The organism is Burkholderia singularis, from assembly GCF_900176645.1.
GTDB classification, from domain to species: domain Bacteria; phylum Pseudomonadota; class Gammaproteobacteria; order Burkholderiales; family Burkholderiaceae; genus Burkholderia; species Burkholderia singularis.
The window spans coordinates 1-55043 of sequence record NZ_FXAN01000004.1; the positions used below are offsets into that span (position 1 = coordinate 1).

The 55043-nt window shown below is 65.4% G+C and carries 57 protein-coding genes and 3 pseudogenes (1 of these 60 running past the window's edge); 35 read left to right on the forward strand and 25 right to left on the reverse strand.

Annotation, left to right across the window (positions count from 1 at the left end; translation table 11 throughout):
* Positions 1-625: pseudogene (locus tag BSIN_RS00070) on the reverse strand (IS3 family transposase); the annotation flags it as partial.
* 72 nt (positions 626-697) lie between these two features.
* On the opposite strand from BSIN_RS00070, the gene BSIN_RS00075 reads away from it, so the two are divergent.
* Positions 698-1255 carry an IS110 family RNA-guided transposase gene (locus tag BSIN_RS00075; protein ID WP_256583456.1) on the forward strand — a complete coding sequence of 186 codons (558 nt, stop codon included), beginning with the start codon at positions 698-700 and terminating at the stop codon, positions 1253-1255.
* Positions 1256-1488: 233 nt separating this feature from the next.
* On the opposite strand, the pseudogene BSIN_RS00080 reads toward BSIN_RS00075, so the two are convergent.
* Positions 1489-1752: pseudogene (locus BSIN_RS00080) on the reverse strand (transposase); the annotation flags it as partial.
* Positions 1753-2080: 328 nt separating this feature from the next.
* On the opposite strand from BSIN_RS00080, the gene BSIN_RS00085 reads away from it, so the two are divergent.
* From BSIN_RS00085 to BSIN_RS00105, 4 genes are all read left to right on the forward strand, one after another.
* Complete coding sequence (locus BSIN_RS00085; RefSeq protein ID WP_059518245.1) at positions 2081-2395, forward strand: Dabb family protein; 315 nt, start codon at positions 2081-2083, stop codon at positions 2393-2395.
* Positions 2392-2877 carry a PaaI family thioesterase gene (locus tag BSIN_RS00090; RefSeq protein WP_059518243.1) on the forward strand — a complete coding sequence of 162 codons (486 nt, stop codon included), beginning with the start codon at positions 2392-2394 and terminating at the stop codon, positions 2875-2877. The genes BSIN_RS00085 and BSIN_RS00090 overlap by 4 nt, the downstream gene beginning before the upstream one ends.
* Positions 2878-3174: 297 nt before the next feature.
* The gene (locus BSIN_RS00095) at positions 3175-4134 is read left to right on the forward strand and encodes an alpha/beta hydrolase (RefSeq protein ID WP_089339197.1); all 960 of its coding nucleotides are present in this window, start codon (positions 3175-3177) and stop codon (positions 4132-4134) included.
* Between the two features lie 286 nt (positions 4135-4420).
* Positions 4421-4861, forward strand: coding sequence for a GNAT family N-acetyltransferase (locus BSIN_RS00105; RefSeq protein ID WP_089339127.1), 441 nt, complete (start codon positions 4421-4423; stop codon positions 4859-4861).
* A 316-nt stretch (positions 4862-5177) separates the two neighbouring features.
* Here BSIN_RS00105 and BSIN_RS00110 read toward each other — a convergent pair whose 3' ends face one another.
* Entirely contained in the window at positions 5178-6059 is an 882-nt protein-coding gene (locus BSIN_RS00110) for an NRDE family protein (protein WP_089339128.1), read from the reverse strand.
* Between the two features lie 97 nt (positions 6060-6156).
* The gene (gene ygfZ / locus BSIN_RS00115) at positions 6157-7182 is read right to left on the reverse strand and encodes a CAF17-like 4Fe-4S cluster assembly/insertion protein YgfZ (protein WP_089339129.1); all 1026 of its coding nucleotides are present in this window, start codon (positions 7180-7182) and stop codon (positions 6157-6159) included.
* Between the two features lie 80 nt (positions 7183-7262).
* Here ygfZ and mltG point away from each other — a divergent pair, with 80 nt between their 5' ends.
* From mltG to BSIN_RS00165, 10 genes are all read left to right on the forward strand, one after another.
* Entirely contained in the window at positions 7263-8282 is a 1020-nt protein-coding gene (mltG, locus tag BSIN_RS00120) for an endolytic transglycosylase MltG (RefSeq protein ID WP_089339130.1), read from the forward strand.
* Positions 8282-8902: a dTMP kinase gene (tmk, locus tag BSIN_RS00125; RefSeq protein WP_089339131.1), complete on the forward strand. Its 621-nt coding sequence runs from the start codon at positions 8282-8284 to the stop codon at positions 8900-8902. Before mltG ends, tmk begins: the two co-directional genes overlap by 1 nt.
* Positions 8903-8924: 22 nt before the next feature.
* Positions 8925-9956 carry a DNA polymerase III subunit delta' gene (locus BSIN_RS00130; RefSeq protein WP_089339132.1) on the forward strand — a complete coding sequence of 344 codons (1032 nt, stop codon included), beginning with the start codon at positions 8925-8927 and terminating at the stop codon, positions 9954-9956.
* A 54-nt stretch (positions 9957-10010) separates the two neighbouring features.
* The gene (locus BSIN_RS00135; protein ID WP_089339133.1) at positions 10011-10520 is read left to right on the forward strand and encodes a GNAT family N-acetyltransferase; all 510 of its coding nucleotides are present in this window, start codon (positions 10011-10013) and stop codon (positions 10518-10520) included.
* Between the two features lie 55 nt (positions 10521-10575).
* Positions 10576-11385, forward strand: coding sequence for a TatD family hydrolase (locus tag BSIN_RS00140; protein ID WP_059518228.1), 810 nt, complete (start codon positions 10576-10578; stop codon positions 11383-11385).
* Positions 11386-11397: 12 nt separating this feature from the next.
* Complete coding sequence (locus tag BSIN_RS00145) at positions 11398-12120, forward strand: ankyrin repeat domain-containing protein (RefSeq protein ID WP_059518226.1); 723 nt, start codon at positions 11398-11400, stop codon at positions 12118-12120.
* Positions 12121-12193: 73 nt separating this feature from the next.
* Positions 12194-12556 carry a Rap1a/Tai family immunity protein gene (locus BSIN_RS00150; protein ID WP_059518224.1) on the forward strand — a complete coding sequence of 121 codons (363 nt, stop codon included), beginning with the start codon at positions 12194-12196 and terminating at the stop codon, positions 12554-12556.
* 83 nt (positions 12557-12639) lie between these two features.
* The gene (locus BSIN_RS00155) at positions 12640-13836 is read left to right on the forward strand and encodes a mechanosensitive ion channel family protein (protein WP_089339198.1); all 1197 of its coding nucleotides are present in this window, start codon (positions 12640-12642) and stop codon (positions 13834-13836) included.
* A 174-nt stretch (positions 13837-14010) separates the two neighbouring features.
* Positions 14011-15186 (forward strand): AAA family ATPase, encoded by a 1176-nt coding sequence (locus tag BSIN_RS00160; protein ID WP_089339134.1) that lies wholly within the window; start codon positions 14011-14013, stop codon positions 15184-15186.
* Between the two features lie 495 nt (positions 15187-15681).
* Positions 15682-16746 (forward strand): glycosyltransferase family 4 protein, encoded by a 1065-nt coding sequence (locus tag BSIN_RS00165; RefSeq protein ID WP_089339135.1) that lies wholly within the window; start codon positions 15682-15684, stop codon positions 16744-16746.
* Between the two features lie 124 nt (positions 16747-16870).
* Here BSIN_RS00165 and BSIN_RS00170 read toward each other — a convergent pair whose 3' ends face one another.
* From BSIN_RS00170 to BSIN_RS00180, 3 genes are all read right to left on the reverse strand, one after another.
* The gene (locus tag BSIN_RS00170) at positions 16871-17458 is read right to left on the reverse strand and encodes a BPSL1445 family SYLF domain-containing lipoprotein (protein ID WP_059572689.1); all 588 of its coding nucleotides are present in this window, start codon (positions 17456-17458) and stop codon (positions 16871-16873) included.
* Between the two features lie 176 nt (positions 17459-17634).
* Positions 17635-18078: a hypothetical protein gene (locus BSIN_RS00175; protein ID WP_173678591.1), complete on the reverse strand. Its 444-nt coding sequence runs from the start codon at positions 18076-18078 to the stop codon at positions 17635-17637.
* A 211-nt stretch (positions 18079-18289) separates the two neighbouring features.
* Positions 18290-18577, reverse strand: a complete 288-nt coding sequence (locus BSIN_RS00180; RefSeq protein WP_059518286.1) for a PsiF family protein — start codon at positions 18575-18577, stop codon at positions 18290-18292.
* Positions 18578-18821: 244 nt separating this feature from the next.
* On the opposite strand from BSIN_RS00180, the gene BSIN_RS00185 reads away from it, so the two are divergent.
* Positions 18822-19862 (forward strand): asparaginase, encoded by a 1041-nt coding sequence (locus BSIN_RS00185; protein WP_089339136.1) that lies wholly within the window; start codon positions 18822-18824, stop codon positions 19860-19862.
* A 162-nt stretch (positions 19863-20024) separates the two neighbouring features.
* Here the strand turns inward: BSIN_RS00185 and lysM are convergent, their stop codons facing one another.
* The 4 genes from lysM to gcl form a co-directional block, all read right to left on the reverse strand.
* The gene (gene lysM, locus BSIN_RS00190; protein WP_059518211.1) at positions 20025-20495 is read right to left on the reverse strand and encodes a peptidoglycan-binding protein LysM; all 471 of its coding nucleotides are present in this window, start codon (positions 20493-20495) and stop codon (positions 20025-20027) included.
* A gap of 575 nt (positions 20496-21070) precedes the next feature.
* Positions 21071-21976 carry a 2-hydroxy-3-oxopropionate reductase gene (locus BSIN_RS00200; RefSeq protein WP_069234281.1) on the reverse strand — a complete coding sequence of 302 codons (906 nt, stop codon included), beginning with the start codon at positions 21974-21976 and terminating at the stop codon, positions 21071-21073.
* A gap of 43 nt (positions 21977-22019) precedes the next feature.
* Entirely contained in the window at positions 22020-22829 is an 810-nt protein-coding gene (hyi, locus tag BSIN_RS00205) for a hydroxypyruvate isomerase (protein ID WP_089339137.1), read from the reverse strand.
* Between the two features lie 87 nt (positions 22830-22916).
* Positions 22917-24692 carry a glyoxylate carboligase gene (gcl, locus tag BSIN_RS00210; RefSeq protein WP_089339138.1) on the reverse strand — a complete coding sequence of 592 codons (1776 nt, stop codon included), beginning with the start codon at positions 24690-24692 and terminating at the stop codon, positions 22917-22919.
* Between the two features lie 156 nt (positions 24693-24848).
* Between gcl and BSIN_RS00215 the strand changes: the two genes are divergently transcribed.
* Positions 24849-25760 (forward strand): substrate binding domain-containing protein, encoded by a 912-nt coding sequence (locus BSIN_RS00215; RefSeq protein ID WP_059518203.1) that lies wholly within the window; start codon positions 24849-24851, stop codon positions 25758-25760.
* Positions 25761-25773: 13 nt separating this feature from the next.
* Here BSIN_RS00215 and BSIN_RS00220 read toward each other — a convergent pair whose 3' ends face one another.
* Positions 25774-26178 (reverse strand): cupredoxin domain-containing protein, encoded by a 405-nt coding sequence (locus BSIN_RS00220; protein ID WP_089339139.1) that lies wholly within the window; start codon positions 26176-26178, stop codon positions 25774-25776.
* Between the two features lie 24 nt (positions 26179-26202).
* Positions 26203-27171, reverse strand: coding sequence for a metallophosphoesterase family protein (locus BSIN_RS00225; protein ID WP_089339140.1), 969 nt, complete (start codon positions 27169-27171; stop codon positions 26203-26205).
* A 174-nt stretch (positions 27172-27345) separates the two neighbouring features.
* On the opposite strand from BSIN_RS00225, the gene BSIN_RS00230 reads away from it, so the two are divergent.
* From BSIN_RS00230 to BSIN_RS00275, 9 genes are all read left to right on the forward strand, one after another.
* On the forward strand, positions 27346-28008 hold the full coding sequence (locus tag BSIN_RS00230) for an RNA polymerase sigma factor (RefSeq protein ID WP_369828052.1): 663 nt from the start codon (positions 27346-27348) through the stop codon (positions 28006-28008).
* On the forward strand, positions 27998-28867 hold the full coding sequence (locus BSIN_RS00235; RefSeq protein ID WP_089339142.1) for an anti-sigma factor family protein: 870 nt from the start codon (positions 27998-28000) through the stop codon (positions 28865-28867). The genes BSIN_RS00230 and BSIN_RS00235 overlap by 11 nt, the downstream gene beginning before the upstream one ends.
* A 232-nt stretch (positions 28868-29099) precedes the next feature.
* Complete coding sequence (rpsF, locus tag BSIN_RS00240; RefSeq protein WP_039221416.1) at positions 29100-29474, forward strand: 30S ribosomal protein S6; 375 nt, start codon at positions 29100-29102, stop codon at positions 29472-29474.
* A gap of 34 nt (positions 29475-29508) precedes the next feature.
* On the forward strand, positions 29509-29808 hold the full coding sequence (gene priB, locus BSIN_RS00245; RefSeq protein WP_059518201.1) for a primosomal replication protein N: 300 nt from the start codon (positions 29509-29511) through the stop codon (positions 29806-29808).
* A gap of 2 nt (positions 29809-29810) precedes the next feature.
* Positions 29811-30086: a 30S ribosomal protein S18 gene (gene rpsR / locus BSIN_RS00250; protein ID WP_004193360.1), complete on the forward strand. Its 276-nt coding sequence runs from the start codon at positions 29811-29813 to the stop codon at positions 30084-30086.
* 27 nt (positions 30087-30113) lie between these two features.
* On the forward strand, positions 30114-30566 hold the full coding sequence (gene rplI / locus BSIN_RS00255; protein ID WP_059518198.1) for a 50S ribosomal protein L9: 453 nt from the start codon (positions 30114-30116) through the stop codon (positions 30564-30566).
* Between the two features lie 145 nt (positions 30567-30711).
* Positions 30712-32094 (forward strand): replicative DNA helicase, encoded by a 1383-nt coding sequence (locus BSIN_RS00265; protein ID WP_059518196.1) that lies wholly within the window; start codon positions 30712-30714, stop codon positions 32092-32094.
* Between the two features lie 148 nt (positions 32095-32242).
* Complete coding sequence (locus BSIN_RS00270) at positions 32243-32869, forward strand: DUF47 domain-containing protein (RefSeq protein WP_059518194.1); 627 nt, start codon at positions 32243-32245, stop codon at positions 32867-32869.
* Positions 32870-32879: 10 nt separating this feature from the next.
* Positions 32880-33890, forward strand: a complete 1011-nt coding sequence (locus tag BSIN_RS00275) for an inorganic phosphate transporter (protein WP_089339143.1) — start codon at positions 32880-32882, stop codon at positions 33888-33890.
* Between the two features lie 319 nt (positions 33891-34209).
* Here the strand turns inward: BSIN_RS00275 and BSIN_RS00285 are convergent, their stop codons facing one another.
* Complete coding sequence (locus BSIN_RS00285) at positions 34210-35454, reverse strand: C40 family peptidase (RefSeq protein WP_089339145.1); 1245 nt, start codon at positions 35452-35454, stop codon at positions 34210-34212.
* 240 nt (positions 35455-35694) lie between these two features.
* Complete coding sequence (locus tag BSIN_RS00290; RefSeq protein ID WP_143757253.1) at positions 35695-37500, reverse strand: PhoH family protein; 1806 nt, start codon at positions 37498-37500, stop codon at positions 35695-35697.
* On the opposite strand from BSIN_RS00290, the pseudogene BSIN_RS25940 reads away from it, so the two are divergent.
* Positions 37429-37667 (forward strand): annotated as a pseudogene (locus BSIN_RS25940) (hypothetical protein). The gene BSIN_RS00290 and the pseudogene BSIN_RS25940 overlap by 72 nt on opposite strands.
* 158 nt (positions 37668-37825) lie before the next feature.
* Here the strand turns inward: BSIN_RS25940 and BSIN_RS00300 are convergent.
* The 9 genes from BSIN_RS00300 to BSIN_RS00340 form a co-directional block, all read right to left on the reverse strand.
* Positions 37826-38287 carry a peroxiredoxin gene (locus BSIN_RS00300; protein ID WP_059518184.1) on the reverse strand — a complete coding sequence of 154 codons (462 nt, stop codon included), beginning with the start codon at positions 38285-38287 and terminating at the stop codon, positions 37826-37828.
* 91 nt (positions 38288-38378) lie between these two features.
* Entirely contained in the window at positions 38379-39275 is an 897-nt protein-coding gene (locus BSIN_RS00305) for a polysaccharide deacetylase family protein (protein WP_069235214.1), read from the reverse strand.
* A gap of 10 nt (positions 39276-39285) precedes the next feature.
* The gene (locus tag BSIN_RS00310) at positions 39286-40341 is read right to left on the reverse strand and encodes a bifunctional UDP-4-keto-pentose/UDP-xylose synthase (RefSeq protein WP_059518179.1); all 1056 of its coding nucleotides are present in this window, start codon (positions 40339-40341) and stop codon (positions 39286-39288) included.
* Entirely contained in the window at positions 40338-41285 is a 948-nt protein-coding gene (locus BSIN_RS00315; RefSeq protein ID WP_089339146.1) for a formyltransferase, read from the reverse strand. Before BSIN_RS00315 ends, BSIN_RS00310 begins: the two co-directional genes overlap by 4 nt.
* Complete coding sequence (locus BSIN_RS00320; RefSeq protein WP_059518175.1) at positions 41282-42289, reverse strand: glycosyltransferase; 1008 nt, start codon at positions 42287-42289, stop codon at positions 41282-41284. The genes BSIN_RS00315 and BSIN_RS00320 overlap by 4 nt, the downstream gene beginning before the upstream one ends.
* A 5-nt stretch (positions 42290-42294) precedes the next feature.
* Positions 42295-43446 carry a DegT/DnrJ/EryC1/StrS family aminotransferase gene (locus tag BSIN_RS00325; RefSeq protein ID WP_089339147.1) on the reverse strand — a complete coding sequence of 384 codons (1152 nt, stop codon included), beginning with the start codon at positions 43444-43446 and terminating at the stop codon, positions 42295-42297.
* Positions 43447-43557: 111 nt separating this feature from the next.
* The gene (locus tag BSIN_RS00330; protein WP_059518171.1) at positions 43558-43929 is read right to left on the reverse strand and encodes an SMR family transporter; all 372 of its coding nucleotides are present in this window, start codon (positions 43927-43929) and stop codon (positions 43558-43560) included.
* A gap of 15 nt (positions 43930-43944) precedes the next feature.
* The gene (locus BSIN_RS00335; RefSeq protein ID WP_089339148.1) at positions 43945-45624 is read right to left on the reverse strand and encodes a glycosyltransferase family 39 protein; all 1680 of its coding nucleotides are present in this window, start codon (positions 45622-45624) and stop codon (positions 43945-43947) included.
* Between the two features lie 106 nt (positions 45625-45730).
* Positions 45731-46105 carry an Mth938-like domain-containing protein gene (locus BSIN_RS00340; protein WP_059518167.1) on the reverse strand — a complete coding sequence of 125 codons (375 nt, stop codon included), beginning with the start codon at positions 46103-46105 and terminating at the stop codon, positions 45731-45733.
* 287 nt (positions 46106-46392) lie between these two features.
* On the opposite strand from BSIN_RS00340, the gene BSIN_RS00345 reads away from it, so the two are divergent.
* From BSIN_RS00345 to BSIN_RS00375, 6 genes are all read left to right on the forward strand, one after another.
* Positions 46393-47631 (forward strand): pyridoxal phosphate-dependent aminotransferase, encoded by a 1239-nt coding sequence (locus BSIN_RS00345; RefSeq protein WP_069235215.1) that lies wholly within the window; start codon positions 46393-46395, stop codon positions 47629-47631.
* A gap of 45 nt (positions 47632-47676) precedes the next feature.
* Positions 47677-49005 carry a homoserine dehydrogenase gene (locus BSIN_RS00350; RefSeq protein ID WP_059518165.1) on the forward strand — a complete coding sequence of 443 codons (1329 nt, stop codon included), beginning with the start codon at positions 47677-47679 and terminating at the stop codon, positions 49003-49005.
* Between the two features lie 9 nt (positions 49006-49014).
* Entirely contained in the window at positions 49015-50469 is a 1455-nt protein-coding gene (thrC, locus tag BSIN_RS00355; RefSeq protein ID WP_089339149.1) for a threonine synthase, read from the forward strand.
* A 445-nt stretch (positions 50470-50914) separates the two neighbouring features.
* Positions 50915-52135 (forward strand): molybdopterin molybdotransferase MoeA, encoded by a 1221-nt coding sequence (locus BSIN_RS00365; protein WP_440244497.1) that lies wholly within the window; start codon positions 50915-50917, stop codon positions 52133-52135.
* Positions 52136-52155: 20 nt separating this feature from the next.
* Complete coding sequence (moaD, locus tag BSIN_RS00370; protein WP_059518280.1) at positions 52156-52413, forward strand: molybdopterin converting factor subunit 1; 258 nt, start codon at positions 52156-52158, stop codon at positions 52411-52413.
* Positions 52414-52488: 75 nt separating this feature from the next.
* Positions 52489-52971: a molybdenum cofactor biosynthesis protein MoaE gene (locus BSIN_RS00375; RefSeq protein ID WP_059518161.1), complete on the forward strand. Its 483-nt coding sequence runs from the start codon at positions 52489-52491 to the stop codon at positions 52969-52971.
* Positions 52972-53006: 35 nt separating this feature from the next.
* Here BSIN_RS00375 and BSIN_RS00380 read toward each other — a convergent pair whose 3' ends face one another.
* Complete coding sequence (locus tag BSIN_RS00380) at positions 53007-53561, reverse strand: group III truncated hemoglobin (protein WP_089339151.1); 555 nt, start codon at positions 53559-53561, stop codon at positions 53007-53009.
* 189 nt (positions 53562-53750) lie between these two features.
* Here BSIN_RS00380 and BSIN_RS00385 point away from each other — a divergent pair, with 189 nt between their 5' ends.
* Together BSIN_RS00385 and clpB are read left to right on the forward strand one after the other, a co-directional pair.
* Entirely contained in the window at positions 53751-54257 is a 507-nt protein-coding gene (locus tag BSIN_RS00385; RefSeq protein WP_059518157.1) for an RrF2 family transcriptional regulator, read from the forward strand.
* Positions 54258-54440: 183 nt separating this feature from the next.
* Positions 54441-55043 carry the start of an ATP-dependent chaperone ClpB gene (gene clpB / locus BSIN_RS00390; protein ID WP_069234297.1) on the forward strand. Its footprint extends 1995 nt past the window's final position, so only the first 603 of its 2598 coding nucleotides appear in the window; its start codon is at positions 54441-54443; the stop codon falls past the right edge of the window.

The following is a 55043-nucleotide window of genomic DNA, read 5'->3' on the forward strand; positions in this document are numbered from 1 at the left end:
CTGGCTGCCGCGCTCCGAATGGCACGGCGCGCCGGGGGGCGGGACAGCGGCGAAACCATGCCATTGTCAGCGCGTGCGTCGCGAGATCCGCCGTCATGCGCGGTTTGATCGACCAACCCACCCCTTCTCGGTTGAACCGATCGAGCACCACGGCCAGATACCGCCAACCCTCGTCGGTCCAGATGTACGTGATGTCCGCACTGAACACCTGATTGGGCTCGGCAGGCGTGAACTCGCGGTTCAACAGATTCGGGGCAACCGGCAGCTTGTGCTTCGAATCCGTCGTCACGCGATAGCAGCGCCTGTACCGGGCCCGGATGCCGTTTTCGCGCATCAGTCGTTCCACTCGTGCCTTGCTGGCCGGGTAGCCTCGATCACGAACTTCCTGGGTGATGCGTGGCGAGCCGTATGCTCCCTTGACCTCGGCATGCACCGTGCGGATCAACGTCAGCAATTGCGTGTCCGTCAGTCGCGTTCGTCCCGGTGTTCCGCCGCGCTTCCATGCGCGATAGCCGTTCATGCTGACCGACATCACGCAACACCGCGACGACAGCGAATACTGCCCGACCTGCCGGTCGATCCAGGCATACCTCACTGCAGGTCCTTCGCGAAGTAGGCTGCCGCTAATAGGATGGTCCGTCCCTCCCGTAATCGCGTAATCTGGGCCGACGCCTGTTTCCGACCTCGGAGGTGTGCCATGAGCCAGCAATGCTCTACTGCGATCGCCCGCATGGGCATCGATATCGGGAAGTCCGTGTTCCACGTCGTCGGACTCGACGCCAAGGGCAAACCGGTGTTCAGGAACCGATTTACGCGTGAACGACTGCTCGAGTTCTTGGCGCGTGCATCACCCACCATCATTGGGATGGAGGCGTGCCCTGGTAGCAACTGGCTCGCTCGTAAAGCGATTGGTCAGGGACATCAGGTCCGTATCGTGCCCGCACAGTTCGTCAAACCGTTTGTTAAGTCGAACAAGACCGATATCGTCGACGCAGAGGCGATCGCTGAGGCGATTTCTCGTCCCACTATGCGCTTCACGCAGCCGAAAACAGAAGCACAACTCGATCTGCAGGCACTACATCGAGTTCGGCAAAGATTGGTTTCCAGCAAGACAGCCATCGTTAATCAGGCTCGTGCATTTTTGCTTGAGTACGGCCTGACTATCGGAGCAGGCCCCGCCTACTTCGTTCGCGATATGCCAAGCATCCTCACGCGACGAGGAACGTTTTATCTTCGGCAGCCGCAAGCACAGTAGGCTGCCGATCACCCGTCAAGGTTTGCAGACGTGCAATTGATGACGAAACAGTGCACCGGCGTTCGATAAGCCCGGGACAAAAAAAACGGCCTTTGAGGTCAGTCCACTTATTGGGAACCGAGCGCGCATATCCCATCATGGCCGTGCCGCCCAAAGCGGCTGACTCGCGAGAGGCCGGATACATTTACGCAAACTGTCTCGTCGGAGAACGCCCACTTGCAAAGCCGGGGCGGACCATACATTTTTGCGAGCTCAAGCTCCATCTGCAGGCACTTGTTCTGCGCTCGCAGACGAGACAGTTCCATCTGCTCTGGCGTGACCGGCTTTGCTCCGGCGCCGTTGAGCTTGCCCGACGCCTCGGCCTTCACCCAATTGCGAAGTGTCTGCTCTGAAATGCCCAGCTCACGGGCCACGGCCACTCCCTGGCCATCCTTGACACGCGAAACGGCGGCCAGCTTGAACTCCGCCGTGTACACCTGTTTCGGTACCTTGAACAGGCCTGATTCCCTTCCTTTCCGTCGAGTTTATACACGACCTCATGGAAGGCGAAATTTCAGGGGAAGCTCATACAGTCGATTGCCATCGGTAAGTTTGGTAGGCTTGTTGCCCGCCTTTTCTTGTCGGATCTTGATGTCGGTAAGTGGCGCGGTGAAAAAGGGGGTATCGTCTCTGGATGGTCAGAATGATTCCCTCTTTTATACCCCCTTTTTCCTCGGCTGGACACGATTTCCGGTGAACGCCAGCGAACGGCGGAAGGGCACGAAATGCCCAACTGGCAAGGGGTTCCGGCAGATCGCCGAACTAACACGAACTGGAGCGAACGAAGTGATCAGACATATCGTCATGTGGAAGTTGAAGGAAACGGCCGAAGGCGCGACGCGTGCGCAAAACGCGCTGAAGCTCAAGGACAAGCTCGAAGCCTGCCGAGGCATCGTGCCCGGCTTGCTGCATCTCGAGGTCGGCTTGGCGACGCCGGGCCTCGAGGCGACCTACGACGTCGTGCTCGTGTCCGATTTCGCCGACAAGGCGGCGCTCGACGCATACCAGGTGCATCCGGTGCACGAGGACGTGAAGAAGTTCGTCAGCGCGGTAAGGCAGAGCCGCGAATGCATCGATTATCTCGTTGACGACGCACGATGAGCACCGCTCTTTCGTCCGCGTCCGGCCGCGAGCCGGCAATCGAGAGTCCGTTCGTCGATTCGCTCGGCGTGCAGCTCGTCTTCGCAAAAGATGGCGCGAGCGAAATCGCGCTGCCGCTTGCCGACCAGCATATGAATACCTGGAGCATCGCGCACGGCGGCGTGACGATGACGCTTGCCGACGTCGCGCTCGCGATGGCCGCCCGTAGCCTGACGGACGATGGCGTCGGCGTCGTCACGGTGGAGATGAAGGTGAACTTCATGCAGCCTGGGCGCGGTGAATTGCGCGCGTATGGCCGCGTGCTGCATCGTTCGACGACGATGGCGTATTGCGAAGGCGAGGTGCGCGACAGCACGGGCAACTTCGTTGCGAAAGCGCTCGGCACGTTCAAGTATATGAGGCGGCTCGCGGTCGGCCGCGACATCGCGCGGATGCGCACGCGCACCGATCCGGGGGCGCAGCCCGGTCCGAGCGATGCGTGACGGGCCGGGGACGGCGAAAGCGTGGGAGCTCGTGCGGCGTGATTAGGTATTAGCCGCTCCTCAGGCACTGCTCGCGCGCCGCGTGACAGGCGCTGTCGAGCTTAATGCGCGCCGGGCTGCCCAGTCGTCGTATTCGCGCGACGACGCGCACCGGCCGCAGTGCTTGCCCCGTTGCAACCAGGCGATACCGGATAGCGCGACGCGGGCGGCAAACCGCCGAGCGCATGCCATGTCATGGCATCATTCGCTGCTTGTCCCTCGCTACACGGCGGCGTGCTTGCGCCGTCCGTTTTCAAGATGCCGTTGAATCCGAAGATCGCGCAGGTGCTCGAGATGATCGAGCGCGCGAAACGTCCCGAGTACCATCAACAGACGCCGGCGCAAGCGCGCATCGCGTATGAAAAAAGCGCGCCGATCCTCGATATCGCTCCCGCGCCGATGTTTTCGGTCGAGGATTTGCGCGTGCCGTCCCGCGATGGCGCGTCGTTCGGCGCGCGGCTCTATCTGCCCGTCGAGCCGAGCCTTGCCGAGCCGTTGCCGGCGCTGATTTACTATCACGGCGGCGGCTTCACCGTCGGCAGCGTGAACACGCACGATTCGCTCGCCCGGATGTTCGCACGCGACGCGCAGTGCGCGGTGTTGTCGGTCGACTACCGGCTCGCGCCCGAGCACAAGTTTCCGACCGCGGTTCACGACGCGCAAGACGCGCTCGCATGGCTCCATGCGCGAGCGGCGAGTTTTGCGATCGATCCGGCGCGGCTCGCCGTCGGCGGCGACAGCGCAGGCGGCACGCTCGCGACGGTATGCGCGGTGCATGCGCGCGACGTCGGCATCGCGCTGGCGCTGCAACTGCTGATCTATCCTGGCGTGACCGCGCATCAGCAGAGCGCGTCGCACGCGCGGCTTGCGAACGGTTACCTGCTGTCCGCGGGCACGATACAGTGGTTTTTCTCGAATTACGTGCGCAACGCGTCCGATCGCGACGATTGGCGCTTCGCGCCGCTCGACGGCAGGCGCGGCGAGCCGTCGTTCGAGCGTGTCGCGCCTGCCTGGATCGCGACTGCGGAGTATGATCCGTTGTCCGACGAAGGCTATGCTTATGCGGACAAGCTGCGCGCGGCAGGCAACGACGTCACGCTGGTCGTGTATAAGGGCATGATCCACGAATTTTTCAAGATGGGCGGTTTCGTGCCGGAGGTGCGCGGCGCGCATGCGGATGCCGTCGCGGCGCTGCAAACAGCCTTCGGGCACGGCTGACGCGGGCGCGGGCCGACGGGCGGGCGGCGGCTTGCTCGATTGCTCGGAAACGACTGCTGAGCGGCGCAATTCGATCGGCGGCCGCATCGCGATTCGGCGGCCGGCGGCCCGGCGCTTCAACGTCCGGCGCTTTCATCTGATGCTTTCCTATTTCGGGCGCTTGAACGCCATCGTGCATCTTGCCGGATAGCGGCCGCATCCGCCATCGCGTGCATTGATCCGGCCAACAGGCAAACGCGCGTGGTGTGCGCGGGGCGCAACATCGGCAATCGACGAGGGGCGCAGGATGGACAGCATCGAAGTCGAAATTGGCGACTGGGCGCGTCTGGGCAGCGATGCGGCGCGAATTCGCGATACGGTGTTCGTGCGCGAGCAGCGGATTCCCGCCGAGCTTAATCTCGACGACGACGATCCGCTCGCGCGCCATGCGATCGCCTATCTCGTTCAGCGCCGCAGCGGCGCGCGGCGTGCGGTCGCGACCGGCCGGCTGCTGTCGACGGGGGCGATCGGCCGGGTGTCGGTGCTGGCCGACGCACGCCGGCGTGGCGTCGGCACCCGCGTTCTCGACGCACTGCTAGCCGAAGCGCGCTCGGGCGGCATGGCGCTCGTTTGGCTGTATGCGCAGCAACGCGTGGCCGCGTTTTATTTGCGGCTCGGCTTCAGGGTGGTCGGTGAGCCGTTCGTCGAGGCCGGCGTTGCGCATATCGAAATGGCGCGCGAACTCTGAGCAGCCGCTGTCGACCGTGCCGCCGCCCGGCTGCGCAGGCCGAGGCGGGAAATGACGGAAATAATGCAGCGAAAATGGTTGCGAGGGTTGTCAGTGGATTGGACGAATCGGCGGTGACATGCCGTGCCGGATCGGCGTGGAGTCGGGCCGCTACGGCGCCCGTTCGTCAGCATCGTCCTTTACATGCTCGAGCGTCTGGGCGTGCCGCATCCGATTTCGACGATTCAATGGACCGGGCGCACGCATTGCGGCCGTCGGCCGTCGTTTTCGCGCTGGGGCGCCGGCACGCCGCGCTCGCGGCAAACGCACGCCGCGCCTAGCGTCGAGCCGCGCCTAGCGCCGCGCCGCCGCTTGCGTCGACATCGAACGCGAAGGTCCGTTCGAATGCGCCCGGCCGCACGATTCGGTGCGAGCCGTCGTCGTCATTACGTTCCTTGACGTCGACTTTCAGCCTTCCTTCGATGTCGCGCACTACGCGCAGGGCCGTCGTGCCGCGCGTGCCGTATTCGGGCGTCTCGATAAACGCGGCGGACAGCGCGCGCTCGCGCTCGAACGGAATGCCGGTGCGCGGCAACGCATCGTCGGCGGCCTGGCGCGTGTCGCGCATCATCTCGATCAGTGCGTCGAGAGGCGTCGCCGCATCGCGAGTGAGCAGGGCGCCGAGTTCGCTGCGCTTCGTGACGAGCTTCGGCCACGGCGTGTCGAGCCGCGCGTTCGACAGCCCGTGCATGCCCGGCTCGATGAGCGCGGGCGCGTCGAGCGCGGCCGGCGCGCTCGCGGACTGGGGGTCCGCCGACCGGTTGCAGAACCACGCGAGCTGGCCGCGCGCGCAATCGCCGACAACCAGCGTGAAGCCGTTGTAGAACATCGCCCGTTCGGCGACGTGCGCGAGATAGTCGAGCGGCGCGATGTTCGGGCCGCCGAGAAATTCCGATACCAGCTTGCCGCGCGTGGGCGCGCCGGCGCGGATGTCGAACGGCGCACGGTAATTGGTGATGGCGGCGAAGCGGCCGTCGCGCGCGATCCCGAGCCAGGTGCCGCCGCCTTCGAGATCGCGGCCCGCGAGCACGCCGGGCGCATCGCTCCACCAAGACAGCGGCGCGCTCGTGCGGCGGTAGAATTCGTCGCGGTTCGCGGCGAGCGTCAGCACCGGGCCTTGGGTGGCCTCAGGCTGCCAATCGAATACGATCAGGCACATCGGGCGATATCCTCGCTGAGTGAGCGTCCTCGGTGAGCGTCGTTGCGCGCCGGGGCGGCGCGTTTCGTCTCGTTATTCCGTTTGACCGCGCGGGCCGTCAAACCTCCGTCGGCAGCGCGTAGGGCAGGGGCCGGAACGCGAGCGCCGGGCCATCCGCCGACGCCAGATGGACCGATCCGCTGTCGAGCGCGGCGAGCTTGATCTCGACGAGCGCGTCGACGCCGCCTTCGGGCGCCGCCGCCGCGTTGACGATCATCCCGCACGGCTGCCCAGGGTCGTTCGAATGATAAAGCTCGACGCCCGCGCGCACCGCATCGGGTTCGCCCGCGACGTGCGCGAGCGCGGCGCGGCGCTTGATCGTGCCGCGATACTGGCTGCGCGCGACGATTTCCTGGCCCGGATAGCAACCTTTACGGAAATTGACGCCGCCGATCACGTCGAAATTGACCATCTGGGGCACGAACTGCTCGACGACGGGCTGCGTGATGCGCGCTTCGCCCGCGCGCACGTCGAGCCAGTCCCACACGGCGGGCGGCACCCGGCGCAGGCTGCCGGCGAGCGCGGCCACGTGCGCGTCGACGTCCGCGCGCGCGCCGATCCACAGGTAGCGCGCGCGGCCGGCGGCGTCGGGCAGCCGGATCAGCGCGCCGGCCGGCGCGTCGACCTTCGTATGGACGCCGTCGGGCAGCGCGTCGAACACGCTCGACAGCGCGGCGCGCACGTCGCCGGCGAAGCCGACCGCGACGAGCGTGTCGCCGGCGTCGGCGAGCTTCGCCTTCGCGCGCAGCACGAACATCGACAGGCGCTTTTGCACGGCGGGCTGCACGTCCTTCGACACCAGCAGGCGCACGTCGTGGCCCGCACGCCATGCGAGAAACGACGCGAGCAGGCGCCCCTTCGGCGAGCAGTAGCCGGCGAGCCGCGCGGTGCTGGCGTCGAGGTGCTCGATGTCGTTCGTCAACTGGCCGTGCAGGAACGTCGCCGCGTCGGCGCCCGACACGTCGACGATGCCGAATTGTTCGAGCACCGAAAACGCGCCGTGCTCGAGCACGGCGGCGAAATCGTCGGCAGACGGGCGCAGCGGCAGCGGCGCGTCGGCCGTAGAGGCGATCGGTGTGGTCATTGGAATGGGAAAACAGTCAATCCTGACTTTGGATGAGACAAGCAAGTTATTATATGAAGTCTATCTGATTCACGTTCCGCATGTCCGTTCTGAAGAAGTGCGCCGCGTTCGCGGTGCTGGCCGTTGTTTTGCTGGGCGTCGCGTGCGCGGGCGGCGCTTATTGGTGGGCCACCCGGCCCGTGGCGCTTGCCGGTCCCATCGTCGACGTCACCATCATGCCACGCAGCAGCGTGAGGAGCGTCGCGCAGCAGCTTGCACGCGGCGGCGTTCCGATCGAGCCGAAGTGGTTCGTCGCGTTGACCCGCGTGCTGGGCGTGTCGAGCCAGCTCAAGTCGGGCAATTACGAATTCAAGGCGGGCGTGACGCCTTACCAGGTGGTGCGCAAGGTGTCGCGCAGCGATCCTGGCGAATCCGCCGCCGCGGTGATCGAAGGCTGGACCTTCAAGCGCATGCGCGCGGAACTCGATGCGAACCCGGCGCTGCTGCACGCGAGCGCGGGAATGACCGATGCGCAGCTGCTGCGTGCGATTGGCGCGTCCGGCGACGAAATCGCGCGCGGCAGTGGCGAAGGGCTATTCTTTCCCGACACTTATTTGTTCGATCACGGTGCGCGGGATCTGGACGTCTATCGCCGCGCGTATCGTCTGATGCAGGCGCGTCTGGCCGAAACATGGGCGGCACGCGCGAGCGGCCTGCCGTTCGGCACGCCTTACGAAGCGCTGACAATCGCGTCGCTGGTCGAAAAGGAAACCGGGCACGCGGCCGACCGCGCGCTGATCGCAGCGGTGTTTGCGAACCGGCTGCGGCGCGGCATGCCGTTGCAGACCGACCCGTCGGTGATCTACGGGCTCGGCGACGCGTATTCGGGGCGGCTTTTCAAACGCGATCTGCAAACCGACACTCCGTACAATACCTATACGCGCCGCGGGCTGCCCCCGACGCCGATCGCGCTGCCCGGCGAGGCGGCGCTGCGGGCCGCGGTCAATCCCGCCGTGACGTCGGCGCTCTATTTCGTGGCGAAGGGCGACGGCACCAGCGTGTTTTCCGACACGCTGGGAGATCACAACAAGGCCGTAGACAAATACATCAGAGGTCAGTAATGGCGCGTGGCAAATTCATCACGTTCGAAGGCATTGACGGAGCGGGCAAGACGACGCATCTGCAATGGTTTTGCGAACGGCTCGGCGACAAACTCGCCGCAAGCGGCCGGCAGGTCGTCGTCACGCGCGAGCCGGGCGGCACGCAGCTTGGCGAAAAGTTGCGCGAGATACTGCTCAAGCAGCCGATGGACATCGAAACCGAGGCGCTTCTGATGTTTGCCGGCCGGCGCGAGCACCTTGCGCTCGTGATCGAGCCCGCGCTCGCGCAGGGCAACTGGGTGGTCTCCGACCGCTTCACCGATGCGACGTTCGCCTACCAGGGCGGCGGCCGCGGGCTGCCGCGCGACAAGCTCGAAGCGCTCGAGCGCTGGGTGCAGGGCGGCTTCCAGCCGGATCTGACCGTGTTGTTCGATTTGCCGCCGCAAGTGGCGAGCGCGCGGCGCGGAGCGGCGCGCGCGCCGGACAAGTTCGAAAGCGAGTCCGATGCGTTTTTCGCGCGCACCCGCGCCGAATATCTGCGCCGCGCGCAGGAAGCGCCGCACCGCTTTGCGATCGTCGATTCGAGCGAATCGGTTGCGCAGATCCGCAAGAAGCTCGAAGGCGTGCTCGCCGTGCTGTAACGAACGGACAACGCAAACCATCATGATCTATCCGTGGCAGACCGACGACTGGAACCGCTTGCAGACATTGCGCGCGCATTGGCCGCACGCGCTTTTGCTGCACGGCCAGGCCGGCATCGGCAAGCTCGCGTTCGCGCGGCATCTGGCCAAGGGGCTGCTGTGCGAGACCCCGCGCGAGAACGGCGAGCCGTGCGGCGCATGCGCCGCGTGCACGTGGTTCGAGCAGGGCAATCATCCCGATTATCGGATCGTCGTGCCTGAAGCGCTGGCGGGCGCGGCGGGCGCGGCGGCGGCCGACGAGCCGAAGGCCGCCGACGCCGATGACGGCGGCAGGAAAACCAAGACGCCGAGCAAGGAAATCAAGATCGAGCAGGTGCGCGCGCTTGTCGATTTCTGCGCCATTGCGTCGCATCGCGGCGGCGCGCGGGTCGTCGTGTTGTATCCGGCCGAAGCGCTCAATGTCGCGGCCGCGAACGCATTGTTGAAAACGCTCGAGGAGCCGCCCGCAGGGGTCGTGTTCGTGCTCGTGTCGGCGCGCATCGACCGGCTGCTGCCGACGATCGTGAGCCGCTGCCGCCAATGGCCGATGACGATGCCCGCGCCCCAGGCGGCGGTAGCCTGGCTCGCCGCGCAGCATGTGGCCGATGCGCCCGCGCTCGTCGCCGAGGCGGGCGGCGCGCCGCTCGCGGCGCTCGCGCTCGCGAGCGACGAGAACCGGCCGCTGCGCGACTGGACGCTCGCGCAGCTCGCGGCCGGCGCCGCGTGCGATCCGTTCGCATGCGGCGAGACGTTGCAGAAGCTGCCGGTGCCCGTGGTGCTCGGCTGGCTGCAACGGTGGCTGTACGATCTGCTGGCCGAGCGCATGGCGGGTGCGCCGCGCTACTTTCCCGCGCAGCGCACGGCGCTCGCACGCTGCGCGCAGACGCTCGATGTGGGCGCGTTCGCGCGCTTCACGAAGACAGTCACACGGCAGCGGGCGGCCGAGAATCATCCGCTCAACGCGCGGCTTGTGTTCGAGGAACTCTTTCTCGGCTATCGCGAGCTGTTTGCGTAGTGCGCGGCCGGCTTGTCATCGTTCCGTTCATCGCTTTGCCCATCATCCCCTGACATGAGCCAGCTTGCATACCGTGACGCGACTCTGGACGATCTGCCCGCGATCGTCGCTATCTATAATTCGACGGTTGCGTCGCGCCAGGTGACGGCCGATACCGAGCCGGTGAGCGTCGACAGCCGGCGCGCGTGGTTCGACGCGCATCAGCCGCACACGCGGCCGCTGTGGGTCGTCGAGGAGGCGGGCCGAATCGTCGCGTGGCTGAGTTTTTCCGATTTCTACGGCCGGCCGGCGTATGGCCATACGGTGGAGATCAGCATCTATCTGGATGAGTCCGTGCGCGGTAAGGGGCTCGGCAGCCGGTTGCTCGACGCGGCGCTGGCGCGCGCGCCGGCGCTCGGCGTGTACACCGCGCTGGGCTTCATCTTCGGTCACAATGCGCCGAGCCTTGGACTCTTCGCGCGCCACGGCTTTACGACCTGGGCAACGCTGCCGCGCGTCGCGGTGCTCGACGGCGTCGAGCGCGATCTGTTGATCGTCGGCAAGCGGGTCGTCGGCGACGCATAGCGCGCCGCGCTGTCCGCATGTTTCGCGCCGTGTGCGTGGTAGCAAGGAATACATCATGTTTGTTGATTCTCACTGTCATATCAATTTCGAGGGACTGGCCGAGCGGCTGCCGCAGGTGCTCGCGAACATGCGCGAGCATGACGTCACGCATGCGCTATGCGTGTCGGTCGATCTGGAGACGCTGCCTTCGGTGCTCGCGATCGCGCGCGATCACGACAACGTCTTCGCGTCGGTGGGCGTGCATCCGGATCACGAGCACGCGCGGGAGCCGACGCTTGCCGAGCTGATCGAACTGGCCGCGCATCCGAAAGTCGTCGCGATCGGCGAGACGGGGCTCGACTACTATCGCCTCGACGGGCGTTCGATCGCCGACATGGAATGGCAGCGCGAGCGCTTTCGCACGCACATCCGCGCCGCGCACGCGACCAACAAGCCGCTGATCGTCCATACGCGCGCCGCCGCCGCCGACACGCTGCGCATCATGGCCGAGGAGCGCGCGAGCGTGCCGGGCGGCGTGATGCATTGCTTCACGGAGCCGTGGCCCATTGCCGAGCAGGCGCTTGCGCAGAACTTCCATATCTCGCTGTCGGGGATCGTCACGTTCAAGAGCGCGGCCGACGTGCAGGACGTCGCGCGGCGCGTGCCGCTCGAACGTTTGCTGATCGAAACGGATTCTCCGTATCTCGCGCCGGTGCCGTATCGGGGCAAGCCGAATGAACCTGCATACGTTAGCCATGTCGGACGCTTTATCGCGGCGCAACGCGGGATGACCGACGAAGCGCTGGCCGCCGCGACGTCGAGCAATTTTTTCCGGCTGTTCAAGATCGCCCAAACGGGCGGCGCCAGCCTAGTCAACCAGGGGTAGGAGTTGAAAAAAATGAAGTCGATCAAGTACTTGTCGAATAAGCGCGGGTTTGGCGCCGGATGTCGCGCGCTGCTGGTCGCGGGCGGGCTCGGCGTGCTCGCCGCGGCGGGCGCGCATGCGGAATCGCTCGACGGGATCGTGAAGGCGGTCAAGTTCGACGACATCAAGGACATCGCCAAGCAGCTCAAGAACGGCCTCGATCCGAATACGGTCGCCTCGAACGGAGACCCGCTGCTTGTGATCGCAGCGCGCGAAAAATCGGATCAGGTGGCCGCTGCGCTCGCGTCGGCACCGAACGTCGATCTCGAAAAAGAGGACAAGGCAGGCGAGAACGCGCTGATGCTCGCCGCGCTGAACGGCGATCTGCCGCTCGTGAAGCTGCTGGTCGACAAGGGCGCGGAAGTCAGCAAGAAGGGCTGGTCGCCGCTGCACTACGCGGCGACGAACGGGCATGACGAAGTCGTCAAGTATCTGCTCGAGAAGTCCGCCTATATCGACGCCGCGTCGCCGAACGGCACCACGCCGCTGATGATGGCCGCGCGCGGCAACCACGGCTCGACGGTCACGCTGCTGCTCGATCAGAATGCCGATCCTGCGATCAAGAACCAACTCGGCGTGACCGCACTCGATTTCGCCAAGCACTACAACGCGCCCGATGCGCTCGCGATCCTGTCGAAGCGCACGACGCGCCTCGGAGACGCGCCGGCGCCCGATGCGCAAAAGGGTGCAAAATAAGCTGCGTCGGCGCGGCCTCGGGCCGCGCCTTTCGTTGTATCGGCGGTTACGCCTTCTGACACGAGGAAGATTCATGTTGCGGGCTAAGTTTTGCGCCGCCGCACTGGCCATGCTTACTGCGCCGTTGACGGCCGCGGCCTTCACGGCGGGCGATCTGGACAAGCTGTGCGCGAAGACCGACGTCAAGTCGCGGGCGTCGTGCGCGGCATATATCGAAGGCGCGGCCGATGGTGTCTACAACACGATCGACGCGATCGGCGGCACCACGGGGCCGCGCGTCGGCCAGTATTTCTGCTTGCCGGCCGACATCAAGGCGCAGCAGATGACGGATGCGGTGCGCAAGTACATCGCGGAAAATCCGAAGCTTGCTGACTACAACGCGAGCACGGCGGTATCGCTCGGGCTCGGCAAGGCATTTCCCTGCCGAAGTTATTGACTGGTTTTGGCGCGGATTGCCGCGCTCACGCGTTCGTGCGTGTGCGGCCTCCGTGCGTTGCGCTCGACGGAGTCACGGCGCGCATGATGACGATCGACGATCTGTGGCGCATCGCCGATGCGCCGCTGCACACCTGGCTGGGCACGCTCGTCGTGTCGGCGCTCGTGCTGCTCGCGGTGGCGCTCGTCCATCGGATCGGCGCGCGCGTCGTTGCGCGGATCGCGCGGCCGTATCCATTCATGGGCGTGATCGTGCCATACCTCGATCGGCCGTCGCTCGCCGTGCTGCTGTTTCTCGCGCTCGAATTCCTGTGGCTGCAAACCGCCGATGCGCTGCCGCTCGCGGGCGCATTGCGCACGATCGCGGCGGTCGGCGTGATCATCGCGATCACGTGGCTGCTGATGCGGCTTGCCGCGGCGGTAGGCGAGGCGATCGTGCGCGCGCACCCGATCGACGCACCCGACAACTTGCAGGCGCGCCGCATCCATACGCAGACGCGCGTGCTCGCGCGCACCGTGATGGTGATGATCGTCGTGATCGGCACCGGCGCCGCGCTGATGACGTTTCCGAATGTGCGGCAGGTCGGCGCGAGCCTGCTCGCGTCGGCGGGCGTCGCGGGGCTCGTTGCCGGGATTGCCGCGCGGCCGGTGCTCGGCAATATGATCGCCGGCTTGCAGATCGCGCTGTCGCAGCCGATCAGGCTCGACGATGTCGTCGTGATTCAGGGCGAGTGGGGGCGCATCGAGGAAATCACCGGCACTTACGTATCGGTGCGTCTGTGGGATCAGCGCCGGCTCGTCGTGCCGTTGCAATGGTTCATCGAGAATCCCTTCCAGAACTGGACGCGCAGCAGCGCCGAGATCATCGGCACGGTATTCCTGTATGTCGACTACCGGCTGCCGCTGGAGCCGCTGCGCGAGGCGTTCGCGCGGATCGTCGCCGATGCGCCCGAGTGGGACGGCCGCGTTCACGTGTTGCAGGTGACCGATGCGACCGAGCGGTCGATGCAGTTGCGCGCGCTCGTCAGCGCGCGCGATTCGTCGCTCGCGTGGGATTTGCGCTGCCGTGTGCGCGAGGGGCTCATCGCATTTATTCAGCAGCATTATCCGGAATGTCTGCCGCGCGATCGCGCGGAATGGTCGACGCCGTCCGATTCTGCGGCACGCGCGCCTCGAGCGCCCGCCATGGCGGGCACGACGGAGCCCGCCGCGAGCACCGCGGCGTTCACGGCGGCCGATCCGACCGCGCCCGAGGCGGGCGGCGCGCGTGCGCCGCATTGAGCCGCGGCGGGGGATGTCGGACGCACTTTGCGTGCCGGGTTTGCTGAAACCGCCGAAACCGCGGCACGAAACCCGCACCGCTTCGCGCGGTCACTCCCGAGCCGGCCGCCGTGCCGGCGTCGCTATCCGCTCGGCCCGCCCGTAACCTGATCCGATCCGTCGATTCTTTATCCTATGCCGTCTCTCACCGCTGTTGCCATTGCCGGCTACCGATCGCTGCGTGACCTCGTCGTGCCGCTCGGTGCGCTCAACGTGATCACCGGGCCGAACGGCAGCGGCAAATCGAGCGTTTATCGATCGCTGCGTCTGCTCGCGGATACGGCCCAAGGGCGCGTGATTCCGTCGCTCGCACGCGAAGGCGGCTTGCCGTCGACGCTTTGGGCCGGCCCCGAGCGTTTCTCACGCGCCATGCTGTCGGGCGACATGCCAGTGACGGGCACCGTTCGCAATCAACCGGTCAGTTTGAAACTCGGCTTTGGGTGCGATGATTTCGGCTACGCGATCGATCTCGGCCTGCCGATTCCGAGCAGCTCGGAATTCGGGCTCGATCCGATCATCAAGCGTGAATGCATCTGGAGCGGGCCGGTGCCGCGGCCGTCGACACTGCTGGTCGACCGGCACGGCGCGCAGTTGCGTACCCGCGACGCAACGGGCGCATGGCAGAGCGTGCCGCAGCCGGTCGCGAGCTTCGACAGCATGATGACCGAGTTCGCCGATCCGCGCGGCGCGCCGGAGATGATCGCGTTGCGCGAACGGATTCGTTCATGGCGCTTCTACGATCACTTGCGTACCGACGCCCTCGCGCCCGCACGGCTGCCGCAGGTGGGTACGCATACGCCGGTGCTGGCCGACGACGGCGCCGATCTGGCCGCCGCGTTGCAGACGATCCGCGAGATCGGCGATCGTGCGGCGCTGGAAGCGGCGATCGATGACGCGTTTCCGGGCGCGCGGATCGATATCGACAATCCGGGCAAGCAGGGCCGCTTCGAGACGCTGATGCATCAGCCGGGCCTGCTGCGGCCGCTGCGCGCGGCCGAGCTATCGGATGGCACGCTGCGCTATCTGCTGCTCGTCGCGGCGTTGCTGACGCCGCGCCCGCCCGCGTTGCTCGTGTTGAACGAGCCGGAGACAAGCCTTCATCCCGATCTGCTGCCGGCGCTCGGCCGCCTGATCGCGCAGGCCGCCGAGCGCTCGCAGGTGATCGTGGTGTCGCATGCGGCGCGTCTTGTCGCGTCGCTCGAGCGCGAGCCGGGCAGCCGCTCGATCGTGCTCGAGAAGGTGCTCGGCGCAACGCGGATCGCCGACGCGGACGCGCTTGAGCCGCCGCCATGGAAATGGCCGGCGCGCTGAACGGTGCCGACAACGCGTGCGGTGATGCGGGTGCGGCGCGCGGAGGCTGCGGATTGAGGCGGCAAATGGCGGGCAGCAGGCGCAGCCGGCCGCCGAATACGGTCGCCCGGATACTCAGGCGAACGCACTGCGCGAGCCGGGCATCGAATGACCCGAGCGCGATCAACTTCGAGCGGACGGGCAAACGCGACGTTCACCTGCGCCGCCCCGCGCGCCACGCTCGAACGGAACGCCCGAACGCCCCCGCCATCATGGGCCCGTCAACGCCGCAACTGTCTGCCGATGCTGCAAGGCAATAACCCAACGAAACTTTTTGCGCGGCTGGACAACGGCCTGCGCGGCTGCAAACATGCGGGTTTTCCGAATGTATCCGTTCTGTAACAAGACCGAAAAAATGCAATCGGCCACGCAGGGCCACGTGCCGGTGGCGATAATGATGACTTATCGCGATGGCGTTCGACGCTGGCGCGCCGGCCGTCATGGGAGGCAGTACCGATGAGAATTGCGCAGATCGCCCCGTTGACCGAGTCCGTGCCGCCGAAGTTGTACGGCGGCACCGAGCGCGTCGTGTCGTACATCACCGAAGCGCTCGTCGATCTGGGGCACGACGTCACGCTGTTCGCCAGCGGCGATTCAGTCACGCGCGCGAAGCTCGACGCAGTGTGGCCGCGCGCGTTGCGGCTCGACACGTCGATCCGGGACCGGATCGCGCCGCACATGCTGCTGATGGAGACCGTCGCGCGTCGCGCGCAGGAATTCGACGTGCTCCATTTCCACATGGACTACTATTCGTTTTCGGTCTTTAATCGTCAGCAGACGCCGTTCGTGACGACTTTGCATGGTCGTCTCGACCTGCCGGAACAGCAGCCAGTGTTCGACACGTTCGACACGGCGCCCGTCATTTCGATTTCGAATGCGCAACGCCAGCCGATGCCCCAGGCGAAATGGCTGACGACCGTCTATCACGGCTTGCCGGAGCAGCTTTATACGCCGCAGCCCGTCGAGCAGGCGTATCTTGCCTTCCTCGGCCGGATTTCGCCGGAAAAGCGCGTTGATACGGCGATCCGGATCGCGCAGCGCTGCGGGATGCGGATCCGGATCGCAGCGAAGATCGATTCCGCCGACGAGGCGTACTTCGAGCGCGAGATCAAGCCGCTTTTCGCGCTGCCGCACGTCGAATTCATCGGCGAGATCGCCGATCATGAAAAGGCCGCGTTTCTTTCCGGCGCGCACGCATTGCTGTTCCCGATCGACTGGCCCGAGCCGTTCGGCCTCGTGATGATCGAAGCGATGGCGTGCGGCACGCCCGTCATCGCATTCAATCGCGGTGCGGTGCCTGAAGTGATCGACGACGGCGTGTCCGGTTTTATCGTCGAAGACGAGATCGGCGCGGTCGCGGCGGTGAACCGTCTGCCGGGGCTGTCGCGTGCACGCGTGCGGCAGCGCTTCGAGCAGCGCTTCACGGCCAGGGGAATGGCGCAGCAATACGTCGACGTCTATCAATCGCTGATTCGCGCGCAAAAGCGCTCGCGCTTCAAGGTGATCGATTCGGCATCATGAGCGGCGAGGGCGGCGTCGGCTACGCCGCGCGCGGGTGTGCCGCATAAAAAAACGGCGATGCGCGTTCGCGCATCGCCGTTTTTGCATCTGCCGCTCGCCATGCGAGCGGCAAGCGATGCATGGGTCAGATCTTCAGCTTCGTGACCTTGGTGCCGCTGATCGACACGTCGCCCATCAGGCCAGCGTTCGTCAGCACAATCACTTCGACGGGCGCGGTGGCCGTCGTCGTGTCGATGGCGCCGTTCGCGCCCATCTTCACGAGCGCGACCGACGCATCGGCGCCGGCGGCCCAGCCGTCCGAGCTGCGGAATTTGTCGAGCGCGTCCTGCGTCATGAAGAGGAACACGATCGCCTTCGACTGCGCACCCGCCTGCAAACCGACCGAGATCGACGACGTGTTGTAGTAGCCGACCGTCGCGCCGCCGACGCGCAGCGCGCCATTGCCGCTCTGGCCGCCGATGATGAGGCCTGCTTGGATCACGTCCGGGAACACGAGCACGCCGCGCGATTTCGCGACCAGCTCGCGCGAGCCCTTCACCGTCGAATACAGGCGCGACAGCGTCGCGTCAACGCTCGCATCGATTGCTTGACGCTTCGACGCGTTGGTCGTGGCATTGTCGGGCTTGTTCGGCGTGGTCGTGCAGCCGGTGAGCGCGAGACTGCCGACGACGAGTGCGGCCGCAGCTTTCAACACGAGTTTGCGTTTTTGCATCGCTTTTTCTCCATCAATGTAGTTCAGCGTATTTCCCGAGAACGGGGCGTACCACGCCGAACTTTATAACACAGAGGGCCGTATCGTTTGCCCGGCGTAAGGTGAAGCAACGTCAAATTGCCGGATTCCGGCGGCGCTCGCGACACGGGGGGCGGTTGCTGCGCAAGGCGCGGCGGTCAATGAGGGGAAACCGGCGGCTTGATCGGGGGGCGGCGCAACGCGCGGCGCACGAGGGCGATCAGCACGCCGCACGCGAACAGGAAGGCGGCGGGCACGATCCAGTATCCGACGAAGGCGTGCCACAGGTAGCTGGCGAGCGTGCGGCGGCGCAGCGCGAATTCGTTGCGCGCCTCCTGCTGGCGATGCGCGTTGGCGGCCAGCACGTCGGCCGGGCAGCCGGCGGCGCGCGCTTCGTCCGGCTCGCCGTGGCAAACGGCGGCGGCACCTGCCGCGCGCTGCGCGCCGGTAAGCTCCCAGGTGGTCAGCGCGAGCTTCAGATCCGCGTAGTTATAGGCCATTTCCTCGCGGATTTCCCGCACAGCGACGATCGCGACGGGCACTGCCCAGAACACGATGACGATCACCCAGCGGCGGAACCAGCGATTTTGTCTCCATGCCATCCGTGCCTCCGTTTGGCGCGCGCGATGCGCGCCTGCCATGAGGGCGGCCCGATGGCGCTTCTTGTATGGGGTGACGAGGGCCGCGCTGCAGCCATCATAGAAGAAAACGGCGGAAGATGCGGCACAATGCCGCGGCGCGGACGTGCGCCGGAAAAGAAAATGCCGCGCCCGCCGAAACGGTGCGCGGCATCGTGCCGATCGGCAGGCAGCCTCAGGCGGCCGGCTGGCTCGACAGGCAGCTCTTCATGAAGGTCTTGCGCTCGTCGCCCTTCTTGTCGCCGGCTTGCATGTTGCACGCCTTCATCTTTTCCTGCTGCGACAGCTTCTTCGGCTTCGCAGACAAGCATCCCTTCATGAATGCCTTGCGCTCGTCGCCCGTCTTGCCGGCAGCCTGCGCGTTGCATGCTTTCATTTTGTCTTGTTGGCTGTTTGCGGCGAAAGCAGGCGTTGCCAGCACGCCGCCGACGAGCAGCGCGGCCATCAGCGATCGGATCTTCATTGGACACTCCCGTTGGGTGAATTGCATTTTGTTCGTCAAGCCGCGAATCGCGCGGCAGCGCGCATCGCGCTTTGCATTATGGCAAATCATCGATGAAACAACAAAATGACCCGGGAAAACGCCGATTGATGCGCGGCGCCGCACCGCCCGCCGCGCATGGGCCGCGCGGCGGGCGGCCGGCCGGCACCGGTTTCGCGGCGGCGGGGATATCGCCGCGTGCCCCGCAGCCGGTACAATCGCGGCCATGAATGCACTGACCTCCCGTACTCCTGACATTTCGAATCCGGCGCCACGCGCGCTGCCGCGCATCGCCGTGCTTGCCACCGGCGGCACGATCGCGGGCGCTGCCCCCGACGCCACGCAGACGGCCGGCTATCAGGCCGGCGCGCTCGGTGTCGACCGGCTGCTCGACGCCGTGCCGGCGCTTGCCCAGATCGCGGCGATCCGGGCCGAGCAGTTGGCGAGCATCGACAGCAAGGATCTGTCGCATGCGCTGTGGACGACGCTCGCCGAGCGGATCAACGCGCTGCTCGCCGATGATGACGTCGATGGCGTCGTCGTCACGCACGGCACCGATACGCTCGAGGAAACCGCGTACCTGCTGCAATTGACCATCAAGCACGCGAAGCCCGTCGTGCTCACGGCGGCGATGCGGCCTGCGACCGCGCTGTCGTCGGACGGCCCGCTGAACCTGCTGAACGCGGTGACCGTCGCGGGCAGCGGCGCGGCGCGCGGGCAGGGCGTGCTCGTCGTGTTCAACAACCGGATTCACAGCGCGCGCGACGTCGCGAAGACAAGCACCTATGCGCTCGACGCATTCCATTCGCCGGAACTCGGCGCGCTCGGCTGGGTGCAGGACGGACGCATCGAGTTCGCGCGCCGCGCGACACGGCCGCATACGCTCGATTCGCGCTTCTCGATCGGCGCGGCGTGGCCGCAGGTGGAGATCGTCGCGAGCTATGCGGGTGTCTCGCGCGTGGCCGTCGATGCATGCATGGCCGCGGGCGTGCGCGGGCTCGTGGTCGCAGGCACGGGCAACGGCTCGATTCATGCGACGTTGCAGGCGGCGCTCGCCGATGCGGCGGCCAACGGCGTCGCGGTGGTGCGGGCGTCGCGCGTCGGTTCGGGGCACGTGATGCGCAACGGCGCGGCGAACGACGACGCGCTCGGCTTCGTCAGCGCAGGCTCGCTCAATCCTTACAAGGCGCGCGTGTTGCTGATGCTCGCGCTCGCGGCGGGCGTGACGGACGCGCGCGCGTTGCAGCAAGTGTTCGATACGTATTGATTCAGCCGCGCGATCGCGCGTTGCGCGGCTGTGCGCCGCTCGTGACGGGCTGGCGGCCTGCCGACGGTGTGCTATCCGCGTTTGCTGCCTGCGATCGATCGATATAAAAAAAGCGGACCGTCAGGTCCGCTTTTCGCATCATGCCGGTAACGTCCGCCTCGATCAGGATTGCGGCGGAATCACCAGCTTCTGGCCCGGATAGATCTTGTCCGGGCTCGACAGCATCGGGCGGTTGGCCTGGAAGATCACGTCGTTCTTCGCGCCGTTGCCGTAGTACTTCTCGGCGATCTTCCACAGGTTGTCGCCGGACACGACGTCGTGGTACTGCACTTGCGGATCGTCCGGCTGCAGGTTGTCGTCGTTGACGCCGGCGACGCCTTGCACGTTGCCCGCGGCCACCTTGACCTTGGCCTTCGTGTCGAGGTCGCCGGCGTTGCCCGACAGCGTAACGGTGCGCGATGCGCCGTCGAACTCGACCGTCAGGTTCGACGTGTCGAGACCTTGCGCGGAGATGTAGTTCTTGATTGCGTCAGCGGCCGTCTGGTTTGCCGCTGCCGGATCGGTTGCGGCTTGCTCATCGCTCTTGCCGAGCAGCTTTTCGCCTGCCTCTTTGATGAACGAAAGAAGACCCATCGCAACACTCCTTCAGGTGATTGACAAAAGATGCGCCATCAGGCCGGGATACGTGGCGCGAAAAGCGTCGCGCTGGCGTGCCCGGCTCTCGGAAGGCGTCGCGAAAGTGTAGGCGTTCGCGCTGTAAATTGCATGAAAAATCGCGCGGGCGAACGTCAAGAAATGTAATAGGCAAGGTCATGGAAAAGAGCGGGTGCGCGCCATCCGACAGACGGACACCCGACGACGACGTCTGACCGACCAAGGCTTGCCCGTCGCCGCCGGGTGCCGCTGCACGGACCCGCATGCCGCTTCGCGCGGGAAGCGGCGCCGGTGGCGCCGCCGTCATGGCTGGCGGCGCGCACCTTCGATCGAAAGCGCTGAAGTGCCGCTTTCGTTGCAACTCGCGCCGGTTCATTCCGGCGACTTGTTTGTGTGATAAATGCGGATGCCGCAATGGCACCGGCGCTGCCCCTGCCCGAATGGGCGCCGTATCACGCAGCCCGGAGCTCGTGAATTGCGGCGCGCATTACGCCGCCTGCGCCTCCGCCATAGCCAGCACGAGCCCCCTTTGCCGGCCACGATTACCCATTGCATCACGCGGCCTTCACCTCGGCGCGCGGCTCGGCGATCTCGTGGTTCGACATGATTTCGAGCGCGCGCACGATCGCCGAGTGATCCCACCCGCCGCCGCCGTGCGCGGCGCACACGTTGAACAACTGCTGCGCGCTTGCGGTGTGCGGCAGCGCGATGCCGAGCCGCCGTGCGCCGTCGAGCGCGAGGTTCAGATCCTTGCGATGCAGATCGATCCGGAAGCCCGGCTCGAACGTGCGCTTCGTCATCCGCTCGCCGTGCAGCTCGAGAATGCGCGATGACGCGAAGCCGCCCATCAGCGCGCGGCGCACGCGCTCGGGATCGGCGCCCGAGCGCGCGGCGAACAACAGCGCCTCGGCCACTGCCTCGAGGTTCAGCGCGACGATGATCTGGTTCGCGACCTTGCAGGTCTGGCCCGCGCCGTTGTCGCCGACGAGCGAGATGTTCTTGCCCATCTGCTCGAACAGCGGCTTCGCATGCTCGAACGCCCGCTGGGGGCCGCCGACCATGATCGTCAGCGTCGCGTCGCGCGCGCCCACTTCACCGCCGGACACGGGCGCGTCGAGATAGTCGCAATCGAGCGCGTTGATCCGCTTCGCAAACTCGCGCGTGTCGAGCGGGGAGATCGAACTCATGTCGATCACGAGCTTGCCGGCCGTGAGGCCGTGAGCGACGCCGTCGTCGGCGAACAGCACGTTGTGTACGTCGGGCGTGTCGGGGACCATCACGATCACGATGTCCGACGCTTGGGCGACGGCGGTCGAATGCGCGACGACCTGCGCGCGTGCGCGCAGGTCGTCCGGCACGGGGTGCGCGCCATTGACGACGAGCTGGTGGCCGCCATTGAGCAAGTTGCGCGCCATGTGCGCGCCCATGATGCCGAGGCCGATGAAGCCGATCGTTGCCATTGCGTTGTCTCCTGAAAGAGGGGGCGTAGAGGGGCAGGCGTGGTCACCCGATGCGGTGCGCGCGGTCCGCGCTGGCGCGGCGGGCCTCGTCGAGCCAGCCGAGGCCGCCGGTCGTCGTCGTGCGCGGCTTGTATTCGCAGCCGATATAGCCGTCGTAGTCAAGCTCGTCGAGCAGCGCGAACAGATACGGGTAATGGATTTCTCCGGTGCCGGGCTCGTGGCGGCCCGGATTGTCCGCAAGCTGGATATGCGCGATCGAGCCGATGTGCCGGCGAAGCGTCGCCGCCAGTTCGCCCTCCATCCGCTGCATGTGGTAGATGTCGTATTGCAGGAACAGATTGTCGGTGCCGACCGCGCGGATCACGTCGAGCGCGTCGGCCGAGCGTTGCAGCGCGAAGCCGGGGAGGTCGTACCCGTTGCACGGCTCGACGAGCAGGCGCAGGCCGGCCTTTTTCAGTTCGGCGGCGGCAAAGCGCAGGTTTTCGACGATTGTCGCCAGTGTCGTGTCACGGCGCTGATCCGCCGGCGCGATGCCGACGAGGCAATTGAGCTGCGGCACGTTCAACGTGCGCGCGTAGTCGATCGCACGGCCCACGCCGTCCTGGAATTCGCCGACGCGATCGGGCAGGCAGGCGATTCCGCGCTCGCCGCGTTCCCAGTCGCCCGCGGGCAGATTGTGCAGCACGAGCTTCAGGCGGTGCGCGTCGAGCTGCTCGGCGAGCGCTTCGGGCGCATACGGGTACGGGAACAGGAATTCGACGGCGTCGAAGCCTGCATCGGCGGCGGCCTTGAAGCGCTCGAGAAACGGCACTTCGTTGAACAGCATGGTCAGGTTGGCGGCAAATTTCGGCATGACGGGGTTTTTGCGGGTCGGTCAGAAAAAATCGCTCGACACTGAGCGGTCGAAATTTCCAGGCAATGCGGCACGCCCGGCGCGCGCTCAGTCGAGCAGCGAGATTGCGGTGGGTGCGTGCTCGGGCTTGTCGGCGAGATCCTCGAACTCGTTGATCGCGTCGATCTCGGCGCCCATCGAGATGTTGGTCACCCGCTCGAGCATCACCTCGACGACGACGGGCACGCTGAATTGCGCCGCCATTTGTTGCGCGCGCTCGAGCGCGGGCGCGATCTCGTCGGGCTTGAACACGCGCAGCGCCTTGCAGCCGAGTCCCTCGACAACGGCGACGTGATCGACGCCATAGCCGTTCAGCCCGGGCGCGTTGACGTTGTCGAACGCGAGCTGCACGCAGTAGTCCATGTCGAACGCGCGCTGCGCCTGGCGGATCAGGCCGAGATACGAGTTGTTGACGACGACGTGCACGTAAGGCAGCTTGAATTGCGCGCCGACCGCGAGCTCCTCGATCATGAACTGGAAATCGTAGTCGCCCGACAGCGCGACGATCGGCCGGCTCGGATCGGCCGCGCGCACGCCGAGCGCGGCGGGTATCGTCCAGCCGAGCGGGCCCGCCTGGCCGCAGTTGATCCAGTTGCGCGCCTTGTACACATGCAGGAACTGCGCGCCCGCGATCTGCGACAGCCCGATCGTGCTGACGTAGCACGTGTCGCGGCCGAACACCTTGTTCATCTCTTCGTACACGCGCTGCGGCTTGATCGGCACGTCGTCGAAATGGGTTTTGCGCTGCAGCGTGCGCTTGCGGGCCTGGCAGTCGGCCACCCATGCGCTGCGGTCCTTGAGCCGGCCCGCAGCCTGCCATTCGCGCGCGATTTCGACGAACAGCGCGAGCGCGGCCTTCGCGTCCGACACAATGCCGAGATCGGGGCCGAACACGCGGCCGATCTGCGTCGGCTCGATATCGACGTGGACGAACTTGCGGCCTTTCGTATAGACGTCGATGCTGCCCGTATGACGGTTCGCCCAGCGGTTGCCGATGCCGAGCACGAAATCCGACGCGAGCAGCGTGGCGTTGCCGTAGCGATGCGCGGTTTGCAGGCCGACCATGCCCGCCATCAGCGGATGGTCGTCGGCAATCGCGCCCCACGACATCAGCGTCGGGATCACCGGCACCCCGACGGTTTGCGCGAACTCGACGAGCAGCGCGTCGGCCGCCGCGTTGATCACGCCGCCGCCCGAGACGATCAGCGGCCGCTCGGCGTCGTTGAGCATCGCGAGCGCGGCCTCGATCTGCGCGCGGCTCGCCTGCGGCCGGTAGACGGGCAGCGGTTCGTAGGTCGAGATGTCGAATTCGATCTCGGCCAATTGCACGTCGATCGGCAGGTCGATCAGCACCGGCCCGGGCCGGCCCGAGCGCATCAGATGAAACGCCTGCTGGAACACACGTGGCACCAGCGCCGGTTCGCGCACCGTGACCGCCCATTTCGTCACGGGCTTGGCGATCGCCTCGATGTCGACCGCCTGGAAATCCTCCTTATGAAGCCGCGCACGCGGCGCCTGGCCGGTGATCGCGAGAATCGGGATCGAATCCGCCGATGCCGAATAAAGGCCGGTGATCATGTCGGTGCCGGCGGGGCCGGACGTGCCGATGCACACGCCGATATTGCCGGGCGCGGCCCGCGTGTAGCCCTCGGCCATGTGCGAGGCGCCCTCGACGTGCCGCGCGAGCACGTGGCCGATCGCGCCCGAGCGGCGCAGCGCCGAGTAAAGCGGGTTGATCGCCGCGCCCGGCACGCCGAACGCGGTTTGGATGCCTTCCTTCTCGAGCACGAGCACGGCGGCGTCGACGGCTCTCATCCTGGCCATGGTGTCTCCTTGATTTCGCTACGGATCGCGAGGGTTGGACATACTTTAGGGATACGTAAAAGCTTTGATAAGATCCGCTCCAGTCGCTTATTTCGAAACTAAAAGTATCGAATGCTCGGCTGTGCCGGATGGGCAAAAGAGCATGGGAGACAGCGGATGGACCGGTTCAAGCAAATCGAAACCTTCGTGCGGGTCGCGGATGCGGGCAGCCTCGCGGCGGCGGCGCTCGAGGAAGGGGTGTCGCCCGTCGTGCTCGGCAGGCGGATCGACGCGCTGGAAAAGCGCATCGGCGTGAAGCTGATGTACCGGTCGACGCGAAGGCTGGTCGTCAGCGAGGACGGCGCGGCGTTTCTCGAGCGCTGCCGGGGCTTGCTTGCCGACTGGGCGCATGCGGAAAACGAACTCGCAGCCGGCCGGCGCGCGGTAAGCGGGCATTTGATCGTGTCCGCGCCGGCCGCGTTCGGCCGCAAGCATGTCGCGCCGCTCGCGCCGGCGTTCATGGCCGACAAGCCCGATTTGCAAATGTCGTTCAACCTGACCGACCGCGTCGTCGATCTGGTGCGCGAGGGCTACGATCTGTCAATCAGGATCGGCGGGGCGGTTGATCCGAATTTCGTCGCGGTGAAGCTGGCGTCGAACCGGCGCGTCGTTTGCGGCACGCCCGGGTACTTCCGCCGGCACGGCCGCCCGAAGTCGCTCGACGATCTCGCGCATCACAACTGCCTCGCGTTCAATTTGCAGGGCGGGCAGAACCGCGGCTGGTATTTTCGCCGCAACGGCAAGCTCGTGACGATGCGCGTATCGGGCACGCTCGACTGCAACGACGGCGAACTGCTGCATCGTTGGGTATCCGAAGGGCTGGGGCTGGGCTGGCGCTCGACTTGGGAGATCGCGCAGCAGCTCGCGCGCGGCGAACTCGAGACCGTGCTCGACGAATATGCGCTGCCCGATTACGACATCCTCGCCGTCTATCCGCAACAGCGCTACGTGCCGGCGAGAGTGCGCTATTTCATTGACTATCTGCGCGACGTCTATGCGCGGCCGGGCTATTGGGAAGGTGCTGGTTGACGCGCGCCGCCGGTCATCCGACGACGATCACGCCGTTCATCGTCTCATGCCCGGCGCCACAGAAAATGTCGCACAGAAAATCGATCGTGCCACGCTCGCCCGCTTGCGCGGCAAGCCGCACGACGGCGCCCGGCGGCACATCGGCGCGCACGCCAAGCTGCGGAATCGAAAAACCCATCACGGTGTCCTCGGCCGTCAGCTCGAACACTACCGCTTCGTGCGGCGCGAGCGCGATGCGGTTCGGCGTGAAAACGAAGCGGCGCGCATGAACCTTGATGACGCGCGGCGCGCCGGCCGCGCGCACGGTTAGAGCGGCGAGCGCGCAGATTGCCGCGCCGGTTGCGGCGAGCCAACGGCGGCGCGCCGGCTGCGCGGGCGATGGGCGTGCGATGAGAGCGGGCATGTCGGTGTCGGGCATGGCGGTTGACCTCGTCGTATTCGTTCAATCTGCCTGGTGTTCGGGCGGCACGTCACGCATGCCGTTGGCATGGCCGGCGCCGTCGGCTTCGATCGGCCACTCGGTCAGCGTGAACGCGCCCGGCGCGTCGTCCGCGCGCACTTCGCGCCAGCCGAGCCCGCGATAGGGCGCGCCCGCGTCCCACGGCACCGGCAGACGCTTGGGTTGCGAGCCCGCGGCGGGCAGCGCAAACATCAGCGAGCGCGCGGCGTGGTGGGCGATATGGCCGGTCATCGCGTGATGAGTCTGATGGATGTGCCCGTAGAACACCGTCACGTTCGCATATGGCATCAGCATCTCGAGCGCCTGGGCGCCGTCGCGCGTGGCCCAGTCCCATTGCGGCGCGAGATCGAACAGCGGCCGGTGGGTGAACACGACGATGCGCGCGTCTTTCGGCAAACGCGCAAGATCGCGGGCGAGCCAGTCGATCTGCGCGTCGCCGACGCGGCCGGCCGGGTCGGACACGTTGTCGAGCACGATGAAGTGCACGCCGTGGCGATCGAACGTGTAATGCGTGTCGCCGAAGATCTCGCGATACGCGTCGCCGGCGTCGAGGCTCGCGTCGTGTTCGCCCGGCATCAGATACAACGGTTTTGCGTCGAGCCGCGCGACGATCGAGCGGAACTCGCGCATCCGTGCACGGCGCTCGGCCGCATCGTCGGTGGTATGCGTGAGGTCGCCCGTGAAGATTACGAAATCGGGCGCGACGGGCAGTGCGTTGACGGCGGCAATCGCCTTGGGCAGCGTGCCTTTCGGATCGGGATTGATCGCCGGGCTCGCAAACCCCCAATGCGCATCGGACAGTTGAACGAAAAAGAAATCGGCATCCTTGCCGAAGCTCCAGCCGGGCAGCGCGGATGCGAACGCCGCGCCGCCCCCTGCGGCGGCCAGGCGCAGAAAGTCGCGGCGGCGTAGCGAGCGGATTGACCGGGGCGGTTTGAGAGGCTGTCGCATGGCGTGCTCGTTCGAGGTGGATGGCGATGCCTGTCCAACCGGCAGAGGCCGGGCTTTATTCCCGGTTTATTTTTCATGTCCGGCCGTGCGGGACGGGAATAAACTCGACGCACCTCCGGTATGAGTTTCGAATGAGGCGGCTGGCGACAAGCGATTCGCCTTGCTGCGCGGATCGTGCGCCGGAAAGGGGGATGCGTGGACGAGGACGGTCGGCAGGTCGGCGGCAACGACGCGGATAGCGCGGCGCGCAGCCTTCGGTTCCAGCAGCTCGCGCTGCCGCATCTGGATGCGGCGTACAACCTTGCCCGCTGGCTGTGCGGCAATTCGCTCGACGCCGACGACATCGTGCAGGAGGCGTTCATGCGCGCATTGCGCTTTTTCGATTCGTTTCGCGGCGACAGCGCCCGCCCGTGGCTGCTCGCGATCGTGCGGCACACATGGTATGACGAATGGCGCCGGCGCGCGTCGGCGCCGGAGGTGGCGGCATACGACGACGAGCGCGACGCGGTGGCGCCCGACGGCTGGGGCGTCGGCATCGACGATCCGCAGACGCTGCTGATCCGCGCGGAGGACGCGAGGCTCGTGCATGCCGCGCTCGAGCGTTTGCCGGCCGCGTATCGCGAGGTGCTGGTGCTGCGCGAGATGGAGGAGCTCAGCTATCGCGACATCGCGGCGATTGCGGGCGTGCCGGTCGGCACCGTGATGTCGAGGCTTGCGCGGGCCCGCGCGAAACTCGCTGGCGCGCTTGCCGGCGTGCGCGCGAATGAGGCGCGATTGGCGGGCTCGTGCGCCTCGGGGGCAGGCGGTGGGGCATCGGAGGCTGTCGATGGACTGTAACGAAACGCGCGCGCTGCTCGGCGCGGATCTCGATCGCGAATTGCCGCTGCTCGATGCGCGGCGCGTCGCGCGTCACCTCGACGGGTGCGCGTTGTGCCGTGGCGAGCGCGATGCGCTGGCGGCGCTCGGCCGCGCGGTGCAGCTTGCCGATTACCATCGCGCGCCGCCGGCGTTGTACGCGAAGATCGTTGCGTCGCTGCCGGGTGCCGATGCACGGGATGCACGGGCGTTGCGATCGCGGCTCGCTGCCGCGGCCGGAGTTGCGTCGCGCGTTTGGCAAGGGCTGCGCGGGCGCGCGCCGGTGAGCAGGGCGGCTCGCGATTTCACGCCGATGGCCGCCTTCGCGCCTGGCGCCGCGTGGCTGGCGGCCGCTGCGCTCGTCGCGGGCGCAGCCGCTGGTGTGGCGTTCACCGCGCACCGCGGCGCGGATGACGCGTTGGTCGCGGAGCTAGTGTCGAGCCACGTTCGCGCGGCGCTGTCCGGGCACGACATCGACGTTGTGTCGACCGATCGGCATACGGTGAAGCCCTGGTTCAACGGCCGCCTCGACTATGCGCCGCCCGTCGTGGATCTCGCGTCGAGCGGCTTCACGCTCGCGGGGGGGCGGCTCGATTATGTCGGCGGTCGGCGGGTGGCGGTGCTGGTCTACCACTACCGGCGGCATGTCGTCGACGCTTATGTATTCCCGATGCAGGGCGGCTCGAGCAGCAGCGCCGATTCGGCCGTCGAGCAGGGTTATGCGCTGGCGCGCTGGTACGCGGGCGGCATGACGTGGTGGGCTGTCACGGATGCCGAGCCGGGCGCGCTTGCCGCGTTCCGCGCGGCCCTGGCGGCGAATCTGCCGCCTACGGGGCAGTAACGGTCGCGCGGGCGCCGGATCGCAGCGCATTAACTGGGGACACAATATAGACGGTTGCCCGGGCGCGGCAAGCGTCGGCCTGCGGCTGCCAAGTCTTTGAAAACATGGCCGAAACCGACGGAAAATCAATGTAAGTCTTGTGCGGCCGCTTCAATCAGGTTACACTTTCCGGCTTCTCACTTGCCACACCGGTTCAGACGCCCGGGTGGCTTCTATCCACAAGGAGTGTGTAATGCGTCATTACGAAATCGTCTTCATCGTGCACCCCGATCAGAGCGAGCAAGTGCCCGCGATGATCGAGCGTTACAAGACCACGATCACGTCGCACGGCGGCCAGATCCACCGTGTCGAAGACTGGGGCCGCCGCCAACTGGCCTACATGATCGAGAAACTCGCTAAGGCTCACTACGTCTGCATGAACATCGAGTGCGACCAGGCGACGCTCGACGAACTCGAACACGCGTTCAAGTTCAACGACGCCGTGCTGCGTCACCTCATCGTCAAGATGAAGAAGGCCGAAACCGGCCCGTCGCCGATGATGAAGGAAGTTCAGCGCGAAGAAGCCAAGAAGGCGGCTGCTGCTCAGCCGACCGAAGCGCAGGCTTAACGTATCTCAAGCCATCAAGGAGCGCGTCGCTTTCGTGAACAGGCTGCAACTGACGGCGAGCGTCGTCGAGCGTGAACCGGTGCGGTACACCCCCGCCGGCGTTCCGATCGCCAGCGCCACGTTGCAGCACAAGACCGAAGTCGTCGAAGCAGGCATCGCCCGGCAGGTCGAATTGACGATCCCGGCCGTGGCGGCAGGCGAGGCGAGCGGCAAGCTGGAAAGCTGCGAGATGGGCGTCGAGACGCTCTTCACCGGCTTTCTCGCGAAAAAGAGCCGCAACGCGAGAACCTTGGTGTTTCACATCACAGCATTGCAGGACATTGGAAAGGACTGAACATGGCCCGCCCCACTGGTAAAAAATTCGACAAGCGTCGTCAGCAGCAAAACCCGCTCTTCAAGCGCAAGAAGTTCTGCCGCTTCACGGCAGCCGGCGTCGAGCAGATCGACTACAAGGACACCGAAACGCTGAAGGACTTCATCGGCGAAAACGGCAAGATCACGCCGGCGCGCCTGACGGGTACGAAGGCCCACTATCAGCGCCAGCTCGATACGGCGATCAAGCGCGCGCGTTTCCTTGCGCTTTTGCCGTACACCGATCAGCACAAGGCGTAATCAGGCGACGCAATAAGGAGAATTCGAATGCAAATCATTCTGTTGGAAAAAGTCGCCAATCTGGGCAACCTCGGCGATATCGTCAAGGTCAAGGACGGTTACGCGCGTAACTTCCTGATTCCGAACCGCAAGGCGCGCCGCGCGACGAAGGACGCGATCGCCGAATTCGAAGTCCGCCGCGCGGAACTCGAAAAGGTCGCTGCCGAAAAGCTGGCGGCCGCGCAAGCGGTTGGCGAGAAGCTGGGCGGTCAGACGTTCGAAATCACGCAGAAGTCGGGCGTCGACGGCCGTCTGTTCGGCTCGGTCACGAACGCTGACGTTGCGGAACTGCTGAAAAAGGCAGGCTACGATGTCGAGAAGGCGCAGGTTCGCATGCCGGAAGGCCCGCTGAAGATGATCGGCGAGCATGGCGTGCAAGTCGCGCTGCACACGGACGTCGTCGTCGACGTCACGATCAACGTGATCGGCGATCACGCGTAACAACGCGTGTCCTCTCCGGGCGGCGCCTGCCGCTCGACATAAAGGGCAGGGGCCTGGGCAACCGGTTCCTGCCTTTTTTCGTTCCACGGGCGCCGGCACGGCCCCGGCTGGCGGAGCTGCGTCTATTTCGCGATAATCCCAACCCATGAACGCGCCTCAAGATCCCCAAATCGAATCGCTGAAAGTCCCGCCGCACTCGATCGAGGCCGAGCAGTCCGTGCTGGGCGGACTGCTGCTCGACAACGGCGCATGGGACCGGATCGCCGATTTCCTGTCGCAGAGCGATTTCTACCGGTACGACCATCGCGTCATCTTCGAACACATCGGCCGCCTGATCGCGACGACTCGCCCGGCCGACGTCGTGACCGTCTACGAGGCGCTGACGACGTCCGGCAAGGCCGAAGAGGTGGGCGGGCTCGCGTACCTGAACGCGCTGGCGCAGAATACGCCGAGCGCGGCGAACATCCGCCGCTATGCGGAAATCGTGCGCGATCGCGCGGTGCTGCGCCGTCTCGTGTCTGTCGCCGACGAAATCTCGGCCGACGCATTCAATCCGCAAGGCCGGGAAGTTCGCCAATTGCTCGACGAGGCCGAGGCGAAGGTGTTCTCGATTGCCGAGGACGGCGCGCGCGGCACGCAAGGCTTCCTCGAGATCGGACCGCTGCTTACGCAGGTGGTCGAGCGGATCGACACTCTTTACCACACCGCGAATCCGAGCGACGTGACCGGCACACCGACGGGCTTCGTCGATCTGGACCGTATGACGTCCGGGATGCACGGCGGCGAGCTGATCATCGTCGCGGGGCGCCCGTCGATGGGTAAGACCGCGTTCTCGATGAATATTGGCGAATACGTCGCCGTCGAATACGGGCTGCCGGTTGCGGTGTTTTCGATGGAAATGCCGGGCACGCAACTCGTGATGCGGATGCTCGGCTCGGTTGGCCGGCTCGACCAGCACCGGATGCGCACCGGCCGCCTGAGCGACGAGGATTGGCCGAAGCTCACGCACGCGGTGCAAAAAATGAGCGAGGCGCAACTGTTCATCGACGAGACGGGCGGCCTGAATCCGATGGAATTGCGCTCGCGGGCGCGCCGGCTCGCGCGTCAATGCGGCAAGCTCGGGCTGATCATCGTCGACTATCTGCAACTGATGACGGGCTCGTCGCAAGGCGAGAATCGCGCGACCGAAATCTCGGAAATTTCGCGATCGCTGAAGAGTCTCGCGAAAGAACTCGATGTGCCGGTGATTGCGCTGTCGCAGTTGAATCGAGGGCTGGAGCAACGGCCGAACAAACGGCCGGTGATGTCGGACTTGCGCGAATCGGGCGCTATCGAGCAGGACGCGGACGTGATCCTGTTCATTTACCGCGACGAGGTTTATAACCCGGACAGCCCCGACAAAGGCACGGCCGAAATCATTATCGGCAAGCAGCGTAACGGGCCGATCGGGCCCGTTCGGCTCACGTTCCTGGGGCAATATACGAAGTTTGACAATTTTGCGGGTGCGCAAAATTTCTACGGCGAGTAGCGCCGGATGTAAACCCCTCGTGAGCAAAACGTTGTATCCCGTTGTCGTCCGGGCGGACTTGTGTGATCGAACGCTTCGCGGGAACCGGTAAAACAGTACAATGTCGCCGGTTTTTGTGACAGCTGTTTGACCATTTTCCAGGAATCCCATGTTCGGTCGATTCATGCCCACCGAGGGCAAGTTCTTTGAAATTTTCAACGCGCACGCGAATTACATCGTCTCCGGCGGACGCGAGCTCGAACTCCTGATCGACAATCTCGCGGACGCCGAGATTCACAAGCAAAACGTGCAGAAGGCCGAGAAAGCGGCCGACAAGCTCACGCACGAAGCGATCGACTTGTTGCACAAGACGTTCATCACGCCGCTCGATCGCGACGAAATCCACAAGCTGATCACGACGATGGATGACATTCTCGATCTGATGGAGGACGTCGCGACGGCCGTGTCGCTTTACGACGTGCAGGCTGTCACGTCGGAGGCCAGCCAGCTTGCGCATATCGTCACGAAGGCCGCGCAGCACGTGCAGGAAGCGGTCGCGATGTTGTCGGACATGAAGCAGTCGAGCCAGATTCTGAAAGCGTGCGAGGAAATCGATCGCTGGGAGTCCGAAGGAGATCGCGTGCTGCGTGCGGCGATGTCGAAACTCTTTCGCGAGGAAGACGATGTCAAGACGCTGATCAAGCTGAAGGCGATCTACGAATTGCTCGAAGAGATCACCGACAAGTGCGAGGATGTCGCGAACATCATCGAAGGCATCGTGCTGGAAAACGCCTGAGCGGATCACGATGCATTCGATACAACTCGCTTTGTGGGCTGTCGCGGCGCTCGTGCTCGTCGCACTCGTGTTCGATTTCATGAATGGCTTTCACGACGCCGCGAACTCGATCGCGACTGTCGTGTCGACCGGGGTGCTCAAGCCTCAGCAGGCCGTCGTATTCGCGGCCACGTTCAACGTCATCGCTTATTTCATCTTCCATCTGAAGGTTGCGCAGACCGTCGGCAAGGGCACGATCGATGCGAGCATCGTCGATCACTACGTCGTGTTCGGCGCGCTCTTCGGCGCGATCGGCTGGAACATCATCACTTGGTACTACGGCATTCCGTCGAGTTCGTCGCATGCGCTGATCGGCGGGCTCGTCGGCGCCGCGGTGTCGAAGTCGGGCTGGGCGTCGCTCAACGTCGATGGATTGATGAAGACGGTCGCGTTCATCTTCATTTCGCCGCTGCTTGGCTTCGTGCTCGGGTCGTTGTTCATGCTCGGCGTCTCATGGCTGTATTTCAGGACCGCGCCAAGCAAGGTCGACCGGCGCTTCAGGCGCTTGCAACTGCTATCGGCAAGCCTGTACAGCCTCGGCCACGGCGGCAACGACGCGCAGAAGACGATCGGCATTATCTGGATGCTCCTGATCGCGTCCGGTTACGCGTCGGCCACGGCCGATGCGCCGCCGGTCTGGGTGATCGGCGCGTGCTACCTGTCGATGGGGCTCGGCACGCTGTTCGGCGGATGGCGGATCGTCCGCACGATGGGGCAAAAGATCACCAAGCTCAAGCCGGTGGGTGGATTTTGCGCGGAGACGGGCGGCGCCGTGACGCTGTTCATCGCGTCGTGGTTGGGAATTCCGGTGTCGACGACGCATACGATTACCGGCGCGATTGTGGGCGTGGGCGCGACGCGCAAGCTGTCGGCGGTGCGCTGGGGCGTCGCGGGCAACATCGTGTGGGCGTGGGTGCTGACTATTCCTGCGTCGGCGCTGATTGCGGCTGTCGGCTGGTGGATTGGGCATCGGGTGTTTTGAGCCCCGATGCGCGGCGTCCGAAGCCGCGATAAAGCGAACGTGGAGCACACGCGATGCGCCGCATGCCACTCTGGCTGCGGCGCATTGTTTTTAGGCCGGCGCGAAGCAAAGCCGCGCATCGTGATGGCGCGGGAGCGGCCCTGCGCCGCGCAAGCCGCCGGCGTGCGGGCGGATTTGATTACGGGCTTGGCGGCGCGGGCGAACGGCCGTTTCGACGCATGTCGTAACTTTGGCGTTGACGATCGCATGCGTTTGGCCGGAACGGCAGTGCGCCGCTAAATGGCTGCGCCCTGGGGAGGCGCCATGCATCCGGCGCTAATCAGTAGCTGCCGTTCGCGAAACGGGCGATCGGATCGTCGTGCGTGCCGGGGGCAGCGGCACCCGACGGCCCGGCCGCTGTCGACGCGCGTAGCACCTGCGCGCTACCCGGCGCGGCAAGCCGCGCCTGGCGGGCGGCGGCGCGCGCAGTGGGCGGGGGCGGCTCGAATGCATCGGCGGCGTCGATCGGATCGGCAGGCGCCGAAGGGCGGACGGCGGTTATCGTGGCGCTGCCTGCGGCCGGCGCATACGCACGCGATGGAGCGTCATCCGGATCGACTGATGCGGCCGCCGCGTCTATCGCCCCTGCCGCCCGGGCTTGCTGCTGCGCAGCGGACATCGCCGACGGCGGCGGCTCGTAAGGGTCGGCGGATGCGGCGGCCGTCGCGGCGCCCGCGAGACGGGCTGGCGGGGCTGCATCGGGCTGATTCGCCACGTAGGCAGGCGCGCCGGTCGCAGCCGGGCGCGCCGGTGCAGCGGCGTTTGCCGCATAAGCCGGTGCGGCGGCGCGCGCGTTGGTTGGCGCGGCCGCATTCGTCGCCGCGAACACAGGCGGCGCTTCATTTGCCGCAGGGCTGCGCGAACGGACCGGCGCGTTCGTGTTTGCCGCATAGGCAGCCGGCGCGGCGGCCGGGCCCGCGCGCTGCGTCACGTCAGGTTGCCGGCCGGCTTGATAAGTGGGCGCATCGAACGGAGCCGGCTTTGCCTTTGCCGATGCGACACGGCGAATTCCGTCGAAGCGCTTCGCCCAATACGGGTTCGTCAGATAATCCAGCCGCACGGTGCCGCCCGTCGACGGCGCATTCACGAACCGGAGCTTGCCGACATAGATGCCGACATGCGAATGAGGCCGGCCGGATGTGTTGAAAAAGATCAGATCGCCGGGCGCGATGCCGTCTGGCTCGATCGAATCGCCGACCGCGCTCATGTCGGCCGTCGTGCGGGGCAGGCTGACGTTCGCGGCGCGGTCGACGACATAACGCACGAGCCCGCTGCAGTCGAAGCCGCTTTCGGGCGTGTTGCCTCCCCACCGGTACGGAACGCCGACGAGGCTCATCGCCTGGATCGAGATTTCCTCGCGGCCGACGCTATGGTCGACGAAATTGGGGAAGCCGCGCGGCGGCGCATACGCACGCGGCGTGGTGATCGACATGCCGGAGGACGACGGGCGCGAAGTTTTCTGCGGCGCGCCCGCGCAGGCGGCAAGCAATGAGACGACGAGGGCGGACAGCGTGAGACGCAGCATCGGAAGCGGGCGAACGCGCGGCGCTCGCCTTTCGCATGACAACGGGATATTGCGATGGTAGTCGGTGTGGCGGGGCTTTCGCAAGAATTCTTGAGAAATTACTTTAAGTTACACGCATAAGCGTGGTATCTGATGGACGATTCGCCCGATCGAAATTCGACCCTCAAATAAAAACGGCGCCCGGCCATGCCGGACGCCGTTGCGCGCATCGGCCGCATCGAGCGGCGCTTTGCGCGGGCGTTACAGAATGTCGGACGCGTAGTCCGCGAGCCGCGAGCGTTCGCCGCGCGCGAGCGTCACGTGGCCGCTGTGCCCCCAACCCTTGAAGCGGTCGACGACATACGTGAGGCCCGAGCTGCCTTCCGTCAGATAAGGCGTATCGATCTGCGCGATGTTGCCGAGGCAGATGATTTTCGTGCCGGGGCCCGCGCGCGTCACGAGGGTTTTCATCTGCTTTGGCGTCAGGTTCTGGGCCTCGTCGATGATCACGTACTTGTCGACGAACGTGCGCCCGCGCATGAAGTTCATGCTCTTGACCTTCAGGCGCGAGCGGATCAGTTCCTGTGTCGCCGCGCGGCCCCATTCGCCTGCGGCGTCGTCGGTTTTCTGCAGCACTTCGAGGTTGTCGTCGAACGCGCCCATCCAAGGCTGCATCTTTTCTTCTTCGGTGCCGGGCAGAAAACCGATGTCCTCGCCGACCGGCACGGTTGCGCGCGTGACGATGATTTCGTTGTAGCGCTTGTCGTCGAGCACTTGCGCGAGGCCCGCGGCGAGCGCGACGAGCGTCTTGCCGGTGCCCGCCTGGCCAAGCAGCGTGACGAAGTCGATCTCGGGATTCATCAGCAGATTCAGCGCGAAGTTCTGCTCACGATTGCGCGCGGTGATGCCCCACACGTTGTTTTTGTGATGGCTGTAGTCGCGCAGCGTTTGCAGCAGCGCCGTCTTGCCGTTCAGTTCGCGCACGATCGCATGGAACGTCGGCTCGCCGTTATGCGGCTCGAGATAGACGAATTCGTTGACGAGCAGCGACGCGACGAGCGGGCCAGTCACGCGGTAATACGTGGTGCCTGTCTTGGTATCCTGCCAACTCTCCATGCCTTTCGCATGCTTGGTCCAGAAATCCTGCGGCAGCTCGCGCACGCCGGAGTAGAGCAGATCCTTGTCTTCGAGGACCTGGTCGTTGAAGTAATCTTCCGCAGGCAGGCCGAGCGCGTGCGCCTTGATCCGCATGTTGATGTCTTTCGACACCAGCACGACCTGACGGTCCGGCCGCTCGCGCTGCAACGCGCGCACGACGCCGAGGATTTGGTTGTCGGCCTTGCCTTGCGGCAGACCGTCGATCGGCTCGATCTGCGTGAGCGTGGTCTGGAAGTACAGACGGCCGAGCGCCTCGCGGCTGCCGAGGCGCGCGAGCGCAATGCCGGCCGAGATCGGGCCGGCATCGGCGACGAGCGCATCGAGCGTGCGGCTCACCTGGCGCGCGTTGCGCGCGACTTCCGACATGCCCTTCTTGTGATTGTCGAGTTCCTCGAGCGTCATCATCGGCAGATAGACGTCGTGCTCCTCGAATCGGAACAGGCTGCTCGGATCGTGCATCAGCACGTTCGTATCGAGCACGAAGAGCTTTTGCACTTCGGTTTCGGTGCGTTTGCGGCTGCGCGCTTTCGTGCCGGTGCCTGTCGCGGCGGCTGCGCCGGCGGCCGGCTTCACCGCGCCGGTCTTCGGCGCGCGCGCGACGGGCTCGATCACGTCGCGCGCGGGCACGGGTTGCAGCAACGCCGCGGTCTGCTTGGTTTTACGTGCGCGCGCCGCGGCGGCGCCGTCGGTCGCGGACGCGCCGGTCGCGACCGCGTGCAACGACGCGGTGGTGTTCGCGGCGGGCGCCATCGGATCGGCTACGCTCGCCGGGCCGTATTCGGCCGCGACGGCATGATCGGAGTCCCCGGTTGCAGATGATTTCGCGGCTTTCGCCGGCTGCGCTTTCGCCTTGTATTCGTCGGGCGGCAGCAGGCTGCCGAGCTTGCTGGGGGGAGTAGGCAAAGGCATGGTGTCCCTCGAGATGAATCGTGTCGCAGGCATGCGCCGCTGTTCGCATCCTGCGCGCTTGATGCGCGTGCAGTTTGCGCGCGGTGGCGCAACATGGGGTTCGAATCGCCGGTTCGCCTAGATTTCGATCGTCTCCTTGGCGTGTCGAGCATCGCACGCGCTGCTAAAACCATGAAAAAAGCCGCTTCCCCCGAACAGGGGCGAGCGGCTCGGCTTCAACCGTCGCGCTGCGCGTCAGATGCACGCACGCATCGTGTCGACTACAGGCGCAGCAGCGAGAAAAATGGGGCGGACAGGCATTCATTGCGGCCCAATATAGCGCGGCTCAAAGCGCTTGTACAGCACCCAGCACCTCGTCGACGTGGCCCGGCACCTTGACGCCGCGCCACGCGTGGCGTAGCACCTGGTTGCCGTCGATGATGAACGTCGAACGCTCGATACCGCGTACTTCCTTGCCATACATTTTCTTCAGTTTCATGACGCCGAACAGCGTGCACAGCGTTTCGTCGGGGTCCGAGATCAGCGGGAACGGCAGTTCGAGTTTCGTCTTGAAATTTTCATGCGAGCGCAAGCTGTCGCGCGACACGCCGGCGATTTCCGCGCCGGCCTTCTTGAATTTCGGATAAAGATCGCGGAATTGCAGACCTTCGGTCGTGCAGCCCGGCGTATTGTCTTTCGGGTAGAAATACAGCACGAGCGTTTTGCCCTTGAGGCCCGACAGCGAGAATTCGCCGCCGGTGGCGGGCGCGGTGAAATCGGGAACGGGGCGGTCGACTTCGACGGACACGTGTTTCTCCTGTTGTTATAAACGAATGCGGGAGACGAAACGCGCTGTTGCATGAAAAAGCGCGGAACGGGCGTTGGCGATCAGCTTTTGTTCAGTCGGGCTGAACGATCAGCTCGCCGGAGCGGCCCGGAACTTCGCCCCACGCAACAGGGTATGATGGCAGCGCCGCGCGGTCCAGCGTCGCGTGATAATCGCCCATCGTCGCAAACGTATGGCCTTGCGCACGCCAGCCGGCAAGCAGCTGCTCGAACACCGGCGCGAGCTTCTGGCCTTCGAGCTCCGCATGCAGCGTGAACACCTGGTCATGCGGATTGCGTTCGGTGTGCCGAAGAATATGCGCGGCGACATTGGACGAATCGATGCCGCCGGTGCCGAGCACTTCGTCGAGTGTCGGCAGCGTGGTCGGCATCTGCACGTGCGCGAGAGTCTTGCCGCCCACCACCGGCAGATACGGCGAATGGCCGCGGCCGTCGGATGCGTAACGCATTCCCCATGCGTCGATCTGCTCGAACGCGGCGTCGTTCATCTGCCAGCCGGCCGCACCGTGCGTGACGGGCGGCGCGCCGAAGATCTCGACGAAGCGCTCATGGCTCTTGCGCATTTCGCGCACGGTCCAGTCGCGCTCGCGCCGCCGCACGTTGTCCTGCCAGTACACGTGATCCCATGTATGAATCCCGCATTCGAAGCCGGCTTCGTGGATCGCGCGCATGTCGGCCATGGCGCGGCGGCCGATGTCGGGGCCGGGCAGCAGCACGCCGTACAGCAATTGCTTGATGCCGTAATGTTCGACGACCGACGTGCGCGATACCTTCTTCAGAAAGCCCGGCCGCAGCGCGCGGCGCATCGCCCAGCCGGTGTGATCCGGGCCGAGGCTGAACAGGAACGTCGCGCGCGCGGCGTGACGATCGAAGATGCGCGCGAGATTCGGCACGCCTTCGCGCGTGCCGCGCAGCGTGTCGACGTCGATCTTGAGGACGATGCGAGCCAAGCGACGGCCTTCAGCCTTGCTGCTCGACGAGCGCGCGCGCGTCGGCGACGTGGCCGCGGTACGCTTCGAAGATCTGGCGCAGCGCGTCGTCGAACGTGAACTGCGGCGCCCAGCCAAGCTCCTGCATCGTGTTGTCGATCTTCGGCACGCGGTTTTGCACGTCCTGGTAGCCGTTGCCGTAGTACGCGCCCGACGTGGTTTCGACGAGCTGCACGCGCTTGGCCGATTCCGCGTATTCGGGAAATTCGGCCGCGAGTTCGAGCATCTTGTTCGCGAGTTCGCGTACCGAGAAATTATTCTTCGGATTGCCGATGTTGTAGATCTTGCCCGTCGCGACGCCGTTCGGATTCTCGATGATCTTCATCAGCGCGCTGATGCCGTCGTCGACATACGTGAACGCGCGCTTTTGCGAGCCGCCGTCGACGAGGCTGATGTTCTCGCCGCGCACGATATGGCCGAGAAACTGCGTGACGACGCGCGAGCTGCCTTCCTTGGGCGTGTAGATCGAATCGAGGCCGGGCCCGATCCAGTTGAACGGACGGAACAGCGTGAAGTTCAGGCCTTCCATCCCGTAGCCCCAGATCACGCGGTCCATCAGTTGCTTCGAGCACGCATAGATCCAGCGCGGCTTGTTGATCGGCCCGTAGGTGAGGGCGGACGCGTCCGGATCGAACTGCTCGTCCGCGCACATCCCATACACCTCGGACGTCGACGGAAACACCAGATGCTTGCCGTACTTGACGGCCGAGCGCACGATCGGCAGGTTCGCCTCGAAGTCGAGTTCGAACACGCGCAGCGGCTGCTGGACGTAGGTGGCGGGCGTCGCGATCGCGACGAGCGGCAGGATCACGTCGCACTTTTTCACGTGATACTCGACCCACTCCTTGTTGATCGTGATGTCGCCTTCGAAGAAATGCATCCGCTCGTGCTTGACGAGATCGCCGAGCCGGTCGGTCTGCATGTCCATGCCGAACACTTCCCAATCGGTGGTTTCAAGAATGCGCTTGGACAGGTGATGGCCGATGAAGCCGTTCACACCCAGGATCAGGACTTTTTTAGCTTTCATGAATGACGGGAAGAATGAATGAACTGCGCGAATTGAGCCGGGGACACGATGGTTTCGCCGCCGTCGTGCTGCCGGCGCAGCTCGAGAATGGAGACGGCGCGGCTGTCGCCGCAAACGCCGAACAGCGCATTATCGCTTACGTGCAGGCCCGGCGGCAAATCGGCGGCGGCGCGCGCGGCTGCCGAGCCGGGGCGCGCGAGGCGCGCGCGCGCGATCACGAAGCGCGCGCCGTCGATATCGGCGAATGCGCCCGGATACGGCGGCGCGACCGCGCGGATCAGGTTGTAGACGCGCGCGGCCGGCTGCGACCAGTCGATGCGGCCGTCCTCGGGCCGGCGTGCGCCGTAATAGCTGCCCTGCGACAGATCGTTCGGCAGATGCGGCGCGTCGCCCGCGATCAGCGCGGGCAGCACGCGCCAAAGCGTCTGCTCCGCGGCGACGGTGACCTTGTCGAATACTTGCGCGGCCGTGTCGTCGGGCAGGATCGGCACCGCGGTCTGGCCGACGATCGCGCCCGCATCGGGCTTCGCGGCCATTTCGTGCAGCGTCGCGCCGGTTTCGGTCTCGCCGTTGAGCACCGCCCAGTTGGTCGGCACGCGGCCGCGGTATTTCGGCAGCAGCGAGCCGTGCATGTTGTACGCGCCGCGCGGCGCGAGCGCGAGCAGCTCGACGGGCAGCATGTGCCGGTAGTAGAACGAGAAGATGAAGTCCGGCCGCGCGGCGGCGACGGCCGCGCGCAATTCGGCGCTTGCCGGATCGGCGGGCGTCGCGACCGGAATGCCGTGCTCGGCCGCCACCGACGCGACGCTGCCGAACCAGATGTTCTCGCTCGGGCTGTCCTCGTGCGTGACGACGAGCGCGACGTCGACGCCGCGCGCGATCAGCACCTGCAGGCAGCGCACGCCGACGTTGTGGTAAGCGAAGACGACCGCGCGCGGCTTCATCGGACGGCCTCGCGGCGCTCGACGGGCAGCGTGACGCTGGGCTTGCCGTCGCGCGCTTCGAGCACGGTATGGATCAGGTAGCGCGGCCGCGCACGGACCTGTTGATAGATTCGGCCGATATATTCGCCAAGCAGGCCGAGCGCGAAGATGATCACGCCGAGCAGGAAGAACGTGATCGCGAACAGCGTGAACACGCCTTGCACTTCGGCGCCGACGATGAAGCGCCGGATCACCAGCAGCGCGAACAGGCCGGCCGAGCCGAGCGACAGGATCACGCCGATGAACGACAGCCACTGCAGCGGCACGACCGAGAAGCCGGTGACGAGATCGAAATTCAGGCGAATCAGGCTGTACAGCGAATATTTCGATTCGCCCGCGAAACGCTCCTCGTGCGCGACTTCGATCTCGGTCGGATTCTGCGCGAACGTGTACGCGAGCGCAGGGATGAACGTGTTGACCTCGCCGCAGCGGTTGATCGTGTCGATGATCCGGCGGCTGTATGCGCGCAGCATGCAGCCCTGGTCGGTCATCTTGATCCGCGTGATCCGCTCGCGCAGCCGGTTCATCGCCGACGACGCCTTGCGCCGCCACAGGCTGTCCTGACGCTGCTTGCGGATCGAGCCGACGTAGTCGTAGCCCTCGTGCATCTTGTCGATCAGCTTGCCGATCTCTTCGGGCGGATTTTGCAGATCGGCATCGAGCGTGATGACGATCTCGCCGTGCGACTGCTCGAAGCCCGCGAGGATCGCCATGTGCTGGCCGTAGTTGCCGTTGAGCAGCACCACGCGCGTCGTGTCCGGGCGCACGCGGAACTGGTCGGCAAGCATCGCGGCGGAGCGGTCGCGGCTGCCGTCATTGACGAGGATCACTTCATACGACCGGCCGAGCGCGTCGAGCGCCGGATAGAGCCGTGCGAAGAGCGCGCCGAGCCCGGCTTCCTCGTTGTACACGGGGATGACGACCGAAACTTCGGGGTTCGTCGCGCGCGTTTCTGCGTGATTCATTCCGCTTATTTTCCGTGTTGTTCGCAAATCTGGTTGACGGCGTCGACGACGCGCAGCACGTCCTCGTCACGCATCTGCGTGAACAGCGGCAGCGTGACGGTCGATGCGCCGAAGCGCTCGGCGTGGGGGAACATGCCCTCCTTGAAGCCGCGTGCGCGGTACAGCGTGAAAAGATGGATCGCCGGATAGTGAACGCCCGAGCCGATTCCGCGCTCCTTCAACTGCGCCATGAATTCGCCGCGCGAGATCGCGAGCTTGTCGAGCGGCAGCGTGATCTGAAACATATGCCAGTTGCTGTGCTCGAACTCCGCGACGGGCAGCCCGACGCCGAGCGCCGCGGCCGCGCCGTGCGCGAACGCGTCGAAATACCGGCGGGCGAGCGCGCGGCGCCGGTCGTTGAAGCGTTCGAGATGCGGCAGCTGGCCGAGGCCGACGCGCGCGGCGACGTCGGTCAGATTGTACTTGCCGCCGAGCACGTCGCAGTCCATGCCGTCCAGGCCGGTGCGCGTGATGCCTTGCAGCCGGTATTTTTGCGCGAGCGCCGCTTCGGCCTCGTCGTTGAGCACGAGCGCGCCGCCTTCGATCGTCGTCAGGTTCTTGTTCGGATGAAAGCTGAACGACACGAGATCGCCGAACGCGCCAATCCGGCGGCCCTTCCACGTCGAGCCGAGCGCCTGCGCGGCATCTTCGACGACGCGCAGCCCGTGCGCGCGCGCGATCGCATACAGGCGGTCCATGTCGACGGGCAGGCCCGCCAGATAGACCGGGATGATCGTCTTCGTGCGCGGCGTGATCGCTTTCTCGACGAGATCGAGATCGAGATTACGCGTGACGGGATCGATATCGACGAACACGGGCGTGGCGCCCGTTTCCAGGATCACGTTGCTCGTCGCGACCCACGACGCGGGCGACGTGATCACCTCGTCGCCCGCGCCGACGCCCGCGATCCTCAGGCCGATCTCGAGGGTGCAGGTGCCGGAATTGAACACGCGCACCGGGCGCCCGCCCAGATAGTCGGACAGCGCGGCCTCGAATTGCTGGCAATGCGGGCCGGTCGTGATCCAGCCCGAGCGCAGCACGTCGGCCACGCCTTGGATGGTGTCTTCGTCGATCTCGGGTTTGACGAACGGCAGGAAAGGAACGGAAGTCTGGTTCATGGAAGCTTCGCTCGTGGTCGGATGAAAGGATCGGACAAGGTCCGGCAGGCGCCATTGAACACGGATTGCCCGAATCGTTGCGTCACTTTTTGTCGCATTCGGGGCGCCGGTCTAGCTGCGGGCAAGCACGAACACGCCGATCAGAATGATGCCGATGCCGATCAGGCGCTGGACCGACAGCACCTCGCCGAACAGATACCACGCGGCGAACGCGTTGACGACGTAGCCGAGCGAGAGCATCGGGTATGCCACCGACACGTCGACCCGCGACAGCCCGACGATCCACACGACGACGGACAGTACATAGCAGCCAAGCCCGCCGATGATCGGCAATTGGGTCGCGATTTTCAGGCCGACGGGCACAATGTTCGCACGGGTGAATTCGAAGTGTCCAACGGCGCGCACGCCGGCCTTGAGCAGCAGCTGCGCGCACGCGTTCAGCATCACGCCGGTGACGATGCAGACGAGCGAGACGGGATTCATCGCTTCGCGTCCTCCTCAGGATTGCGGTTTTTCGACGACGACGCGCCGGTTGTCCCGGGCGATCACGCGCATCGGCAGGCCCGCCTGTTCGAGCTGCGCGTAGCGGCTCGGCGACATCAGCGCGAGCGCGTAGCGCTCGGCGCGCCAGCGGTTTTCCCACGCGTCGACGGTCGGGATCCATTTGTCGGGCTCGACCGAGATGCCAAACGCGAGTTCGTCTTGCCGCGCGACCATGATCGTCGTGTGGCGCATGTAGAACGGCAGCGTGTGATCGAGCATCTCGACCGAGTAGAACGGCGTGTCGGGCGGCAGCTTGGCGAGCTGCGCGCGGATCGCGGGCGCGAGCAGCGCGCCCGAGCTGTAGCGGCCGAACGCATCGTGGCCGGTGCCGCCGATCGTGCCGAGCAGGAGCCAGCCGGCGGCGAACGCGGCCGCCGCCGCGATGCCGGTCTGGCTGCGCCGATTGAGCCACAGCGCGACAAGCGTCAGCGCGAACGCGACGGCGAGCGCCGCATACACCCAGTGCTGGAAGTCGACATATTGCGCGTTCGGCGTGCGCGCGTCGCCGAAGCGCGACAGGAACGTCGCGCCGATCGCGGCGGCCGCGATGAACGCCAGATAGCCGAGCAGGTGGCGGCGGAACTGGTCGCGCGATACGAGCGGCAGGTACGCGCCAATCGCGAGCGCGAGCGCGGGTGCGACGGGCAGCAAGTACGAAATCAGCTTCGAGTGCGACATGCTGAAGAACACGAAGATGAACCCGCTCCAGACGATCAGCACGAGCATCGGCGCGAAACCGTTGGGCTGGCGCGGAATCCGCAGCGCGTGGCGGATGCTTTGGACGCAGACGGACAGCCACGGCAGAAAGCCGACGAGCAACACCGGCACGAAGTAGTAGAGCGGGCCGGGGCGGTTTTGCTCCGGCGTCAGATAGCGGCGGAACTGCTGGACGATGAAGAAGAAATTGAAGAACTCGGGGTTGCGCTGCTGGACGAGCACGAACCACGGCGTCACGATCGCGAAGAAGATCACGAGCCCGCTCACGATATAGAGCCGTCTCCAGAGCGCCCAGTCGCGCGCGATGACGGTATAGAGGGCGAGCACGGCGCCGGGCAGGATCAGGCCGACGAGCCCCTTCGACAGCACGGCGAGCGCCATCGACGCCCAGCACAGCCACATCCAGCCGCGCTCGGCCCGCTTCGGAATGCCGGGTCGCTGAGCGAGAAGGAGCGAGCACAGCGTGAGCGCCATCCACAGCGACAATCCCATGTCGAGCGTGTTGAAGTGGCCCATCAGGTTCCAGTACGGCGCGCTTGCGAGCACGAGCGCGGCGAACAGGCCCGCGCGCGGGTTGAATACGCGCGCGCCGGTAAAGCCGACCAGCAGTACGCCGGCAAAGCTCGCGAGCGCCGTGTAGAGGCGCGCCTGCCATTCCCCCAGGCCGAACCATGCGAACGTCAGCGCGTTCATCCAGGTTTGCAGCGGCGGCTTCTCGAAGTATTTGTAGCCGTTGTAGCGCGGCGTGATCCAGTCGCCCGTCGCGAACATCTCGCGGGCCATTTCGGCGTAGCGGCCCTCGTCGCTCGGCACGAGATGGCGCAGGCCGAGCGGCGCGAACCAGATCACGGCGAGCGCCGCGACGAGCAGAAGCAGGGCGGCACGGTTGAGCGGTAGCCTCGACGGCGTATCGTTCATAGTCTTGTCGTAAAGGGTAGGGTGGAGGGCGGCGCGCCCGCGGGACGCGGCATGCGCCGCCGCGCAGTTATAGCTGAGCGCGGCTTAACGATCGCTTAACGATTGCTCAACGCTCGATCAGCAGCGCCGCGGCAACCTTGCGGCCTTCCGCCATCAGGATGTTGTATGTCCGGCACGCGGCCTGGAAATCCATCGTCTCGACGCCGATACGCTGCGCGGTGAGCTGTGCGGTCAGGCGCGGATGCGGAAAGCGCAGCTTCGCGCCGCTGCCGAAGATCACCACTTCGGGCTGCGGCTCGAGCAGCAGCGCGAAATGCTCGGGCGCGAGCGCGTCGAACGAGCCGACGGGCCAGGCGGCCACGGGCGCGCCCGGCAGCACGATCACGCTATGCGTGTGGCGTTCGAGATTGATGTCGACGTAATCGGGGCCATAGCCGGTGACGGTGTTGAGCGTATTGCTCGAATCCTGGTGCAGTTTCAAATCGGTTTTCCGCGATCTGGCGCGGTTTCGAAAAGGGTCGCAAAAAAGGGCAACAACAACGGCCCAGTTCGTGCCGCCTGGTTGATGCATTGCGAAAGTCAGCCAAAATCCGCTAAATTATAACTTTTTAGCCGCTCCCGGGCGGCGTTTGTGTCTCGCGACGTCCCGGTCACAAGCCGCGCCGCGCCCGGCGCACGTGCGAAGCCACTTTCGGCCTACCGGCCGCCCTCCCGTTTCGATCCCCGTCCTCTTCGAGTCCGCCGCATTATCCAAGGAACGTGCCCGTCGTGAAACCGATTCAAAAATCGAACAAATTGCTCAACGTCTGCTACGACATCCGGGGCCCCGTCCTCGAGCATGCGAAGCGTCTCGAAGACGAGGGCCATCGGATCATCAAGCTGAACATCGGCAATCTGGCCCCGTTCGGCTTCGAAGCGCCGGACGAGATCATCCAGGACATGATCCGCAACCTGCCGGCGTCGTCCGGCTACTCGGATTCGAAGGGCGTGTTCGCCGCGCGCAAATCGATCATGCATTACACGCAGCAAAAGGGCGTGAAGGGCGTCGGGCTGGACGATATCTACATCGGCAACGGCGCGTCGGAATTGATCGTGATGGCGACCCAGGCGTTGCTGAACGACGGCGACGAAGTGCTGCTGCCCGCGCCCGATTACCCGCTGTGGACGGCCGCCGTCAGTCTGTCCGGCGGCACGCCCGTGCACTACGTGTGCGACGAGACGAACGGCTGGCTGCCCGATTGCGACGACATCCGCCGCAAGATCACGCCGAACACCAAGGCGCTCGTCGTCATCAATCCGAATAACCCGACGGGCGCGCTTTATCCGGACGCGCTGCTGCTCGAGCTGATCGCGATCGCGCGTGAGCACGGCCTCGTGATCTTCGCCGACGAGGTGTACGACAAGATCGTCTATGACGGCAAGACGCATACCGCGCTCGCGTCGCTGGCCGAGGACGTCATCACGGTCACGTTCAACAGCCTGTCGAAGAGTTACCGGTCGTGCGGCTACCGGGCCGGCTGGATGTCGGTGGCGGGTCTGACGGCCGAGAACCGCCGGCGCGCGAACGATTATCTCGAGGGGCTCGGCATTCTGTCGTCGATGCGCCTGTGCGCGAACGTGCCCGGCCAATACGCGATCCAGACCGCGCTCGGCGGCTACCAGAGCATCAACGAGCTGATCGTGCCGAGCGGGCGCCTGTACAAGCAGCGCGAGCTGGCATATGAGATGCTGACGTCGATCCCGGGCGTATCGTGCGTGAAGCCGGATGCGGCGCTGTATATGTTTCCGCGGCTCGATCCGAAACTTTATCCGATCGACAACGATCAGCAGTTCATTCTCGAGCTGTTGCTCAAGGAGCGCGTGCTGCTCGTGCAGGGCACGGGTTTCAACTGGCCTGCGCCGGATCACTTCCGCGTCGTCTTTTTGCCGAACGTCGACGATCTGACCGATTCGATCGAGCGGATCGCGCGCTTTCTCGACGGTTATCGAAAACGCCATTCGGCCTGAGGCCGCAGGCTCCCTCTTCTCTATATTCAATCGATCACACGCAGCATGGAACCGATCAAAGTTGGCCTGTTGGGCTTCGGCACTGTCGGCGGCGGCACCTTCAAGGTGCTGCGCCGCAATCAGGAGGAAATCAAGCGTCGCGCGGGGCGCGGCATCGAGATCGCGGCGGTCGCGGTGCGCGATCCGGCCAAGGCGCTCGCCGCGCTTGGCGACGATGCGGCCGGCGTGTCGATCGGCAACGATTTCAACGCGCTCGTCGACGATCCTTCGATCGCGATCGTGGCCGAGATGATCGGCGGCACCGGCATCGCGCGCGACCTGGTGCTGCGCGCGATCGCCAACGGCAAGCACGTCGTGACCGCGAACAAGGCGCTGCTCGCGGTGCACGGCTCCGAGATCTTCGAGGCCGCGCGCGCGCGGGGCGTGATGGTTGCGTTCGAGGCGGCCGTCGCGGGCGGCATCCCGATCATCAAGGCGCTGCGCGAGGGCCTGACCGCGAACCGGATTCAATATATTGCCGGCATCATCAACGGCACGACGAACTACATCCTGTCGGAAATGCGCGACCGCGGGCTCGACTTCGCGACCGCGCTGAAGGCGGCGCAGGAGCTTGGCTACGCGGAAGCCGATCCGACGTTCGATATCGAAGGCGTCGATGCCGCGCACAAGGCGACCATCATGAGCGCGATCGCATTCGGCGTGCCGGTGCAGTTCGAGCGCGCCTACGTCGAAGGCATCAGCAAGCTCGCCGCGACCGACATCCGCTATGCGGAGGAACTCGGCTACCGGATCAAGCTGCTCGGCATCACGCGCCGCACCGAGCGCGGCATCGAGTTGCGCGTGCATCCGACGTTGATTCCGGCAAAGCGCCTGCTCGCGAATGTCGAAGGCGCGATGAACGCGGTCGTCGTGCATGGCGATGCGGTCGGCACAACGCTTTATTATGGAAAAGGCGCGGGCGCGGAGCCGACGGCGTCGGCCGTCGTCGCCGATCTCGTCGACGTGACGCGCCTGCACACGGCCGACCCCGAGCATCGCGTCCCGCATCTCGCGTTCCAGCCGGACAGTCTGTCGAACACGCCGATTTTGCCGATCGACGAAGTGACGAGCGGCTATTACCTGCGCTTGCGAGTCGCCGATCAAACGGGCGTGCTCGCCGATATCACGCGCATTCTGGCCGCATCGGGCATTTCGATCGATGCGCTGCTGCAAAAGGAGTCGGAACAGGTCGACGACGCGAACGGCGAGACCGACATCATCCTGATCACGCACGAGACGCTCGAGAAGCACGTCAACGCGGCGATCAAGCAGATCGAGGCGCTGTCGACGGTCGTCTCGAAGGTGACGAAGCTGCGGATGGAAGCGCTCAACTAAAGGCTCGACATGAATTACATCTCCACGCGCGGCGCCGGCATTGGCGAGCGCCACACGTTTTCCGACATTCTGCTCGGCGGCCTTGCGAAGGACGGCGGGCTTTACCTGCCGTCCGAATACCCGAAAGTCTCCGCCGACGAACTCGCGCGCTGGCGCACGCTGCCTTACGCGGATCTCGCGTTCGAGATCCTGTCGAAGTTTTCCGACGACATTGCCGCGGACGATCTGCGCGCGATCGCGCGCCGCACGTACACGGCCGACGTCTATCGCCACGTGCGCGACGGCGCGAACGCGGCCGATGTCACGCCGCTCACCACGCTCGGCGTCGAGAACGGCGCGAGGCTCGCGCTGCTCGAACTGTCGAACGGCCCGACGCTCGCGTTCAAGGACATGGCGATGCAGTTGCTCGGCAACCTGTTCGAGTACACGCTCGCCAAGCACGGGCAGACGCTCAACATCCTCGGCGCGACGTCGGGCGACACGGGCAGCGCGGCCGAGTACGCGATGCGCGGCAAGCAGGGCGTGCGCGTGTTCATGTTGTCGCCGCACAGGAAGATGAGCGCGTTCCAGACCGCGCAGATGTACAGCCTGCAGGACCCGAACATTTTCAACCTCGCGGTCGAAGGCGTGTTCGACGACTGCCAGGACATCGTAAAGGCGGTGTCGAACGATCACGCCTTCAAGGCGGCGCACCAAATCGGCACGGTCAATTCGATCAACTGGGCGCGCGTGGTCGCGCAGGTCGTCTACTACTTCAAGGGCTACTTCGCGGCGACGCGCAACAACGACGAGCGCGTATCGTTTACCGTGCCGTCCGGCAATTTCGGTAACGTGTGCGCGGGCCATATCGCGCGGATGATGGGTTTGCCGATCGAGCGGCTCGTTGTCGCGACCAACGAGAACGACGTGCTCGACGAATTCTTCCGCACGGGCGTGTACCGCGTGCGCAGCGCGGAAAACACCTATCACACGAGCAGCCCGAGCATGGATATCTCGAAGGCGTCGAATTTCGAGCGCTTCGTGTTCGACTTGCTTGGCCGCGAGCCGGCGCGCGTCGTCCAGCTGTTTCGCGACGTCGACGAGAAGGGCGGTTTCGATTTGGCCGCGAGCGGCGATTTCGCGCGCGTCGCCGAGTTCGGCTTCGTGTCGGGGCGCAGTACGCATGATGACCGGATCGCGACGATTCGCGACGTGTTCGAGCGTTATCGAACCATGATCGACACGCATACCGCCGACGGACTGAAGGTGGCGCGCGAGCATTTACAGCCGGGCGTGCCGATGATCGTGCTCGAGACCGCGCAGCCGATCAAGTTCGGCGAAACGATTCGCGAGGCGCTCGGCCGCGAGCCTGGCCGGCCGTCGGCGTTCGAGGGGCTCGAGGCGCTGCCGCAGCGCTTCACGGTCGTCGACGCGGACGCGCAGCAGGTGAAGGCGTTTATCGCCGCGCATACGGCGGGAGCCTGAGCGGGCGGCACGCATGGCGAAGCGGCGCCTGCGGCCCGCGGGTGCCGGCCCATGGGTAGGCCTGCTTTCGCCGGCTGCGCCGGAAAGACGCCGCCGCGGGGATCGCTTCGTGGTTCGTCGTGGTTTGATCGGACAAAATGCGGGACGGTTTGCGTTGCAACCTGGGGAAACGGAACGATCGGCGCGGCCTATCATTTTTATGATGCGTGATGCGTGATGCGTGATGCGTGATGCGTGATGCGTGATGCGTGATGCGTGATGCGTGATGCGCTTGCCTCTGGACGGGCTTGCCTTTTCCGCCCGCGCCTCGACCGGCACGCATGCGCTCGAAGCGTCCGGCCGAGCGCGCCGCACGCGCAGCATCGGTGCCGTCGCTACAATGTCGGCATCCGGTTACTTTCATTCGACGATGCCCGAACCCAACACCCAGACGCCGCGCGCGCCGATGCTGTCGACAGCCGATGCGCTCGCGACGCTTCTCGCGGCCGCGCGCCCGCTCACCGAAACGGAAACCGTCCCGACCCTCGATGCGCTGAACCGCGTGCTCGCCGCCGACGTCGTATCGTCGCTCGATGTGCCGCCGATGAATACGAGCGCGATGGACGGCTATGCGGTGCGCGTCGCGGACCTGATGCGCGGCGAACGCCGGCTGCGGGTATCGCAGCGGATTGCGGCCGGCCATGCGGCCGTGCCGCTCGAGCCTGGCACGGCGGCGCGCATTTTTACGGGCGCGAGCGTGCCGGCCGGCGCGGACGCGATCGTGATGCAGGAACAGACGGAAAGCGTCGGCGATCATGTCGACATTCTGCACACGCCCACCGTGGGTGAATGGATCAACGCGCAAGGTGCCGATATCCGAAACGGCTCGGTGATCCTGCCCGCCGGCACGCGGATCACACCGCAAGCGATGGGGCTTGCCGCATCGATCGGCTGTGCGACGCTCACGGTCACGCGGCGCGTGAAAGTCGCCGTGTTCTTCACGGGCGACGAGCTGACGATGCCGGGCGAGCCGCTCAAACCTGGCGCGATCTACAACTCGAACCGTTTTACGCTGCGCGGGCTGCTCGAGCGGCTCGGCTGCGACGTGACCGACTACGGAATCGTTCCGGACCAACTCGACGCGACCCGCGCGGCGTTGCGCAACGCGGCGCGCGAGCATGACGTGATCGTGACGAGTGGCGGCGTCTCGGTGGGCGACGAGGATCATGTGAAGCCCGCGGTCGAAGCACAAGGGCGGCTTGCGCTGTGGCAGATCGCGATGAAGCCGGGCAAGCCGCTCGCGTTCGGCTCGGTCCGGCGCGGCGACGCCGCCGGTGCGACGGATGGCGCCTATTTCATCGGCCTGCCGGGCAATCCGGTGTCGAGCTTCGTAACGTTTGTGCTGTTCGTGCGGCCGTTTTTGCTGCGTGTGGCGGGCGCAACGCAGGTCGCGCCGCGCGCGCTGTCGCTGCGCGCCGATTTCACGCAAGGCAAGGCAGACCGCCGCAACGAGTTCCTGCGCGCGCGCGTGAACGCGGCGGGCGGACTCGATCTGTTTGCGAACCAGAGTTCGGCCGTGCTGACCTCGACGGTCTGGGGCGACGGGCTCATCGACAATCCGCCGCATCATGCGATCAGCGCGGGCGAGACGGTGCGTTTCATTCCTTTTTCCGAACTGCTCGGTTGAGCGAGCCGCGGACATCGACGATGAAGATCGAATTGAGATTTTTTGCGAGCGTGCGCGAGGCGCTGGGCGTCGCGAGTGAGACGGTCACGGTGCCGGACGGCATTGCGACAGTGGGCGACGTGCGCGCATGGCTGCGCACGCGCGGCGGTGTGTGGGCGCAGACCCTTGCCGACGGCCGCGCGCTGCGAATGGCGTGCAACCACACGATGACGGACGCGGGAACGCGGATTACCGACGGCTGTGAAGTGGCGTTTTTTCCGCCGGTAACGGGAGGGTGAATTGGGAGAGGCCAGGGTACGGGCTAGGCTTGGCCGATCTGGGTTGGACGTTGCAGTCGGAAAAAGGAACCGTCAATGGCAATCGTGCGAGTGCAGACAAGCGATTTCGACGTAAGCACCGAACTTGCGGCATTGCGCGCGCGCAATCCGAAGATCGGGGCGCTCGCATGCTTTGTCGGCACGGTGCGGGATCTGAACGACGGCGATCAAATCGACGCGATGGAACTCGAGCACTACCCGGGAATGACGGAAAAAGCACTCGGCGCGATCGCGGCCGATGCGCTCGCACGCTGGCCGGGGATCGACGTGGCGATCGTCCACCGGGTCGGCAAGCTCTATCCGCTCGATCAGATCGTGCTCGTCGCGACGGTCGCCGCGCATCGCGGCGACGCGTTTGCGTCTTGTGAGTTCGTGATGGACTACCTAAAGTCGCAGGCGCCGTTTTGGAAGAAAGAGAAAACGCCAGCCGGCGAACGCTGGGTCGACGCCCGCAGCGCGGACGATGCGGCGCTCGCGCGCTGGGGAATCGCGTCGAGCAACGCGACGCAGTCGTCATAGTAGTGCGCCGGGCGTCGGGGGCCGCGCGCAACCGGCTACGTACCGTCGCGCGCCCGGCCGATGATCTTTGCCGGAAACGGCTCGCCGCGCGGCGCGCGGGCGTGCCCGTCGTCATGGTCGTGCCGCTTCGGCGCGATCAGATCGAGGAGCGTCTGCTGTTCGGGCGGAATTTGGTAATCCCAGCCGAATCGGCTCAGTTGCAGGCTTTGCGCGATCCGCAGCGCGGGTTCGATGAAGCGCACGGCCGCCGCCGGCGCATAGCGGGCGTCGACAGTCTTCAGAAATAGGGCGAGCCAGCGGCTGAAATGCGCGGGTTCGATCCCTTTCAGCGGCTGATGCACGGCCTGCACGTTGCCGCGGTAGCTTTTGTCGCCCAGTACCAAGCTCGCCCAGAACTGCGCCATTTTGGGCAAATGTGCGTCCCAGCGGCCAGCGAGCGCGCGCTCGAACACGGCGCCAAGCAGCGCGTCGTCCCGCACGCGTTCGTAGAAGGCGTCGACCAGCGCGCGGATATTGGCCGGCGTCGGCTCGGCGACGCGCGCCGGCGCGTCATTCGGAGCATGGGGCGGATCGGCGGAAAAATCGGTCATTAAAAAGGGCAGGATAACGAAGGAGCACGGGCCGCCAATTTTGTCGCACAATAGTAAACGGCCACTCCTTCAATAAAAAGTGCTGACGTCGCGCATCTTATGATGCGGCCGTCGGATCGGCAATGGCAGGCACGCGTTTTATCCCGCGTGGAATCGCCGATCGCACTGACACAGCGTCCATTTCACACAATGAGACTGACCGACTACACCGATTACTCTTTGCGCGTCATGCTATTCCTAGCGGTCCGAGGCGAAGGTTTGTCGACGATTCAGGAAATTTCGGACGCATACGGTATCTCCAAGAACCATTTGATGAAAGTGGTGCAGCAGCTCGGCGAGCTTGGCTGGATCGAGACGGTGCGCGGCCGCAATGGCGGCCTGCGCCTGAACGCGCAGTCGTCGTCGTTGACGATCGGCGAAGTCGTGCGGGCCACCGAAAACGATTACCTGCTCGTCGGTTGCTTCTCGGGCGAGGCCGAGTCGCATCGCAGTTGCGTGATTCAGTCGCAGTGCCTGCTGCGCGGCATGTTCGCGTCGGCGCTCGACGCATTCTTCGCCGAACTCGACAAACACACGATCGGCGAGTTGTCCGCGCCCGCGCCGCAGCTCGCCGCGCTGCTCGGGTTGCGGCCGGTGCCGGTGCCGGTTGTCGCGGCGAGCGTTTCTCATGCGCCGCCGTTGCCGGTTTCCGACTGACTTTCCACTGACTTGGGCGTGACGCGCGCTCGTTCGTCCGCGGGGCGCGCGAGCAGGTTTCGCGCGCTCGCGCGTCTGCCGTGCGCCGGCGGACCTGGTTTGTCGCACGTCAAGTAAATTCCGGCTTGAAAGGCGAATAACCATCCTCATTTGGGTGGTATTCGTCTATTGGAGGTCTCATTCATGAGAATCGACAAGCTCACCACCAAGTTCCAGGAGGCGCTCGCGGACGCGCAAAGTCTCGCGGCCGGGCGCGACAATCAATACATCGAACCCGTTCACGTGCTCGCGGCGCTCGTCGCGCAGCAGGACGGCTCCGCGCGCTCGCTGTTGTCGCGCGCAGGCGTTCACGTGCAGGCACTGCAAAGCGCGCTGAACGACGCAATCGCACGCCTGCCGCAAGTCACGGGCACGGGCGGCGACGTGCAGGTCGGCCGTGAGCTTGCCGGTTTGCTGAATCAGGCCGACAAGGAAGCGCAGAAGCTCAACGACAGCTTTATCGCGAGCGAGATGTTCCTGCTCGCCGTAGCCGACGACAAGGGCGAAGCCGGGCGGCTCGCGCGTCAGCACGGTTTGACGAGGAAGGCGCTCGAAACGGCGATCGCGGCGGTGCGCGGCGGCTCGCAGGTCCATAGCGCAGATGCCGAAAGCCAGCGCGAGGCGCTGAAGAAGTACACCGTCGATCTGACCGAGCGCGCGCGCGCGGGCAAGCTCGATCCGGTGATCGGCCGCGACGACGAGATCCGCCGCTCGATCCAGATTCTGCAGCGCCGCACCAAGAACAAC

Excerpts from the sequence above, each read along its gene's own strand:
- BSIN_RS00215 (WP_059518203.1), top strand. The coding sequence starts at position 24,849 with ATGGACCGGTTCAAGCAAATCGAAACCTTCGTGCGGGTCGCGGATGCG.
- BSIN_RS00325 (WP_089339147.1), bottom strand. The coding sequence starts at position 43,446 with ATGAACCAGACTTCCGTTCCTTTCCTGCCGTTCGTCAAACCCGAGATC.
- BSIN_RS00090 (WP_059518243.1), top strand. The coding sequence starts at position 2,392 with ATGAGCACCGCTCTTTCGTCCGCGTCCGGCCGCGAGCCGGCAATCGAG.
- BSIN_RS00140 (WP_059518228.1), top strand. The coding sequence starts at position 10,576 with ATGTTTGTTGATTCTCACTGTCATATCAATTTCGAGGGACTGGCCGAG.
- BSIN_RS00365 (WP_440244497.1), top strand. The coding sequence starts at position 50,915 with ATGCTGTCGACAGCCGATGCGCTCGCGACGCTTCTCGCGGCCGCGCGC.
- BSIN_RS00170 (WP_059572689.1), bottom strand. The coding sequence starts at position 17,458 with ATGCAAAAACGCAAACTCGTGTTGAAAGCTGCGGCCGCACTCGTCGTC.
- BSIN_RS00315 (WP_089339146.1), bottom strand. The coding sequence starts at position 41,285 with ATGAAGCCGCGCGCGGTCGTCTTCGCTTACCACAACGTCGGCGTGCGC.
- lysM (WP_059518211.1), bottom strand. The coding sequence starts at position 20,495 with ATGGGTCTTCTTTCGTTCATCAAAGAGGCAGGCGAAAAGCTGCTCGGC.
- BSIN_RS00180 (WP_059518286.1), bottom strand. The coding sequence starts at position 18,577 with ATGAAGATCCGATCGCTGATGGCCGCGCTGCTCGTCGGCGGCGTGCTG.
- rpsR (WP_004193360.1), top strand. The coding sequence starts at position 29,811 with ATGGCCCGCCCCACTGGTAAAAAATTCGACAAGCGTCGTCAGCAGCAA.
- tmk (WP_089339131.1), top strand. The coding sequence starts at position 8,282 with ATGGCGCGTGGCAAATTCATCACGTTCGAAGGCATTGACGGAGCGGGC.
- thrC (WP_089339149.1), top strand. The coding sequence starts at position 49,015 with ATGAATTACATCTCCACGCGCGGCGCCGGCATTGGCGAGCGCCACACG.
- BSIN_RS00265 (WP_059518196.1), top strand. The coding sequence starts at position 30,712 with ATGAACGCGCCTCAAGATCCCCAAATCGAATCGCTGAAAGTCCCGCCG.
- BSIN_RS00185 (WP_089339136.1), top strand. The coding sequence starts at position 18,822 with ATGAATGCACTGACCTCCCGTACTCCTGACATTTCGAATCCGGCGCCA.
- BSIN_RS00380 (WP_089339151.1), bottom strand. The coding sequence starts at position 53,561 with ATGACCGATTTTTCCGCCGATCCGCCCCATGCTCCGAATGACGCGCCG.
- BSIN_RS00310 (WP_059518179.1), bottom strand. The coding sequence starts at position 40,341 with ATGAAAGCTAAAAAAGTCCTGATCCTGGGTGTGAACGGCTTCATCGGC.
- BSIN_RS00175 (WP_173678591.1), bottom strand. The coding sequence starts at position 18,078 with ATGGCATGGAGACAAAATCGCTGGTTCCGCCGCTGGGTGATCGTCATC.
- BSIN_RS00285 (WP_089339145.1), bottom strand. The coding sequence starts at position 35,454 with ATGCTGCGTCTCACGCTGTCCGCCCTCGTCGTCTCATTGCTTGCCGCC.
- BSIN_RS00130 (WP_089339132.1), top strand. The coding sequence starts at position 8,925 with ATGATCTATCCGTGGCAGACCGACGACTGGAACCGCTTGCAGACATTG.
- BSIN_RS00200 (WP_069234281.1), bottom strand. The coding sequence starts at position 21,976 with ATGGCAACGATCGGCTTCATCGGCCTCGGCATCATGGGCGCGCACATG.
- gcl (WP_089339138.1), bottom strand. The coding sequence starts at position 24,692 with ATGGCCAGGATGAGAGCCGTCGACGCCGCCGTGCTCGTGCTCGAGAAG.
- BSIN_RS00165 (WP_089339135.1), top strand. The coding sequence starts at position 15,682 with ATGAGAATTGCGCAGATCGCCCCGTTGACCGAGTCCGTGCCGCCGAAG.
- BSIN_RS00160 (WP_089339134.1), top strand. The coding sequence starts at position 14,011 with ATGCCGTCTCTCACCGCTGTTGCCATTGCCGGCTACCGATCGCTGCGT.
- BSIN_RS00095 (WP_089339197.1), top strand. The coding sequence starts at position 3,175 with ATGCCGTTGAATCCGAAGATCGCGCAGGTGCTCGAGATGATCGAGCGC.
- BSIN_RS00335 (WP_089339148.1), bottom strand. The coding sequence starts at position 45,624 with ATGAACGATACGCCGTCGAGGCTACCGCTCAACCGTGCCGCCCTGCTT.
- BSIN_RS00075 (WP_256583456.1), top strand. The coding sequence starts at position 698 with ATGAGCCAGCAATGCTCTACTGCGATCGCCCGCATGGGCATCGATATC.
- BSIN_RS00270 (WP_059518194.1), top strand. The coding sequence starts at position 32,243 with ATGTTCGGTCGATTCATGCCCACCGAGGGCAAGTTCTTTGAAATTTTC.
- BSIN_RS00150 (WP_059518224.1), top strand. The coding sequence starts at position 12,194 with ATGTTGCGGGCTAAGTTTTGCGCCGCCGCACTGGCCATGCTTACTGCG.
- BSIN_RS00145 (WP_059518226.1), top strand. The coding sequence starts at position 11,398 with ATGAAGTCGATCAAGTACTTGTCGAATAAGCGCGGGTTTGGCGCCGGA.
- BSIN_RS00290 (WP_143757253.1), bottom strand. The coding sequence starts at position 37,500 with ATGCCTTTGCCTACTCCCCCCAGCAAGCTCGGCAGCCTGCTGCCGCCC.
- rplI (WP_059518198.1), top strand. The coding sequence starts at position 30,114 with ATGCAAATCATTCTGTTGGAAAAAGTCGCCAATCTGGGCAACCTCGGC.
- rpsF (WP_039221416.1), top strand. The coding sequence starts at position 29,100 with ATGCGTCATTACGAAATCGTCTTCATCGTGCACCCCGATCAGAGCGAG.
- BSIN_RS00235 (WP_089339142.1), top strand. The coding sequence starts at position 27,998 with ATGGACTGTAACGAAACGCGCGCGCTGCTCGGCGCGGATCTCGATCGC.
- mltG (WP_089339130.1), top strand. The coding sequence starts at position 7,263 with ATGTCCGTTCTGAAGAAGTGCGCCGCGTTCGCGGTGCTGGCCGTTGTT.
- BSIN_RS00220 (WP_089339139.1), bottom strand. The coding sequence starts at position 26,178 with ATGCCCGACACCGACATGCCCGCTCTCATCGCACGCCCATCGCCCGCG.
- moaD (WP_059518280.1), top strand. The coding sequence starts at position 52,156 with ATGAAGATCGAATTGAGATTTTTTGCGAGCGTGCGCGAGGCGCTGGGC.
- BSIN_RS00155 (WP_089339198.1), top strand. The coding sequence starts at position 12,640 with ATGATGACGATCGACGATCTGTGGCGCATCGCCGATGCGCCGCTGCAC.
- BSIN_RS00225 (WP_089339140.1), bottom strand. The coding sequence starts at position 27,171 with ATGCGACAGCCTCTCAAACCGCCCCGGTCAATCCGCTCGCTACGCCGC.
- ygfZ (WP_089339129.1), bottom strand. The coding sequence starts at position 7,182 with ATGACCACACCGATCGCCTCTACGGCCGACGCGCCGCTGCCGCTGCGC.
- BSIN_RS00105 (WP_089339127.1), top strand. The coding sequence starts at position 4,421 with ATGGACAGCATCGAAGTCGAAATTGGCGACTGGGCGCGTCTGGGCAGC.
- BSIN_RS00350 (WP_059518165.1), top strand. The coding sequence starts at position 47,677 with ATGGAACCGATCAAAGTTGGCCTGTTGGGCTTCGGCACTGTCGGCGGC.
- BSIN_RS00375 (WP_059518161.1), top strand. The coding sequence starts at position 52,489 with ATGGCAATCGTGCGAGTGCAGACAAGCGATTTCGACGTAAGCACCGAA.
- hyi (WP_089339137.1), bottom strand. The coding sequence starts at position 22,829 with ATGCCGAAATTTGCCGCCAACCTGACCATGCTGTTCAACGAAGTGCCG.
- BSIN_RS00275 (WP_089339143.1), top strand. The coding sequence starts at position 32,880 with ATGCATTCGATACAACTCGCTTTGTGGGCTGTCGCGGCGCTCGTGCTC.
- BSIN_RS00135 (WP_089339133.1), top strand. The coding sequence starts at position 10,011 with ATGAGCCAGCTTGCATACCGTGACGCGACTCTGGACGATCTGCCCGCG.
- BSIN_RS00385 (WP_059518157.1), top strand. The coding sequence starts at position 53,751 with ATGAGACTGACCGACTACACCGATTACTCTTTGCGCGTCATGCTATTC.
- BSIN_RS00110 (WP_089339128.1), bottom strand. The coding sequence starts at position 6,059 with ATGTGCCTGATCGTATTCGATTGGCAGCCTGAGGCCACCCAAGGCCCG.
- BSIN_RS00320 (WP_059518175.1), bottom strand. The coding sequence starts at position 42,289 with ATGAATCACGCAGAAACGCGCGCGACGAACCCCGAAGTTTCGGTCGTC.
- BSIN_RS00330 (WP_059518171.1), bottom strand. The coding sequence starts at position 43,929 with ATGAATCCCGTCTCGCTCGTCTGCATCGTCACCGGCGTGATGCTGAAC.